This is a genomic window from uncultured Caulobacter sp., assembly GCF_947036865.1.
In the GTDB taxonomy this organism is placed as follows: Bacteria; Pseudomonadota; Alphaproteobacteria; order Caulobacterales; family Caulobacteraceae; genus Caulobacter.
In genome coordinates, this window is the sequence record NZ_CAMQSF010000005.1 from 1 (window position 1) to 54493 (window position 54493).

Consider the following 54493-nt stretch of genomic DNA (forward strand, 5'->3'; position numbering starts at 1 on the left):
CAGCGCGGCGACCGGTGCGCTGCCGCCCGGCGCGCGCCTCGCGGGCGAAGTGCTCGCCAGCGTCCTGGCTCAAGGCGCGCTGTTCCGCCGAGCCTTCGCGCGCGAGGCGGGGCTGAAGGGTCTGCGCTGGGGGCGCGACGAGTGGCGGCTGCTGGCCGCGCAGCTCATGATCCTGGGTCTCTTCCTGCTGATCGGCGCGATCCTGATGGTGATCGTCGGCGGAGTCGCCCTGGGCGTGGCGCGCACGGCCGCGCCGGACTTCGATCCCGGGACGATCGCGGGCTGGAAGACGGCCTTCGCCAGCGCCGGTCCGGCCGGTCTGATCCTGGTGGTGGTGCCCCTCGCCAGCCTGGCGATCCTGATCTGGCTCGGCCTGCGTCTGTCGTTCGCCGCGCCGGCGACGGTCGACCAGGCCGGCGTGCGGGTGCTGAGCGCGTTTCCGCTGACGCGCGGCCGCGTGCCGGTCCTGTTCGTCACCGTTCTGGCCATCGTCGCGCCGGTGCTGTTGGCCAGCGCGATCTTGACCGCGATCCCCGGATCGGGCGCGGCCCTCGCGGCGCTGGCGGCGGTCGTCACCTATTTCTACACCCTGCCCGCCTGGACCGGCGCGTTGGCTCATCTCTACCGCCAGAGCGCGGTTTCGCGGGACGCCTAGATGTCTGTTCGCCCCACCGACGCCGCCCTCGAGGGCCTGCGCACCATGCGGCGAAAGCCCGGGACAGTGATCGCCTGGGCCGCCTTCTGGCTGCTGGCGCTGCTGGTCTTTGGTCTGTTCGTCAAGGTCGCCATCGGTCCCGACGGACTGCATGACATCGCCGCCCGGGCGCGCTCGGCCGACCCGCGCGACGTCTTGAACATCGTCTCCAGCCTGGGCGGGGTGATGGTGGTGCTGATCGCCATCGCGCTGTTCCTGGGCTCGGTGCTGTCGGCGGCCATCATCCGCTCGGTGCTCGAGCCGGCCAACGACCGGTTCTTCTATCTGCGTTTCGGGCGCGAGGAGCTGCGCCTGCTGGTCGTCTCGCTGATCACGTGGGGCGTGGCCCTGAGCGTCACGGTCATTCCGACCGGCGTGCTGGTGCTGGGAACGGCCCTGCTGTCGGGCCCGGCGCAGGGCTGGTTCGCCACGCTCGGCACCCTGGCCATCATCGGGTTTTCCAGCTGGGTCGCCGTGCGGCTGTCGCTGCTGGGCCCGCACGCCTTCTCGCACCACCACATCGACGTCCGGGCCGCCTGGGTGCAGACCCATGGCCAGTTCTGGCGTCTGGTGCTGCTCTGGGTGCTGGCCGTGGTGCTGAGCCTGGTCCTGTACTTCGCCTGCTCACGGATAGCCTCGGCCCTGGCCTGGCTGATCACCAGCGCCCTGGGCCGCAACGGCTTCGCCGGCTATTCGCGCCAGCTGCTGACGGCCTTGCTGGACGTGCTGCTGGCCCCGTTGGTCGTCACCTTCCAGATGGTGGTCGTCAACGCGGCCGTCGCCGTCGCCTTCCGTCAGCTGAACCAGGACGAGATCGACGCCGGCCTGCACGACTGAGGTTTTCTGCTCAGGTCGCCGCCTTGATCGTCCTCAGAGCTCGCCGCGGGGCGAGGTTCACGCGCTGGCGCTGGACCTGCCGGCCATCCGCTCGCGCCAGGCCAGGACGTGCCTGGCGTCGCTCGGCGTGGCCAGGCCAATGAAGTCGGCGAAGTCCAGCGTCGTCTGGCCGGCGATGTCGGCGATCGTGTAGGTCTCGCCGGTCAGATAGGGGCGGCCGTCCGCCAGCTCGCCGTCCAGCCACCGCAGGATCTTGTCGACGGCCTCGCGGTTCGACTCGCCGAAGTCCTTGTTCTGCTTCAACAGATGCGCCGTGAACGGATGGGCGTGTCGCCAGAACATGCCCACCGGCACGGTCAGGCGCAGCTCGATACGCCGCGTCCACATCTCGACTTGCGCCTGCTCCAGCGCGGTGACGCCGAACAGCGGCGGGTCGGGGTGGAGCACCTCGAAATAGCGGCAGATGGCGACCGTTTCGCTGATCGTCGTCCCGTCGTCCAGCTCCAGCACCGGCACCTGGCCCAGGCTGTTGCGCGCCAGATGCTCGGGCGTCCTGTGCCCGCCCTCGCGCAGGCCGATGCGGATTTCCGGCACCTCCAGACCCTTCTCGGCCAGGAAGATCCGCACGCGGCGCGGATTGGGCGCGGGCAGCGCCTCGCCATAGAGCTTCATGTCGTCCTCCCGACCGTTTCGAACAAACGTTAGAGGCTTGCCCGGCCAGGTCGCAACCCCATGTGAAAATAAGGTCTTCGGGCCTGTCGAAGCGGCGCGAACCCGTTTAGCCTTGCGGCCGTTCACCATCAGACGAGCGCGACATGTCCAAGTTTTCGGCCTCCGACGCGGCCTTTTCCGGTTTCCGCCTGGTGCGGGAGAACCTGAAGACGGTGGCCATATGGGCGGCCGCGATGACGGTGCTGTCGGTGATCTCCAACGCCCTGGCCATCCAGTTCTTCGGCGGACAGCTCGAGGCGTTCATCTCGTACCTGCAGGACAACACCAATCCGGACCCGGACGAGTTCGTTCGCCTCAGCTCGGCCCTGTCGCCGCTGATGCTCTGGTCGCTGCCCTACAGCCTGGCCCTGAACGGGATCATCTTCGCGGCGCTGAACCGGCTGGTGCTGCGCCATCACGAGGACCGCGCGGCCTATCTGCGCCTCGGCGCGGCCGAGCTGAGGCAGGCCGCGGTGTGGCTTCTGGTCAGCCTTGTTCTGATGGGCGTGCTGTTCGTCGGCTCGGCGCTTTCCGGCTTCATGGCCGGTCTCGGCGGCGGGGCGGGCGCCTTCCTGGCCCTGCTGTTCATCATCGGCGCGGTCTGCGCGACGATCTATCTGGCGGTCCGGCTGTCCTTCGCCTCGGCCGTCACCTTCGACACCGGCAAGATCACCCTGTTCCGCTCGCTGCCGGAGACCAAGGGGATGTTCTGGCCGCTGCTGGGGGCCTATCTGCTGGCCGGCGTGATGAGCGTGATCGTCGTCCTGCTGATCTGGACCATCGTCTCGGCGATCGGCCTAATCGCCTCGGGCGATTTCGCCGCCACGGGCCGGATGATGCGGGCCGACACCAGCTCGCTGCGGGCCTATTTCACGCCGGCGGGCATTGTCCAGGCGCTGTTCTCGGGCCTGATCACGGTGCTGACCACCCTGATCGTCTTCGGCCCCGCGCCGACGATCTATCGCGAGCTGAAGGCGCGCGAGGCCGGGGCGGAGGGGAATGGGGGCTGGTAGTCGGAGGCGCCGTCCTCGCCCTTCGACAGGCTCAGGGTGAGGACGAATTCCAGCGTCGCGGTAGAAACCTCACCCTGAGCTTGTCGAAGGGCGAGGTTTCGGTCCGACGTCCCTAAGCCCGCGCCTTCTTCAGCTCCGCCACCCGCGCCTTGCGGCGTTCCTCGTGGCGGTCGAGCAGCTCCTTCAGGTAGCGGCCGGTCCAGCTGGCCTCGACCTTGGCCACGTCCTGGGGCGAGCCCACCGCCACGATCTGGCCGCCGCCGTCGCCGCCCTCGGGGCCGAAGTCGATCAGCCAGTCGGCGGTCTTCACGACGTCGAGATTGTGCTCGATGACGACCACGGTGTTGCCCTGGTCGACCAGCTCATGCAGCACCTCGAGCAGCTTCTTGGTGTCCTCGAAGTGCAGGCCGGTGGTCGGCTCGTCGAGGATGTAGAGCGTCCGGCCGGTGGCCCGGCGCGACAGTTCCTTCGACAGCTTCACCCGCTGCGCCTCGCCGCCCGACAGGGTCGTGGCCTGCTGGCCGACCTTGATGTAGCTGAGGCCGACGCGCTTCAGCGTCTCCATCTTGTCGCGGATCGGCGGCACCGCCTTGAAGAAGTCGGCGGCCTCCTCGACGGTCATGTCCAGCACGTCGGCGATGGTCTTGCCCTTGAACACCACGTCGAGGGTCTCGCGGTTGTAGCGCTTGCCCTTGCAGATGTCGCAGGTGACGTAGACGTCGGGCAGGAAGTGCATCTCGATCTTGATGACGCCGTCGCCCTGGCAGGCCTCGCAGCGGCCGCCCTTGACGTTGAAGGAGAAGCGGCCGGGCTCGTAGCCGCGCGCCTTGGCCTCGGGCAGGCCCGCGAACCATTCGCGGATCGGCGCGAAGGCGCCGGTATAGGTCGCCGGGTTCGAGCGCGGGGTGCGGCCGATCGGCGACTGGTCGATGTCGATGACCTTGTCGAAGTGCTCCAGGCCCTCGATCCGCTCGTGCGGGGCGGGGGCGTCGCTGGCGTTGTTCAGCCGTCGCGCGGCGGCCTTGTACAGGGTCTCGATCGTGAAGGTCGACTTGCCGCCGCCGGACACGCCGGTGATGCAGGTGAAGGTGCCGACCGGGATCTCGGCCGTGACGTTCTTCAGATTGTTGCCCGAGGCGCCGACGACCTTCAGCACCTTCTTCTTGCTGATCGGCCGGCGCTGTTCGGGCACCTCGATCTCGCGGGCGCCGGTCAGGTACTGGCCGGTCAGGCTCTTGGGATTCGCCATCACCTCGGCCGGCTTGCCCTGGGCGACGATCTCGCCGCCGTGGACGCCGGCGGCCGGACCCATGTCGATCACATAGTCGGCGGTCAGGATCGCCTCTTCGTCGTGCTCGACGACCAGCACCGAGTTGCCGAGGTCCCGCAGGCCCTGCAGCGAGGTCAGCAGGCGGGTGTTGTCGCGCTGATGCAGGCCGATCGACGGCTCGTCCAGCACGTAGAGCACGCCGGTCAGGCCCGAGCCGATCTGGCTGGCCAAGCGGATGCGCTGGCTCTCGCCGCCGGACAGGGTGCCCGAGCCGCGCGACAGGTTCAGGTAGTCGAGGCCGACATCGACCAGGAACCGCAGGCGATCATTGATCTCCTTCAGGATCCGCCGGGCGATCTCCATCTGCTTGTCGGTCAGCTTGCCGTCCAGGCTGGCGAACCAGTCGCGGGCCGGGCGGATGGCCAGGTTCGAGACTTCCGCGATGTCCTTGCCGTCGACCTTCACGGCCAGGGCTTCGGGCTTCAGGCGCTTGCCGTGGCAGGTCTCGCAGGGGGTGTCGGACTGATAGCGGCCTAGTTCCTCGCGCACCCAGCTGCTGTCCGTCTCGCGCCAGCGGCGCTCCAGGTTCGGCAGCACGCCCTCGAAGGGCTTGTCGACCTCGTATTTGCGGGCGTTGTCGTCATAGACGAACTTGATCTTGGTCCCCTTGGACCCGTTCAGCACCACGTCGCGCGCGTCGGGCGACAGCTTGTGCCACGGCTCGTCCATCGAGAAGCCGTAGTGGCGCGCCAGGGCCTGCAGGGTCTGGGTGTAGAGCGGCGAGGGACCCTTGGCCCAGGGGGCCACCGCGCCCTTGTGCAGGCTCTTGTCCTTGTCGGGGATGACGAGATCGGCGTCGAAGGCCAGCTTGGCGCCCAGGCCGTCGCAGACCGGGCAGGCGCCGGCCGGATTGTTGAACGAGAACAGCCGAGGCTCGATCTCGGCGATCGTGAAGCCGCTGACCGGACAGGCGAAGCGCTCCGAGAACAGGATGCGCCTGGGCTCGGTCTCGCCCTCCTCGATCGTGGCGAACTCGGCCACCGCCAGCCCATCGGCGAGCCGAAGCGCCTGCTCGATGGAGTCGGCCAGACGCTGCTCCATATCGGGCTTGGTCACCACGCGGTCCACGACCACGTCGATGTCGTGCTTGAACTTCTTGTCGAGGGCCGGGGCGTCCTCGATCGGATAGTACTCGCCATCGATCTTCAGCCGCTGGAAGCCGGCCTTCTGCCACTCGGCGATCTCCTTCTTGTACTCGCCCTTGCGGTCGCGAACGACGGGGGCCAGCAGGTAGAGACGCGTGCCCTCGGGCAGGGCGGTGATCTTGTCGACCATCTGGCTGATGGTCTGGCTCTCGATCGGCAGGCCAGTGGCCGGCGAGTAGGGGACCCCGACCCGCGCCCAGAGCAGGCGCATGTAGTCGTGGATCTCGGTCACCGTGCCGACGGTCGAGCGGGGGTTGCGCGACGTGGTCTTCTGCTCGATCGAGATCGCGGGCGACAGGCCCTCGATCAGGTCGACGTCCGGCTTGCTCATCAGCTCCAGGAACTGGCGGGCATAGGCTGACAGGCTCTCCACATAGCGGCGCTGGCCCTCGGCGTAGATCGTGTCGAACGCCAGGGACGACTTGCCCGAGCCCGACAGCCCGGTCAGCACGACAAGCTCGCCGCGCGGGATGTCGACGCTGACGTCCTTCAGATTGTGCTCGCGCGCGCCGCGCACGCGGATGAAGTTCAGTTGTTCAGCCATGTTTCCCGGAACGTTCGGGCCATGAGAAGGCTCACGGCGCAACGGCTATATGTAGGGCCCGACGCGGGGATTAACACAAGAACAAGGCGCGAACAAATGTCGCGCGCGCGAGGCGAAGCTTCTGCTGACAGCGAGTGTCAGCAGGGGCGCTCCGTTTCGTGGCCCTGATGAGGGCCTGAGCCGTTCGCAATCCCTAAACCCTGTTTGTAAGCGGGTTCTTCAGCTCGCGCATGGTCTAACGGCCAAGTTCGAGCCCCAGGGGCGACCGAGAGGACAGCCGATCCCATGGCCAAGAAAGAAGCCGCCGCCAGCGCCAAGCAGGAGGCCAAGCACGACGCGTTCAACGCGCTGAAGGCCGGCAAGCCGCGGTCGATCGTCATCGACGGCCTGGTGTTCTGCGGCGGCGTCGGCTCCCTGCTGTGGGTGCTCCACAACATGACGCCGAACTAGGCGCGGTCGATCCGGGCCGCGTAGCAGCCCCACTTGGCGTAGTGGGCGTGCAGGTAGGCGATCCCCGGATCCTCGAACATCGCCGCGATCAGCGCGTCGGCCGAGGCGCCCTCGGTGATGTCGGCGGCGATCATCATGTCGTTGGCGTCGAAAGCGCGCAGTGACAGCAGCCGGCGGCGCAGGGCCGGCGGCATGGCGCCGACCGTCGCGACGGGCTGGACGCCTTCCCTCACGAAGATGGCGTGGCTGGCGCGAAACGGCGTCGGGGCCGGCTGGTGCTCGTAATGGACCAGGATCAGGGTCTCGCCCGGTCGGGCGTCGTCGAGGCTGACGCGGCAGGGAAAGCCCAGCGGCGCGTCGGCGATCACGCGGCGGGCGCCCCGGGCGGCGAGCGCGTCGTCGTCCAAACCGAACAGCGGAGCGAACGGTTCGGCGGGCAGGCTGGTGACGGCGTAGGTCATTGGGAACTCCTCTTTCGCCCGCCTTGTCGCGCCTGGCGCCGATCGGCGACACCCGATCCTTGCGGTCGGGGCCGGGCGATGGCTTTGCTTGCCCAACGCCGTTCGCCGGCGTAGAAGCCGCCCCTTCCCATCCGATGGAGGCGCCCATGATCAGCAAGACGGAAGACCGCTTCGCCCTTCCCGTTACCCTGACCGTGGGTTCGCATGGCCTTCATCACCCTGGACTCCGTCGCCGCCGCCACGCCTGACGGCCGGCTTCTCTTCGAAAACCTGAACCTGACGGTCGGGGCCGAGCGGATCGGCCTGGTCGGACGCAACGGGGCCGGCAAGTCGACCTTGCTGGCGCTGATCGCCGGCGCGCGTCCGCCGCTGGCCGGAACCGTCGCCCGCACCGGCGAGGCGGCGATGCTGGCGCAGGCGATCCCGCGCCGGGCCCGGCTCGTCGACCTCCTCGGCGTCGGCGCGGCGTGGGACCGCCTCGAACGGATCGCGCGCGGCCAGGGCGACGAGGCCGATCTGGCCGAGGCCGACTGGGACCTGCCGACGCGGCTGGACGAGGCCCTGGCCGAGGTGGGTCTGGCCGACCTCGACCCTGAACGCCCCGCGACGGCGCTGTCGGGCGGCCAGGCGACGCGCGCGGGCTTGGCGCGTCTGCTGATCGCGCGGCCCGACGTGCTGCTGCTGGACGAGCCGACCAACAATCTCGACGCCGAGGCCAAGGCGATGGTGGCCCGCGTGCTGGCGCGTTGGCGAGGGGGCGCGGTGGTCGTCAGCCACGACCGCGCGCTGCTGCGGGGCATGGACCGGATCGTGGAGCTGTCGTCGCTGGGGGCCAGGTCGTACGGCGGCGGCTACGAGCTCTATGCCGAGCGCAAGGCCCTGGAGGCCCAGGCCGCTCGCCGCGACCTCGACCACGCCGAAAAGGAGGTCCGTCGCGTCGCGCGCGAGAGCCAGATCGCCCGCGAGCGCAAGGACCGCCGGGACGCGGCCGGGCGCCGCTTCGCCGATCGCGGCGGAACGCCGAAGATCCTGCTCGGCGCCATGGCCGAGCGCGCCGAGACCAGCGGCGCGCGGGAGGGGCGTCTGGCCGACAAGCTGGCCGCCGAGGCGCGCGAGGCCAAGGCCGCCGCCGAGGCCCGGGTCGAGCGCGCCAGGGACCTGGGTTTCGACCTTCCCCCGTGCGGATTGCCGGACGGGCGGATCGTGCTGGCCTTCGATGATGTCGCCTTCGCCTGGCCGTCGGCGGATCCGGTGATCCAGGCCGTTTCGTTCCAGATCACGGGGCCGGAGCGCGTGGCGGTGTCGGGGCGCAACGGCGCGGGCAAGACCACCTTGATCCGGCTCGCGACCGGCGAGCTGAGCCCGACGAAGGGACGGGTCCGCCGGGCCGTTCCCGCCGCTCTCCTGGACCAGCGGGCCGCGCTGCTGAGCGACGACGAGACCATCCTGGACAACTTCCGCCGCCTGAACCCCGCCGCCAGCGTCAACGACGCGCACGCGGCGCTGGCGCGGTTCCTGTTCCGCAACGCCGCCGCCCACCAGCTTGCCGGAACCCTGAGCGGCGGCGAGCGCCTGCGCGCGGCCCTGGCCTGCGTGCTGTGCGCCGCCAGCCCGCCGCGGCTCTTGATCCTGGACGAGCCGACCAACCACCTGGATCTCGCCTCGATCCAGGCCGTCGAGGCGGCGCTGTCGGGCTACGACGGCGCGCTGCTGGTGGTCAGTCACGACGAGGACTTTCTCGCGGCGATCGGCGTCGAGCGTCGGATTCGCCTCGGCGGCGGCGCATGAGGCCCGATGTCGCCGCCTTCATTCGCGAGCGTCTGCCGCTGGCGCCCGTTCCGGGCGTTCCCGAGATCCGTCTGCATCTGGCGGGGCCGCGCAGCGGGCTGACGCGATTGGCCAAGGCCGATCCGGACTTCGGCTCGCCGTACTGGACGCGGCCGTGGGGCGGGGGGCTGGCCCTGGCGCGGCATGTGCTGGACCATCCGGAGACCGTCGCCGGCAAGCGGGTGCTGGATCTCGGCGCCGGTTCGGGCCTGGTGGCCATCGCCGCCGCTCTGGCCGGCGCCATTGAGGTCAGCGCCGCCGATGTCGATCCCTACGCGATCGCGGCGATCGGCCTGAACGCCGAAGCGAACGGCGCGCGCGTCAGGCCGATCCATGGCGACCTGACGGCTGGCGCGCCGCCGGACGTCGATCTGCTGCTGGTGGGGGATCTCTTTTATGAGCCGGACCTGGCGCGGCGGGTCACGGCGTTCCTGGCGCGCTGCGCTGACGCCGGGCTGGCCGTGCTGATCGGCGATCCGTTCCGGGCGCACCTTCCGACGGAACGCCTGCGCGTGATCGCCGAGTATCCAGTGGCCGATTTCGGTGATCCGGCCGGCGTCGCGCGGGCGGCGGCGGTGTTCGCGTTCGTCCAGGCGGCGCGCGATCCTCGCCCGTCGACGGGCGCGGGGTGAGGATCAGGGCGCCGCTCAGGCCTTTCGGTTCAGCGTGATCGCCGCGCTCGTCTGCGGACGGTCGTTGACCAGGCCGCCGGCGCCATAGGTGGTGGCCGGGGCGGCGCGCTGGTTGGCGACTTCCTGGGCGACGGCGTGGACCAGGCCCTCGGTGACGATCCGGGCGGCGTTCACCGCGCGCGACTGGCGGGCCAGAACCGCGTCGAAGGCCTCGGTGGCGCGCAGCAGGCGGGCGCGCAGCTCGGGCCTGGCGCTCTCGACCAGGGCGACATTGGCGCGGACGCGCATCGACTCGTGCCGATAGACATTGGCCAGCTTGGCCGTCTCCTCGACATATTGCGCGGCCTCGTGCGGGCGGTGGGCTTCGAAGGCGGCGGCCTCCTTGGCGATCAGGTCGGTCAGGCGCTCGGTCAGCAGGATCAGCTGGTGGACGCGATCGTCGGCGTCGATAGCGGCGATGGCCATGGCTTATTCCTTCAGACCCTGAAGCTTCAACATTTCGCGCTGGATGGTGGAGGCGAGGCCGACGCCGCCGGCCTTGGTGATCTGCTTGGACATCGCGTCGGTCAGCACCGACTTGAACATCTCCTCGCCCTGACCGCCGCCGAACGGGGCCGAGGTTTTCACGCCGTCGAACATCTGCTGCATCATCACGGACATGAACGAGGCCTCGAAGTTCTCGGCCGTGGCCTTGACCCGGGCGCGCTTGGCCGCGTCCTCGGCCGTGGAGGCGATCTGCTTGGCGGCGGTCGCGATCGTGTTGACCTGGGGCGCGATCTGGGTCGCGAGGCTTGAGATAAAGCTCATCACATCACCTCGATGTCGGCTTGCAGGGCGCCGGCGGCCTTCACCGCCTGCAGGATCGAGATCATGTCGCGCGGCGTGACGCCCAGGGCGTTGAGGCCGCCGACCAGGCTCTTCAGCGACGGCGAGCCGCCCAGGGTGAGCAGTTGCTTGCCCTTTTCCTCGTCGACCTTGACCGTCGACTGCGGGACCACCGCCGTCTGGCCCTGGCTGAACGGGGCGGGCTGGCTGACGGCCGGGCTCTCCTGGACCGAGATCGTCAGATTGCCCTGGGCGATGGCCACCTTGCTGATGCGGACGTCGTCGCCCATGACGATGACGCCGGCCACCTCGTCAATCACCACCTTGGCCGGACCGTCGGGCTCGACTTCCAGGTTCTCGATGTTGGTCATGAAGCTGATCATGTCCATGCCGGGCGGGGCGCGGGTGGCGATGATCGTCGGGTTCTGGGCCTGGGCGCAGCCCGGGAACTTCTGATTGATGGCGTCGGCGACGCGGCGGGCGGTGGTGAAGTCCGGATTGCGCAGGGTCAGGCGCATGATGTCCATATTGACCATCTGAAAGCCGGTCTCGCGCTCGATGACCCCGCCGCCGGCGATGCGGCCGGCCGTCGGAACGCCCTTGGTGATCGAGCTGCCCGAGGCGCCGCCGGCCGAGACCGAGCCGGTCTGCACGGTGCCTTGCGCCACGGCGTAGGTCTGGCCGTCGGCGCCTTGCAGGCTGGTGACCAGCAGGGTGCCGCCCAGCAGGCTCTTGGCGTCGCCCAGGGTCGAGACGGTGACGTCGACCTTCGAGCCGGCGGCCGAGAACGGCGGCAGATTGGCCGTGACCATGACCGCGGCGGTGTTCTTGGTGTTCAGGTTGCCGTCGCGGACATTGACGCCCTGACGCTCCAGCATCGCCTCCAGGCTCTGCTTGGTCATCGGCGCGTTGCGCAGGCTGTCGCCCGAGCCGTTCAGGCCGACCACGATGCCGTAGCCGATCAGCTGGTTCTCGCGCACGCCCTCGAAGGCGACGATGTCCTTGATCCGCGACTTGGCGAACGCGGGAGCGGCGACGAGGCAGGCGACGGCGGCGAAGGCCGCCAAGGCCGGGCGAAGAACGGTGCGAAAGAATGAACGCGGCATGGCGGTCCCGATGCGGGGAGACGTCCCCGGCGGGCTCCATGCCAGAAGCGGGCCAAACTCAAGGCCTTGTCGCGCAAGGGCTTTCGGCTTCGTCGGCCGGGCGGGCGGCGCCGAACGGCAGAATCTGCCCGGCATTAACCATACTTCAAGCGCGCCGCGCCGATTATGCCAGGGTGGCGAGATCAGTGACTCGCGGCCTAAGGCTTTTTGGAGCTGTCGGATGAAGGTTTCCAGCACGGGGGGCGTCTCGGCGACCGGCGCGTCGCGGGCCCGGCCCGCCGGCGGATCGTCGGGCTTTTCTCTTCCCTCGGTGAACGCCGCCAGCGGCGCGGCCAGCACCGCCGTGGTCGGCGGCTTGTCGGGCGTCGGCTCGGTCGACGCGCTGCTGGCCCTGCAGGAAGCCGGCGCCGTCGGAAGCCCGCTGGAGCGCCGCAAGCGCGCGGTGCGCCGCGCCGATCACATCCTGGACATCCTGGGCGAGGTGAGAATCGCCCTGATCGACGGCGAGATCTCGCACGGCGCCCTGGACCGCCTGTCGCGCGCCATCCGCGAGCAGCGCGAGAACACCGACGATCCTCGTCTGGAGGGCGTGCTCAATGAAATCGAGACCCGCGCGGCCGTGGAACTGGCCAAGCTTCAGGCGCGGGGCGGCTGACGTGGCGCGGGCGGGGATTCGAAAGCTCGGTTTCGCCCGCGACGCCAAGCCTTTTCGCGCGTTTTACCGTGGTCCGCGCCGTGTTGGCGGCCCTTGCGGGCGAGAGACGCGCGCTGAACGCGCCGCTCACGCGAGGTTCATTGAACGCGGCGCACCTTTTGGTATAAGCACCCGGCCTTCGAGGGCTGAGTTCATTGGGGCGTGAGGCGTTGATGCAAACGGCCACTGTTCTAGTAGAGAAGTCTGACTACCGTCCTTCCGAGGACGAGCCTTTTATGAACGAACGGCAGCTTGAGTATTTCAAGCAAAAGCTGCTGGCCTGGAAAGAGGAGATCCTCCGCGAATCTCGCGAGACGGTCGCCCATCTCCAGAAAGAAACCGAGAACCACGCCGACCTGGCTGATCGCGCGTCCTCGGAAACCGACCGCGCGCTGGAGCTTCGCACTCGCGATCGCCAGCGCAAGCTGATCTCCAAGATCGACCAGGCCCTGCGCCGGGTCGAGGATGGCTCCTACGGCTATTGCGAGGAGACCGGCGAGCCGATCGGCCTGGCCCGACTGGACGCTCGCCCGACGGCGACGCTCAGCCTGGAAGCCCAGGAGCGCCACGAACGCCGCGAGCGCGTCCACCGCGACGACTAAGCATCGTTTGGGCGACTGATGTGTTTCAAGCGGCCTTGGGTGGGGAGCCCAAGGCCGCTTTTGTTTTGAGCCCCGGCGCGTAAGCTCGCGCCTCGCCGCCGGAGTGACCCCTTGAGCTTCTTCGAGAGCCTGCTGGCCCTGCTGGCGGCCGCCATCGTGCTGCTGCAGGTGTCGCGACGCCTGAAGGCGCCCTATCCGACCATGCTGGCGGCGGCCGGCGTCGGCCTGGCCCTGATCCCGGGGGCGCCCAAGATCTCGATCGAGCCGCACACGGCGCTGGCCCTGTTCATCGCGCCGGCCCTGGTGGACGCGGCGTTCGACTTTCCCGTCCGCGACGTGCGCCGACTGTGGCGGCCGCTGTTCGCCCTGGCGGTGATCGCCGTCCTGCTGAGCGCGGGCGCGGTGGCGTGGCTGGGCGTGACCTTGGCCGGCCTGCCGATCGCCGCCGCCATCGCCCTGGGCGCGATCGTCGCGCCGCCGGACGCGGCGGCGGCCACGGCGATCATGAGCAGCGTGCGCATGCCGCGCGGCTCGACCGCCGTGCTGAAGGGCGAGAGCCTGCTGAACGACGCCACCGCGCTCTTGCTGTTCTCGGCGGCCCTGGCGTTCCAGGCGCGCGGCGAGATCGACCAGGGCCTGGCGATCCGCCTGACCCTGGCCGCGCCGGGCGGCGTGCTGCTCGGCGTCCTGCTGGCGCGCGTGCTGCGCGTCGTCCACCCGTTCATCACCGGCACCCTGGGCGGCAATGTCGCCGAGTTCGTCACCTGCTTCGGCGCGTGGCTGATCGCCGAGCGGCTGGGGCTGTCGCCGGTCCTGTGCCTGGTGGCCTTCGCCATGGCCGTCGCGCGCGACGCGGGCCTGCGCACGCCGCCGCGCGTTCGGATCCACAGCTTCGCGGTCTGGACCTCGGCGGTGTTCCTGCTGAACGTTCTTGCCTTCCTGCTGATGGGCTTGCAGGCCCGCACCATCGTCACGGCCATGCCGCGCGAGCGATTGATGGAGGCCGCGATGTTCGCGGCGGCGGTGGTGGCGTGTCTGGTCGTGGTCAGGATCGTCTGGTCGGTGACCTATCTCAGCCTTTCCAAGCGGTTCCCGATCCTGCGCGGGCCTTATCCCGCCGCCGGGTGGCGTCATGGAATCCTGGTGGGCTGGTGCGGCATGCGGGGCCTGGTCACCCTGGCGACGGCCTTCGCGCTGCCGAGCGATTTCCCGCAGCGCGATCTGATCGTGTTGACCGCCTTCGCCGTGGTGCTGGCGACCCTGGTCCTTCAGGGGCTGACCCTGGCGCCGCTGGTCCATCTGCTCAGGCTCGACGGCGACAACGGGCTCGACGAGGAACTGTCCAAGGCCCGCGCCGACATGGCCCGTCACGCGCTCGGGGTGCTGGAGCGCGGCGAGGGCGCGGCGGTCGACCACTGGCGCTATCGGTTCGCCGCGGTGACGGAGCCGGCGGCCGAGGCGGTGGCGGCCCCGCTGGAAGCGCTGCGCGCCACCGGCCTCAAGGTTCTCTGGAAGCAGCGCCTGCGCCTGGAGGCGCTGCGCGAAGCCGGCGAGGTCGGCCCCGACGCCTTCCTGATCCTGCAGGAGGAGCTGGACTTCCAGGAGGTCGCGATCAGCCGCGACGAGGAGCGCCAGATCGAGGAGAGCTGATCACCACATCGTCTTGGCGGCGCGGTCGGGCCATTCGCGATCATAGGTCTCGCCGCCGACCGCGCCGGCCGTCACCGCCGCCAGCATGGCGCCGGGCGTGGGCAGGCTCTTCGGATCGATGTGGTTCTCCGGCTTCCACAGGCCCGAGCGGACGATGGCGCGGGCGCACTGGAAATAGGCCTCCTCGACCGTGACGATCATCGCCGTCCTGGGCGCCTTGCCGTCGACGGCGAACGTCTCCAGCAGATCCGGATCGGCGCTCAGCACCGCGCGGCCATTGACCCGGAAGGTCGTGCCCGAGCCCGGAATCAGGAAAAGCAGCGCCACGCGCGGGTCGCGGACCACGTTCCGCAGGCTGTCGATCCGGTTGTTGCCGCGCCGGTCGGGCAGGATCAGGGTCCTGGGATCGGCGATGCGGACGAAGCCGGGCAGGTCGCCGCGCGGGCTGCAGTCCAGGCCCTCGGGCCCGACCGTGGCCAGGGCCACGAACGGCGAGGCCTGTATCAGGGCCGCGTAGTGGAGCGTGATGTGGTCGGTGACCTTGACGGTCGAGGCCGGCGCGGGCTGGGGCTGGTAGAGCGCCTCCAGGGCCTCGAGGCTGGTGATCTCGTGCATCGCGTCCTCCCGTCCCGCGCTTGTACGGCGCGGGCGCGAGGGGGACAATCTCAGGCGGCCGAGGCCCGGGCGCAGGCCTCGCGCAGGCGACGGGCCGAGATCGGCTTGTCGACGATCGGGTTCAGCCGGCCGCGCAGCTGTTCGGCGTTGCCAGTGACATAGACCACCGGAATGCGGCCCAGGCGCTGCTGGATGGCCTCGACCGCCTCCTCGCCGGTGCCGCCGACGATGCGATAGTCCGCGGTGATCAGGTCGGGGGGATTGGCGAGGGCGAGCGCCAGGGCGTCCGCCGGGCTGTCGGCGATATCGAAACTCGTGAAGCCCTGTTCCGCCAGGAGGGCCTCGACCTCGAACGCGACGAGGATCTCGTCCTCGATAATCAACACGTGGCGGGCCTTCGCGTGCTCGGTCATTCGCCGTAGCCTTCGTTCTCGTCCCAAGGCGTATTTCAATGACGGCGCGGGTAACTTCGCCAGTCGCGTTTTCGTGATGTTTTTATCCGCTCAGGTTGTATCCGCGAGCTCTGATGCGCGCGACCGACAAAGCAGTCTATGAAGGGCAAAACAAGTCCCGGAGGGAGTTCGCCTTGTCCTTGGTCCTGACCGAAATGCGCGGCCACGTCGCGATCCTGACTCTGAACCGTCCCGAGGCGATGAACGCCCTGGGCGCGCCCGGCGACGGCGATCAAGTCGCGGCGGCGTGCGAGGCGATCAACGACGATCAGGACATCCGCTGCGTGATCCTGACCGGCGCGGGCAAGGCCTTCTCGGCCGGCGGCGACGTCAAGGCCATGAAGGCCCGCGAGGGGGCGTTCGGCGGCAACGGCGTCGCGGTGCGCGACGGCTATCGCAAGAACATCCACCGCATTGTTCGAGCCATCTACGGCCTGGAGGTCCCCTCGATCGCGGCGGTGAACGGGGCGGCGATCGGCCTGGGCTGCGACGTGGCCTGCATGACCGACATCCGCATCGCCGCCGACACGGCCAAGTTCGGGGTCACCTTCCTGAAGCTGGGCCTGATCCCCGGCGACGGCGGCGCCTGGCTGATGCCCCGCACGATCGGCATGAGCCGCGCGGCCGAACTCCTGTTCACCGGCGACGTGATCGACGCGGCCAAGGCCGCCGAATGGGGCCTGGTCAGCAAGGCCGTGCCGCACCCCGACCTGATGGGCGAGGCCCTGGCCCTGGCCGAGCGGATCGCGGCCCAGCCGCCGCACGCCCTGCGCATGGCCAAGAGCCTGCTCAAGCACGGCCAGACCGCCAGCTACGACACCTTGATGGAGATGAGCGCCGCCGCCCAGGCGATCGCCCACCACACCGAGGACCACATGGAAGGCGTCGACGCGATCCTCGAGAAGCGGACGCCGGTCTTCAAGGGCGCCTGAGGCATGGGCAAGGAAGCCACCGGCGTCTGGGGCCAGCTCAGCGAGGGCGAAAGCGAGGGCAAGCTTCTGTGGGAGCCGCCCAAGCTGATCTTCCGCGGCGCCTACCGCGGAATCTATCAGGGCCACGCGCTGAAGAACGTCCGCGCCGAGGGCGACGACCTGGTGCTCAGCGACGGCACCCGGTTCACCCTGGACGCCGGCCAGGCCGAGAAATGGGTCCACGCCATCCTCAACCCGCCCTCGCGCCTGGACAAGCTGGGCGTCAAGCCCGGCATGACCGTGGTTGTCGACGGCGTCGAGGACGAGGCGTTCCTTGAGGAGCTCGCGACGCGAGCCCCGCCGGTCGAGGCCGAGGAGGGGGTCGACCTGCTGTTCCTGGCCGCCGAGGATCTGGCCGACCTCGACCGGCTGGAGGACTGGAAAGGCGCCCTGGCCGACAAGGGCGCGATCTGGGTGGTGTCGCAAAAGGGCAAGGGCGCGCCGCTGAAGGACACCGATGTCCTGTCCGCCGCGCGCGGCATGGGGTTCTCGGACACCAAGGTCTGCGCGTTCTCGGCGACGCACACGGCGCTGCGGTTCGTGCGGCGCAAGGGCGGGTAGAGGTTCCTTCGTCGCGTAACGCCTGGCGGACGCTGGAACATCGATCTGACTGTCCGCTCCGGACCCGAGTCAGACTCTCCCTTCCCCCTGGATGGGGGAAGGGTTGGGGATGGGGGTGTCCCGCTGAGGTAAGGCCGCGCACGCCTTCCACCGCAGCATCACCCCCACCCCTACCCCTCCCCCATTAAGGGGGAGGGAATTAGCCTTCACGAACTTCCGCTCACCAGCCACAGCGAACCTATCGCGCAAGCCGTTTGGCCGCCGATGCCGCTTCCATCACGCACTGCTGGATTTCGGCTTCGTGCCGAGCGCATTTGACTGCGTAGACCTGTTCGCCTTCGCGACTGAAGGTCACGACAGTGAGCCATTTGCCACCGGGAGCGGGCGTGACTTGGGCGACGGTCGCCTTCAGTGGTCGCCCATGGATTTCCCCGCGTCGCAGCGCGAAAGCTTTCGGCGAAGGACGGTAAGCGCAGGGAGGCAGTGATCTAAGCGGCTGCCTTCGTGGGGCTGACCGCCTTGACCCCGGTCTTCCGCCCAAACTCCATCACCCCGTCCTCGACCTTGCCCAGGCGCAGCGCCGCCAGGTCGAGGGCATAGTTCTGGTGCACCTTCCACGGCGCGCGCAGGCCCTGCTTGGGGAACTGGCCGATCGAGCGGGTGACGTAGCCGGACGAGAAGTCGAGCCAGGGCGCGACCTCCATCTCGCCATCGACGCGCGGGACGCAGTAGTCGGCGCCGACGCGCTTCATGTGGTTCAGCAGCCGACAGACATATTCGGAGGTCAGATCCGCCTTCAGCGTCCAGCTGGCGTTGGTGTAGCCGAAGGCCGAGGCCAGGTTCGGCACGTCGCTGAACATCATGCCCTTGTAGCTCATCGACTGGGACAGGTCGGCGACCTTGCCGTCGACCACGACCTCCATGCCGCTGAGCAGTTGGAGCTGCAGGCCCGTGGCCGTGACGATCACGTCGGCGTCGAGGGTCTTGCCGGACTTCAGCTGCAGGCCCGTCTCGGTGAAGGTCTCGATGTGGTCGGTGACGACCGAACTGGTCCCGGCCTTGATCGAGTCGAACAGGTCGGCGTCCGGCACCAGGCACAGCCGCTGGTCCCACGGATTGTAGCGCGGGGTGAAGTGGGTCTCGATGTCGTAGTCGGGGCCCAGGTGCTCGCGCACCATCTCCAGCAGCCGTTCCTTGGTCTTCTCCGGCTTCTTGCGGGCCAGGTTGAAGAACAGCATCTGGAACAGGACGTTCTTCCAGCGGGTGATGCCGTAGGCCGTCATGGCCGGCAGCTTGGACCGCAGCCAGTTGGCGATCCCGTCCTCGGCGGGGCGCGAGACCACATAGGTCGGCGAGCGTTGCAGCATCACCACGTGAGCGGCGGTCTTGGCCATTTCCGGCACCAGGGTGACGGCGGTGGCGCCGCTGCCGATCACCACGACCTTCTTGCCGGCGTAGTCGAGATCCTCGGGCCAATGCTGCGGGTGGACGATGCGGCCCTTGAAGCGCTCGGTCCCCGCGAAGTCCGGCGTGTAGCCGGCCGAATAACGGTAGTAGCCCGAGCACATGTAGAGGAAGCCGCAGGTCACCGTGACCGTCTCGCCGGTGTCGACCTTGGTCGCCTCGACGGTCCAGGTGGCGGTCTCCGACGACCAGCTGGCGCGCTTGACGTGGTGCTGGAAGCGGATGTGACGGTCGATGCCGTTCTCGCGCGCGGTCTCGCGCACATAGTCCAGGATCGACGGGCCGTCGGCGATGGCCTTGGCCGCCTTCCACGGCTTGAACGAATAGCCCAGGGTGTACATGTCGCTGTCCGACCGGATGCCGGGATAGCGGAACAGGTCCCAGGTGCCGCCGATCGCCTCGCGCCCCTCCAGGATCGCGTAGGTCTTGCCGGGACAGTGCTTCTTCAGGTGATAGGCCGCGCCGATCCCGGAAAGGCCGGCGCCGACAATCAGCACATCGACATGGTCCATCAGATTTCCGCCCCGGTTCGGCGCCCGGCGGTTGATCCGCCGTGGCGATAGGTGAACAGTGTTCAGGAACAAACGACCGTTTTGACCGAACGTCAACCGCCATCACGCCCCGCGCCGGGGAAGCCGTGCGCGGGTTTTGATTGCGTACGGAAGGGGCGGGGGCTTAAGCGGTGATCCATGTCTCTGCGCGACTTCGGCCTTCTGGTCCTGATCTGCCTGGCCTGGGCCGGCAGCAACATCGTCTCCAAGCTGGTCGTGGCGCACTGGGGCGTGCCGCCGCTGTACTACGCGGCCGTGCGGTTCGCGCTGGTCGCGGTGCTGACCCTGCCGTGGCTGTTGCCCGCGCCCCGGCCGACCTGGCGGATGGTGCTGGTGGGCCTGCTGATGGGCGGCGGCAATTTCGCGTTGCTGTTCATGGGCTTCAAGACTGCCTCGCCCTCGGCCGCGGCGGTGGTGGTCCAGCTGGGCGTGCCGTTCACCACCGTGCTGTCGGTGCTGATGCTGGGCGAGCGCATCCGCTGGCGACGCGGCGTCGGCATCGCCCTAACCCTGCTGGGCGCCGTGGTCGTGATGTGGAGCCCGCACGGCTTTCAGCTGTCGCCGGGCCTCTGGCTGATCGTGGCGGCGGCCTTCACCGGCTCGCTCGGGGCGGTGATGATGAAGCAGATCGAGGGCGTCAAGCCGCTGCAGTTCCAGGCCTGGGTCGGCTTTTCGTCGTTCTGGCCACTGGCGGCGATGAGCGCGCTGATGGAGCCGGGGCAGGTCGCGGCCGGGCTTCACGCCGGCTGGCCGTTCGTCGGGGCGGTGGTGTTTTCGGCCCTGGTGGTTTCGGTCCTGGCGCACACGGCCTATTACGGACTGATCCAACGCTACGAGGCCAATCTGATCGCGCCGCTGACCCTGATGACGCCGCTTCTGACCATCGCCATGGGCGTCGTCGTCACCCACGACCACTTCGACCTGCGGATGGGCGTCGGCGCGGCCCTGGCGCTGCTGGGCGTTCTGATCATCGCGCTGCGGCGGAATCAGGTCATGCCCTTGCTGATGTCGATCCGGAACCGCGCCCTATGAGCCTGTCCATTCTCGAGGCCCCGTCGCCGAACTTCGACGCCCGCAAGGCCGTGCCCGACACGATCGTCCTGCACTATACGGGCATGGAAACCGGCGAGGCGGCGATCGAGCGCCTGCGCGATCCGGAGGCCAAGGTCTCGGCGCACTATTGCGTCGAGGAAGACGGCCGGATCTTCCGCCTGGTGCCCGAGGAGCGCCGCGCCTGGCACGCGGGCGCCGCCTTCTGGAAGGGCGTCAAGGACATCAACTCGACCTCGATCGGCATCGAGATCGTCAATCCGGGCCACGAGTTCGGCTATCGCCCGTTCCCGGACGCCCAGATCGCGGCGGTGATCAACCTGCTGGCCGACGTGCGCTCGCGCTGGATGATCGCCGACAGCCGCATCCTCGGCCACTCGGATGTGGCGCCGGCCCGCAAGATCGATCCGGGCGAGCTCTTTCCCTGGAAGCGCTTGGCCGAGAGCGGCCATGGCCTGTGGATCGAGCCGCCGCCGTCGCCCGGCGCGCCGCTGGGCCAGGGCGAGGAGGGGACCGGCGTCTTCGCGCTGCAGGCCGGACTGACGCGCCTGGGCTTCGACTGCGCGCCGACGGGCCAGTACGACGAATGGACCACGACCGTCGTCTCGGCGTTCCAGCGTCACTGGCTGCAGAGCCGCTTCGACGGCATCGCCGACGGCGAGACGCGGGCGCGCCTCGTGGGCCTGCTGCGCGCGGCGGCCGACTGATGCACCCGGCCCCGGCCTTTCGCGTCGAGGACCGCGCGGTTCTGCTGGACTTCATCCAGGCCCATCCGTTCGTGACGATCGCCGCCGGCGTCGGCGGCCGCCCGCTGGTCGCCCAGGCGCCGGTCGTGATCCGCGACATATCCGGCGAGGTCGCCCTCGACTTCCACCTGTCGCGCGGCAACGCGCTGGCGCCGCATCTGGTGCAGGGCTTCCGGGCGGTGGCGCTGGCGAGCGGCCCGGACGCCTATGTCAGCCCCGACTGGTACGAGAGCGCCGACCAGGTCCCCACCTGGAACTACCAGTCCGTCGAGGCCGAGGGTTCGGTCGCGGTGCTGAGCGACGCCGAACTGGTCGCCTTGCTGGACGATCTCTCGGCCCAGGAGGAGGCGCGGCTGGCGCCCAAGCCGCCCTGGACGCGGGACAAGATGAGCCCGGGCAAGTTCGAGGCCATGCTCCGAGGCATCGTGGGCGGGCGGCTGTTCGTCGAGCGGTTGGAGGGCACGTTCAAGGTCTCGCAGAACAAGAGCGAGACGGATCGGCTTGGGGCGGCGAAGGGCCTGGGCGAGCATCCGATCGCGCGGTTGATGCGGGATCGCGCCTAGACCCTGACCACCGGGTCGCCATAGCGGGCCAACTGGCCATCCACGGTCAGCAATTGAGCGCCTTCCACGATCGCTTGCGCGAGCAACATCCGATCGAACGGATCCTTGTGAATCGGCGGCAGCTCGCCAGCCATCACCGCCTGTTCACCGTCGATAGGCAATTCGCGCCAAGCATTTTCTAGAAGACGTCGTCGCAATCGTCTCGGGTCGACCTGGAAATCTTCTCGGCCTTGGGCGCGTTTGATGCTGATCTCCCACAGACTGACGACACTAAACGCTGGCTGATTAGCGCCGGACTCTATCAATTCGCGCGCCAGCGGCGAGAGCCTGTTCGGTTTCAGCGCCGTCCAGAGCAAAAGGTGCGTATCAGCGAGGAGGATCAATCCTTGCCCTCGAACATCTCGAGGATCTCGTCGGCGAACATCGTATCGAAGTCGTCCGGGACCTCGTACTCGCCCTCCATGAAGCCAATGCGTTGCGGCTTGCGTTCTGGCTCGGCTTCCAACGGCACTACTTTGACCATGGGCTTGCCGGCCTTGGCTATGATGAAGCTCTCACCCTCCGCGGCCTGTTCGACCAGGCGCGAGAGGTGCGTCTTGGCTTGGTGGATATTGACGGTCCGCATCGTCGGCTCCGTGAACTAAGTCCGATTAGTTTAGTCCACTTGCATCCAATCGGCAATTGACCGTCCGTCGTCGCCCGGTCAAAGAGAAGCCGGACCAGACGGTCGGGCGGTCGCGAGCCTTCGGGTTCGAGGAAAGTCCGGGCTCCACGGTGACAAGGCGGTGGGTAACGCCCACCGGGAGCGATCCCAGGGATAGCGCCACAGAAAGCAAACCGCCTCCCGTTCGCGGGCGGTAAGGGTGAAAGGGTGGGGTAAGAGCCCACCGCGGACCTGGCGACAGGGACGGCATGGCAAGCCCCGCCTGGAGCAAGACCGAATAGGGATCCCGCGTCGGCCTCGCGTCGACTAGGCCGTCACTGGCTAAGAGGATCCGGGTAGGTCGCGAGAGCCGTCCAGCAATGGCCGGCCTAGAGGAATGATCGTCGCCGTCTCGCGAGAGGCGGAACAGAACCCGGCTTACAGACCGTCTGGTCCCATCCTCCCCCGAGCGGGGGAGGCGGGACGAAGCGCCTTAGGGGGAAGTCGCGCCAAGCCGGCCGCTTCCCTCTCGGTCGGCTGCGCCCGCGCCTCTCCCACGGGAAGAGGATCTTCACTCTCGATCGGAAGGGCCGCCCCCTCCCACGAGGCCGCCTCTATAGTTCCGTGTATGTTCTGTGGATTACTTGCCACGCCCAGTGGAGATGCCGCCGACACCTTTGAAAACGCGATGAAATGGCCTTTGGTGTCATTGTCTCCCAGTTCATCCCATGTTAACCCAATTCGCGTCGGGGCGAGGTGCGGGCTCGCCGGCCGGCTTGGGTTGGCGGGGTTCGGCTTCGTGTTTCTGTCGACGTTCGAGAAACAGCTCGACAGCAAGCGGCGCATCGTTGTGCCGCAGGAATTCCGCGCGACCGTTTCCGGCCCGTTCGACGGGATCTTCTGCTTCCCCTCCATCGAGGCCGACTGCCTGGAGGCTGGCGGAAAAGCGTTGTTCGACCGTTACCTGGCCGTGATCGAGGAGATGCCGTTCGGCGATCCGACGCGGACGGCGCTGGAGACCAGCGTGCTGGGCGGCATGGCCCGGCTGTCGTTTGATACAGCTGGTCGCATTACCCTGCCCGACCACCTGTGCGACATGTGCGGTCTCACGGATTGGGTGGCCGTCGTCGGTATGGGTGAGCGTTTCCAGATATGGTCCCGCGAGGCCTTCCAGGCCCACCGCGCGGCGCAGCGCGATCTGGCGCGCGAAGGCCTGGCGGCGCTGCGGGCGCAGCAGCGCGTCGCCAAGTTCGGGAGCGTCTCTTGAGCGCCGCGCCGCACGTCTCGGTGCTGCTCGACGAGGTCGTCGAGGCCCTTGGCGCGGGGCCTGGCGAGACGGTCGTCGACGGCACCTTCGGGGCGGGGGGGTACACCCGCGCAGTGCTGGCCGCGGGCGCTAAGGTGGTGGCCTTCGACCGCGACCCCACCGTCAAGCGTTTCGCCGAGGACCTGCCGGCCGACCGCTTCCGCCTGGTGCAAGCCCGGTTCTCCGAAATGCTCGACGAGCTGGGACCCGAAAGCGTCGACGGGGTGATGCTGGACCTCGGCGTTTCGTCGATGCAGTTGGATCAGGCCGAGCGCGGCTTCTCGTTCATGCGCGACGGGCCGCTGGACATGCGGATGGGGGATGCGGGTCCGACCGCCGCCGACCTCGTCAACACGCTGGACCAGGCCGAGCTGGCGCGGATCCTCTATGTTTACGGCGAGGAGCACGCCTCGCGTCGCATCGCCAGCTTCATCGTCCGCCGCCGCGAGGAGCGGCCGTTCGCCACGACGCTGGACCTCGCCGAAGTGATCGAGAAGGCCGTCGGCGGGCGCAAGGGCGCCAAGGTCCATCCGGCGACCCGCTCGTTCCAGGGGCTGCGGATCGCGGTCAATGACGAGCTCGCGGAACTCGAGGCGGGCCTCGTGGCGGCCGAACGGGTGTTGAAGCCGGGCGGGCGCCTGGTGGTCGTCACCTTCCATTCGCTGGAGGACCGGATCGTCAAGGCGTTCCTGACCGAGCGGGCCGGCAGGACGCCCGGCGGCTCGCGCCACGCCCCGCCGGTGGCGGCGGGCGCCGCGCCCAGCTTCCAGCTGATCTCGAACAAGGCGATCGCGCCGGGCGAGGCGGAGCTGGCCGTCAATCCCCGCGCGCGCTCGTCGAAGCTGCGCGCCGCCGTCCGCACCGCCGCCCCCGTCTGGGAGGCCGCCGCGTGACCGCCGTCGGCCTGTTCAACCGCCGCGTCCGCGGCTTCCGCGTCGTCGAGGTCGCGGGGCTGGGCATCCTGCTGACCCTGGTGACCGGCGTCTACCTGGCCAAGACCTTCGCCGGTCGCGAGCGCCAGGAGATCAGTCATATCGAGCAGGAGATCGCCGACGAGGGCGTGCGCAAGCGCCTGCTCGAGGCCGAGGTGGCCCACCTGGAACAGCCTCGCCGCATCGAGGCGCTGGCGCGGATGATGAACCTCAAGCCGATCGCGCCGGATCACGAGATCACCGAGGACGCCCTGATCGACGTCGCCCGCCGCCGCGAATTGCCCCGCGCGCCGGTCGCCGCCGCCCCGGTCTCGCCCGAGGCGGCCTTGGCCGCCGACGCTCCCGAGGCCGTGCCCGAGGACGCGGCGATCCCGCCGCCGCCGCCTCCGCCGCCGCCGCAAGCTCCGCAGGCGCCGCGATGAGCCTCTCCAACCTTGGTCCCGGCGGCTTCCAGCCCGCGATCTGGCGGTGGATCATCGAGCGCGTCTGGCGGCTGGAGCACGCCTTCGAGCGCTCGCGCGCCGCCGCCAGGCCCGAGGACGACACCCGCATCCGCATCTTCCTGGTGATGGGCTTCTTCTCGCTGTGCTTCGTCGGCGTCGCGCTGGGCGCCGGCTGGGCGGCCCTGTTCTCCGACGCCGGCAAGGGCGGCGGCTATGCGCAAGGCGCGGACGGCGCGCGGGGCGACGTGATCGACCGGAACGGCAAGCTGCTGGCCGTCGACCTGGCCCACTACGCGCTCTATGTCGATCCCAAGGAAATCTGGGACTTGAAGGAGACGCGCCGCGCCCTGGGCAAGGCGCTGCCGCAGGTCCCGGCCAAGCGCTTGGACAAGGCGATCTTCGGCGAACACCGGGCCTTCGTGCTGGGCGGCCTGACGCCCGACGAGAAGGACGCCATCTTCAACCTGGGCCTGCCGGGCATCTCGTTCGAGGAGCAGGAGCGGCGGATGTACCCGCTGGGGCCGACCGCCGCCCACCTGATCGGCTTCGTCGACAGCGGCGGCAAGGGTCTGGCCGGCGCCGAGCGCGCGCTGGACGATCCGATCCGTAAGGCCGCCGGCGGCGAGGGCGGTCCGACCCAGCTGTCCATCGACGTCCGCGTGCAGGCCGCGCTGGAGGACGAGTTGCGGCAGGCCTGCGAGGAGTTCACGCCCAAGGGCGGCGTGGGCGTGGTCACCAATGTCCACACCGGCGAGATCCTGGGCCTGGCCAGCTGGCCGGACTACGACGCCAACAAGGCCGGCGAGGCCACCGACGACCAGCGCCTGAACCGCGCCGCCGCCGCGGTGTACGAGATGGGCTCGACGTTCAAGAGCTTCACGGTCGCGATCGGTCTGGACACGGGCGTCGCCACCCCCGCCTCGACCTTCGACGCACGACAGCCGTTCAAGCTGGGCTATCGCACCATCACCGACTTCCACGCGGCCAAGGCCATCCTGACCCTGGTCGAGGTGTTCAAGCACTCGTCCAACATCGGCACCGCCATGCTGGCCGAGAAGATCGGCGGCGATCGCCTGTCCCACTACTTCACCGCCCTGGGCCTGACCAAGCCGGCCAAGGTCGAGTTGCTGGAGTCGGCGCGGCCCCTGACCCCGCGCAAGTGGGACCAGGACGCGGTGGCCTCGACCTCGTTCGGCCACGGCATGAACGTCAGCCCCCTGGCCCTGGCCCAGGCGATGGGCGCGCTGCTGAACGGCGGCGAGCTGCTGCCGCTGACCATCAAGAAGATGCCGCCGGGCGTGCGCCCCGAAGGCAAGCGGGTGCTGTCGGAAAGCACCTCGGCCGAGATGCTGAAGATCATGCGCGCCAACGTCATTCCGGGCGAGGGCGGCAGCGGCGGGAGGGCCGACGTGCCAGGGCTGTCGGTCGGCGGCAAGACCGGCACCGGCGAGAAGTACGACCCGGCGATCCGGGGCTACAACCACCAGCGCCAGGTCTCCTCGTTCGCCTCGACCTTCCCGACCGACGGCGGACCGGAGGCGGATCGCTATTTCGTGCTGATCCTGCTGGACGAGCCGCACGGGACGGCCAAGACCTCCGGCTTCTCGACGGGCGGCTTCGTGGCCGCGCCGGCGGCGGGCCGGGTGATCGAACGCATCGCGCCGTTCCTGGGCGTGCGGCGCAAGACCGAACTGGTGACCCTCGCCAGTTCGCCCAAGAAGACCGGAGCGGAGGCGGGACTGTGACGAGGCGGCTGTCGGAACTGTTCAATCGCCCCTTCGCCGAGGATCCGGTGATCGCCGGAGTCACGGCCGACAGCCGCAAGGTCACGGCCGGCTGGCTGTTCGCCGCCTTGCCGGGGACCAAGGTCGACGGTCGCGACTTCGCCGCCGGCGCGGTCGCCCAAGGCGCGGCCGCCATCCTGGCGCCCGAGGGCGGCCTGGAAGGTCTGGGTGTGCCGGTGGTGCGCTCCGAGGACGCCCGCCGCGCCTACGCCCTGGCCTCCGCCGCGTTCTGGGGCAAGCAGCCCTCGATGTGCGTGGCCGTCACCGGCACCAACGGCAAGACCTCGGTGGCCGGCTTCTGTCGCCAGATCTTCGCGCGCCTCGGCCACAAGGCCGCCAGCATGGGCACCCTGGGCGTCGTGGTGAGCGAGGCGGGCCAGCCGGACCAGCAACTGACCCCGCCGGGCCTGACCACGCCGGACGCCGGCGACGTGGCCGAGATGATCGCCCGCCTGGCCGACATGGGCGTGACCCATCTGGCGCTGGAGGCCAGCTCGCACGGCGTGGACCAGCGCCGGGTGGATGGGGTCAAGCTGCGCGCGGCGGGCTTCACCAACTTCACCCAGGACCACCTCGACTATCACGGCTCGATGGAGGCTTATCGCGCGGCCAAGCTGCGCCTGTTCGACACCCTGACGCCGCCGGGCGCGACGGCCGTGCTGAACGCCGACAGCGACGCGTTCCCGACCTTCGCCGCCGCGGCGGTGACCTCGGGTCAGAGCGTGTTCTCGGTCGGCGAGGACGGCCAGGGCCTGCGGCTGATCTCGCGCGCGCCGACCCCGGCCGGCCAGGACCTGGTCGTCGAGGCCGATGGCGCTGTTCACCGGATCAAGCTGCCGCTGGCCGGCGCCTTCCAGGCCTCGAACGTGCTGGTCGCCGCGGGCCTGTGCATCGCGGCCGGCGAGGAGGCCGCTCGGGTGCTGAAGGCGCTGGAGAGCCTGGAAGGGGCGGCCGGACGTCTTCAACGTGTTGGCCGTGGGCCGCGCGGGGGCGAGGCCTATGTCGACTACGCGCACACGCCCGACGGCCTGCAGACGGTGCTGGAAGCGCTGCGGCCGCACACCGCCGGCAAGCTGATCGCCGTATTCGGCGCCGGCGGCGACCGCGACCGGGGCAAGCGACCGCTGATGGGGGCCATCGCCGCGCGCCTGGCCGATATCGCCATCGTCACCGATGACAATCCGCGCTCGGAGGATCCCGCCGCGATCCGCGCCGCCATTCTCGAAGCCGCGCCGGGCGCGCGCGAGATCGGCGACCGCCGCGCCGCGATCCGGGCCGCCGTCGACCTCATGGTCGAGGGCGACGTGCTGGTCATCGCCGGCAAGGGCCACGAGCAGGGCCAGATCGTCGCCGGCGTCGTCCACCCGTTTGACGACGTGGCCGAGACGCTGCGAGCGCTGGAGGGCGTCGATGCCTGACGCGCTGTGGACCGCCGACGAGATCGCTAAGGCAACTGGCGGCCGGGTCGCCGCCGACTTCGCCGTCACCGGCGTGTCGATCGACACCCGCACGGTCGAGCCGGGCGATCTCTTCGTGCCGTTGGTCGGCGCGCGGGACGGGCACGACTTCGTCCCGCAAGCCGTGGCGAACGGCGCGGCCGGCGTGCTGGCGGCCAAGGCGGTCGCGGCCCCGGCCGTCATGGTCGAGGACACCTTCAAGGCCCTGGAAGCCCTCGGCGTCGCCGCCCGCGACCGCGCGCCCCAATGCCGGCGCGGGGCGGTGACCGGCTCTGTCGGCAAGACCAGCGTCACCCGCGCCATCGAGGCGGGCCTGCGCCTGGCGGGCAAGGCCCACGCCTCGGTCAAGAGCTACAACAACCACATCGGCGTGCCGCTGACCCTGGCCCGGATGCCGCGCGACACCCAGCGCGCGGTCTTCGAGGTGGGCATGAACCACGCCGGCGAGATCACGCCGCTGTCGGGCTTCGTCCGTCCGCACGCGGTGGCGATCACGACCGTGGGGCCGGTGCATATCGAGAACTTCGCCGACGGCGAGGCCGGGGTGGCGCGCGCCAAGGCCGAGATCCTCGCCGGGCTGGAGCCGGGCGGGATCGCGGTGCTGAACGCGGATAACCGCTGGTTCGAGTTCCTGAAGGGCGAGGCTGAGAAGGCCGGCGCCACGGTCTGGAGCTTTGGATCATCTCCCGACTGTACGGCTCAACTGCTCTCCTTTTCCCCTGATCTCGTCGGCGGATCGGTGGTTAGGGCTGTTCTTCGCGGCGAGCCCGTCGAGTTCTCGCTCCTCCAGTCCGGCGTCCACTGGGGCCCCAACAGCCTCTGCGTGCTGCTGATGCTGGAAGCGCTGGACGTGCCGCGCAAGACGGCGCTGACCGCCCTGGCCGGTTTCGCGCCGATCGAGGGCCGGGGCGCGGAGAAGACGATCCGCGTCGAGGGCGGCGCCTTCACCTTGGTCGACGAGAGCTATAACGCCAATCCGGTGTCGATGCAGGCGGCCCTGACGACCCTCGGCGCTCGCAAGGTCGAGGGGCGGCGCGTCGTCGTCCTGACCGACATGCTCGAACTGGGCGAGGACAGCGGGCGGTTTCACGCCGAGCTTGCGGAGCCGATCGCGCGGGCGAACGTCGATCTCGTTTTTCTCGCGGGCGTCCACATGAAATCGCTGTGGGAGGCGCTTCCGCCGACTCGGCGGGGCGGCTACGCGGAGGTTACCGAAAAGTTAACGGCGCCGCTGGCGGGGGCCATCCGGCCTGGTGACGTGGTGATGGTGAAGGGGTCGAACGGATCCAAGGCGGGGCTTCTAGCCCAGGCCCTGGCGGCGCTCGACCGTGGGGAACAGGGCTGATGCTGTACTTCCTGTACGAATGGCTGGCGCGCTCGTCCGAGCACGTGCCGCTGCTGAATCTGCTCAAGTACCTGACCTTCCGGTCCGGCATGGCGATGCTGACGGCCTATATCGTCGCGGTGGCCATGGGCTCGCGCTTCATCCGCTGGATGAAGGCCAGGCAGGGCAAGGGCCAGCCGATCCGCACCGACGGCATCGCCCGCCACGTCACCGAGAAAGCCGGCACGCCCACCATGGGCGGCTTCATGATCCTGGCCGGCCTGTTCGTCGGCGCCCTGCTGTGGGCCGACCTGCGCAACATCCACGTCTGGGTCGTGCTGCTGGTCACCGGCAGCTACGGCGTGCTGGGCTTCATGGACGACTACGCCAAGGTCACCAAGCAGACCACGGCGGGCCTCTCCAGCGGCCAGAAGCTGGTGGCGCAGTTCATCGTGGCGATCATCGCCACCGTGATCCTGATCCTGTTCGCGCCCAAGTCGCCGATGACGCCGGGCATGGAGACCAGCGTGGTCTTCCCGATCTTCAAGGCGCTGGTGATCAATCTGGGCTGGTTCTACGTGGCCTTCGCCGCGGTGACGATCGCCGGCTTCTCCAACGCGGTGAACCTGACCGACGGCCTCGACGGCCTGGCCATCGTGCCGGTGATGTTCGCGGCCTCGACCTTCGGCCTGATCGCCTACCTCGTCGGCAACTACAAGTTCGCCGACTATCTGAACCTGCACTTCGCGCCGGGTGTCGGCGAGCTGGCGGTGCTGTGCGGCGCGATCATCGGCGGGGGCATGGGCTTCCTCTGGTACAACGCCCCGCCGGCCAAGATCTTCATGGGCGACACCGGCTCGCTGGCCCTGGGCGGCGCGCTGGGCGCGATCGCCGTGTGCGCCAAGCACGAGCTCGTTCTGGGCATCGTCGGCGGCCTGTTCGTGGCCGAGGCGCTGAGCGTGATGATCCAGGTCGCCTACTTCAAGAAGACCGGCAAGCGGGTCTTCCTGATGGCGCCGATCCACCACCATTTCGAGAAGCTGGGCTGGGCCGAGTCCACCGTCGTGATCCGGTTCTGGATCGTGTCGATGATCCTGGCCTTCGTCGGCCTCGCCACCCTGAAGCTGCGGTAAGGGGAGGCGCGCCGATGATCCCGGTCCGTGGTTTCGAGGACAAGACCGTCGCGGTGTTCGGCCTGGGCCGCACCGGCCTGACGGCGGCGCGCGCCTTGATCGCGGGCGGGGCGAAGGTCGCCCTGTGGGACGAGAAGCCGGCCAGCCGCGAGGCCGCCGCCGCCGAGGGCTTCCCGCTGGTCGATCTGCAGGCCGCCGACTGGAGCCAGTTCGCCGCCCTGATGCTGTCGCCGGGCGTGCCGCTGACCCACCCGAAGCCGCACTGGACCGTCGACAAGGCCAAGGCCGCGGGCGTCGAGATCCTGGGCGACGTCGAGCTCTTCGCCCGCACGGTCAACGCCGCGCCGGTGCATAAGCGCCCGAAGATCATCGCCATCACCGGCACCAACGGCAAGTCGACGACCACGGCCCTGATCGGCCACCTCTGCGCCTCGGCCGGCCGCGACACGCGGGTCGGCGGCAATATCGGCCTCGGGGTCCTGGGTCTGGAGGACATGCACGGCGGCGCGGTCTACGTGCTGGAGCTGTCGTCCTACCAGCTGGACCTGACCTCCAGCCTGAAGGCCGACGCCACGGTGCTGCTGAACATCTCGCCCGACCACCTGGACCGTCACGGCGGCATGGAGGGCTATGTCGCCGCCAAGCGCCGAATCTTCCTGAACCAGACCAAGGGCGACACGGCGATCATCGGGGTCGACGATCCCTGGTGTCAGCAGATCTGCACCGAGATCACCGCCGCCAATCGCCGGACCATCTGGCCGATCAGCGCCGGCAAGGCGATGGGCCGGGGCGTCTACGCGCTGCAGGGCGTGCTCTATGACGCCACCGGCGAGCGCGTGGTCGAGATGGCCGACCTGCTGCGCGCCCGCAGCCTGCCGGGCCGGCACAACTGGCAGAACGCCGCCGCCGCCTACGCCGCGGCGCGGGCGATCGGCATTCCGGCCAGCGACGCGGTGGAAGGGCTGATGACCTTCCCGGGCCTGGCTCACCGGATGGAGACGGTCGGCAAGATCGGCAAGGTCCGCTTCGTCAACGACAGCAAGGCCACCAACGCCGACGCCGCGCGCCAGGCGATGTCCAGCTATCCCAAGTTCTACTGGATCGCCGGCGGGGTCGCGAAGGCCGGCGGCATCGAGGAGCTCAAGGATCTCTTCCCGCGCGTCGCCACGGCCTATCTGATCGGCGAGGCGGCGGACGCCTTCGCCGTCACCCTGGCCGGCAAGGCCGAGGTCAAGATGAGCGGGACCTTGGAGAAGGCCGTGCGGCAGGCCTATGCCGACGCCGCCGCCAGCGGCGAGGACGCCATCGTGCTTCTGTCGCCGGCCTGCGCCTCGTTCGACCAGTTCAGCGACTTCGAGGCGCGGGGCGAGGCCTTCCGGGCCGCGGTGAACGGCCTGACGACCCGAGGCGGCAAGGCGGCGGTCGCCTAGATTTTACTCGTCAGCACGCGGAAAGGTCGTGGACGCTGGTCAAAGCCGATCCCGAGCACAATTCTGTCACACGCTACCGGCTAAGAACGGTCAACAGCGTGGAAGGGCCGTGAGGGGTGCTGGTCTCTGATCGCCTATTTCGCGAGGGTCTCGAAGGGTGCGCCGAGTCGCCGCCCGAGGTCGCCGTGACCGGCGCGCGCGCGTCCGGGCCGGGTCGTCTCAAGATCATGACCTATCTGCACAGCTTCGCGGCGGGCGGCGTCGAGCGCGTGGCGCTGCGGCTGGCCGGCGCCTGGGCCGAGGCGGGGTGCGACGTCGTCGCCGTGATGGGCCGCGAGGGCGGGCCGCTGAGCATCGAGGCGCCCGCCGCCGTCCGCTATCTCTATGCCCCGCCGTTCGCCCCGGCGGCGGCCTTCGAGTCGGTCTGGATGGTCCCGCACCTGATCGCCATGATCCGGCGCGAGAAGCCCGATGTCCTGTTCTGCCCTGGCAATACCTATGTGATTGTCGCCGTGCTGGTGCGGCTGCTGCTGGGTCGGCGCTGCCCGCCGACGGTCTGCAAGATCAGCAACAGCCTGGATCGCGACGACTTCTCGCCCTGGATGGCGACGCTCTATCGGCTGTGGCTGAGGATCCAGGCCCGCCACATCGAACGCTTCGTCGGCATGGCCGAGGCGATGCGGCCCGAGCTGATCACGGCGCTGGGAGTCCCGCCGGAGCGGGTGGCCATCGTCGAGGACCCGGCGATCAGCGAGGCCGACATTCCGGCGACCGCGCCGGCGCCCCGGCGGGCCGACGCGCGCCTCTTCCTGGGCGTGGGGCGCTTGAACCCGCAGAAGGATTTCGCGCTGCTGATCCGCGCCTTCGCCAGCTTCGCCGGACCCAGCGACCGGCTCGTGATCCTGGGGGAGGGGCCCGAGCGCCGACGGCTCGAGACCCTGATCGAGACGCTCGGCGTCGCCAGCCAGGTCGAGCTCGTCGGCCATGTCGTCGATACGTCCAAGTGGCTCGGTCGCGCCGACGCCTTCGTGCTGTCCTCCAAATACGAGGGCGTGCCCGCCGTGGTGATCGAGGCCCTGGCGGCCGGGACGCCCATCGTCGCCACCGACTGCTGCGTCAGCATGGGCGAGCTTCTGGATCGCGGCCGGCTGGGCGAACTGACGCCCCCCGGCGACGTCGCCGCCTTGGCCCGGGCCATGCAGCGCGCCCCCGATCGCCCGCGCGAGGTCGAGGCGATGCGCGCCCAAGCCCGCCGCTTCACGATCGAGCGCTCGGGCAAGGCCTATCTCGAGCTGATGGGCGCCGTCGCGGCTCACCGCTGACGACGATCGGAACCCGCGACGATCGAGCCGCTTTTCGGGACCGGGACGCGGACTTAAAGACCCTCGCCGCAAGCTTTGATTAACTCTGGAGTCCGACTCTCCGGCCATGGCCACCAACGCGACCCACGCCTTCGCTCGCACCGACCGCACCGCGCTCGGCATCTGGTGGTGGACCACCGATCGCTGGCTGCTGGGCGCGACGGCGCTGCTGGCGATCCTGGGCATGCTGCTGTCGTTCGCGTCGAGCCCGGCCGCGGCCCAGCGGATCGGCATCGAGGATCAGTTCCACTTCGCCGTGCGCATGTGCTTCTTCGCCACGGCCTCGTCTGTGCTGATGCTGGCGGTGTCGATGCTGTCGCCGCGCGGCATCCGGCGGGCGGCGTTCTTCATCTACATCGTGGCGATCGCGATCATGATCGCCTTGCCGTTCATCGGCCACAACGCCAAGGGCGCCACGCGCTGGCTGCAGTTCGGCGGCTTCACCCTGCAACCCTCCGAATTCATGAAGCCGGCCCTGATCGTGCTGGTCTCGTGGATGTTCGCCGAGGGCCAGAAGGGCGAGGGCGTGCCCGGCGTCTCGATCGCCTTCCTGCTCTATTTCATCGCCGTGGGGCTGCTGCTGATCCAGCCCGACGTCGGCCAGACGGTGCTGATCACCATCGCCTTCGGCGCGGCGTTCTGGATGGCCGGGGTGCCGATCTCGTGGATCATGGGCCTGGGCGCGGTGGCCCTGGCGGGGCTGGGCTCGACCTATTTCCTGTTCGACCACGTGCACGCCCGGGTGCAGAAGTTCCTCAGCCCCGACCAGGCCGACACCCACCAGGTGACCCGCGCCGCCGAGGCCATCCGCGCCGGCGGCCTGTTCGGCCGGGGGCCGGGCGAGGGCGTCATGAAGCGCCACGTGCCCGACCTGCACACCGACTTCATCTATTCGGTGGCGGCCGAGGAGTACGGCCTGATCTTCTCGTGGATCCTGATCGGCCTGTTCGCCTTCCTGGTGGTGCGCGGGCTCTACAAGGCCATGAAGCTGAACGACCCGTTCGAACAGGTCGCGGCGGCCGGTTTGTTCGTCCTGGTGGGACAACAGGCCATCATCAATATCGCCGTGAACTTGAACATGATCCCGACCAAGGGCATGACGCTTCCGTTCATCAGTTACGGGGGCTCTTCGATGCTCGCGATGGGTTTGACGCTGGGCATGGCCCTGGCCTTGGTGCGCAAGCGCCCCGGCGCCTATGGCGCTTCGGGCGAGTTCGGCCTCGACGGCGCCTACGCCTGAGATGAGCGAGCTGGCTGTCGTCGCCGCCGGGGGAACCGGCGGTCACATGTTCCCCGCCCAGGCCCTGGCCGAGAGCCTGATCGCGCGCGGCTGGCGCGTCGTCCTGGCCACCGACGAGCGCGGCGCGCTCTATGCCGACAAGTTCCCCGCCCAGGAGCGCTTGGCCCTATCCGCCGCCACCGCCAAGGCCAATGACCCGCTGGGGATGATCCGGGCCGGATTCACGGTCATGCAGGGCGTCCTCGAGGCCCGCGCGGCCTTCAAGCGCCTGGACCCGGCCGTCGTGGTCGGCTTCGGCGGCTATCCGGCCCTGCCGGCTCTGCTGGGCGCGCTCAGCCAGAAGCGCCCGACGGTGATCCACGAGCAGAACGCGGTGCTGGGTCGGGTCAACCGCTTCCTGGCCCCACGCGTGAACGAGGTCGCCTGCGCCTTCCCGACCCTGCAGATGGCCAAGCCGGCCGTGAAGGCCCGCGCCCACGTGGTCGGCAATCCGGTGCGCCCGCCCGTGCGCGAGCTCTACGACGTGCCGTATCTGGCGCCCGAGGTGCAGCTGCGCCTGCTGGTCACCGGCGGCAGCCAGGGCGCGCGCCTGCTGTCCGAACTGATCCCCGAGGCGGTGGCCAAGCTGCCCGAGGAGATGCGGTCGCGCCTGAAGGTCTTCCAGCAGGCCCGCGCCGAGAGCATGGAGCAGGCCCGCAAGGTCTATCGCAACGCCATGGTCGACTGCGAGGTCGCGCCGTTCTTCCGCGACATGGCCGGTTATCTGCGCCAGTCGCACCTCGTCATCGGCCGCTCGGGCGCTTCGACCTGCACCGAGCTGGCGGTGGCCGGCCGGCCCTCGATCCTGGTGCCGCTGAAGATCGCCGCCGACGACCACCAGCGCTTCAACGCCAAGCTCCTGGAAGAGGCCGGCGGCGCGGCGGTGTGCCTGGAGGACGAGCTGACGGTCGACGTGATGACCGCCGCTCTGAAGGCGCTGTTGTCGAAGCCCGAACGCCTGGAGAAGATGGCCGCCGGCGCGCGGTCCGTGGCGAAGCCGAACGCGGCGGAGGCGCTGGCTGATCTGGTGGAGAAGACTGCGCGTTAACGCGCCGTCGAGAGCGCCTGCAAAGCCATTGCCTTAGCGGTAGCTCGGTCTTTTGCCGTGTTGCTTGGCGGAAGCTGGACCCGACCGCAGATCACACCTGCCAGCCGCGAAGTCATGGTGCGCTCGCGAATAGGCTTTGCCTGCTCCTCGGGCATCGACACGATATTGGCGCCCGCGCTATCGAAGCCAGCAGAAGCGAGATCTTGATAGGTTTGGGCGTCGCAGTCGAAACGCTTTAGGTCGACTTCTTCGACAACGACCTTGCCGTTACCGATTGGGCTGCCGGGCACAAGGAATTTATAGACTAGGACATCGGCGGTGCGGCCGGTCCATTTCAAAGAGTCCGGCGCGATAAAGATAGCGCCAATGCTGTTACCGGCGACAAGCGTTAGCCGTTCTTCGGGCAGCCTTATCGCATCAGGATCGATTGGGGCTGTAGCTGGGAGGCAAGCGCTAGCCGTAGCGGCGGCGAGGCCGAAGGCGACCTTCGAGATGCGGCGCACTTGAGGCCCTCCTACTTGCGGACTTAAGGCTCAGCCCCACTCTCGATGAGCGGGCGCCCGACCGTCACAGCTTGCGACACGCTAGTGACGACCGGCGTGGTTGCATAGGGCTTCCAGCCGTCGCAGACCACCTTGGCCGTCGCGGCATCGGCGCCGCCGGGGGCGATCGGGCCTGCGGGGCGCTGTTCGCCCATCAGCGGGCCCTCGCGCCCGCCCGCGCGGATGCTGGAGAAGGCCGCGTGGGCGATGGTGCGGGCGTCGCAGTCGATGACCTCGTGACGCCAGCCGCCCCAGTATTCCTCGGCGCCGGCCGTGAAGCCGCCCTCGGTGACCTGCAGCACGCGTAGCTTGGCGACGCGGCCGGTCCATTCGACGCTGCCCAGGTCGACGAAGCTCGCGAAGCGGCCGACATCGGCCAGGCGGAGCTGGAGCGGGGCCTCTGCGCGCGTCGGCGATGCCATCAGCATGAGGGCGGTCAACGCAATGAGGGCGCGACCTCGCCCTTCGACGGGCTCAGGGTGAGGTCTACTGTCGGTGCGGCGGTTCATTCAAAATCCTCATCCTGAGCCTGTCGAAGGACGAGGATTTTGAGCGCTGACCGTTCCGTCGCCGTTTTAAATCGTCTAATCGGCTCGTCATGATCCAGCGTCGACGCCCCGTCCCCTTCGAACTCGGCCCCGTGCACTTCATCGGCATCGGCGGCATTGGCATGTCCGGCATCGCCGAGATCATGCTGCGTATCGGCTACACCGTTCAGGGCAGCGACGCCAAGGCCAGCGCCAATACCGAGCGGCTGGAGAAGCTGGGCGCGCGCATCTTCATCGGCCATGACGCCGCCCACGTCGAGGGGGCCTCGGCCATCGTCTATTCGACGGCGGTAAAGGCCGACAATCCCGAGATGGTCGCCGGCCGCGACAAGCGCCTGCCGCTGGTCCGCCGCGCCGAGATGCTGGCCGAGTTGATGCGCCTGCAGTTCTCGATCGCGGTGGGCGGCACGCATGGCAAGACCACGACCACGTCGATGGTCGCCACCCTGCTGGACGCCGGCGGCCTCGATCCCACCGTCGTCAATGGCGGCATCATCAACGCCTACGGCACCAACGCCAAGGTCGGCGAGGGCGACTGGATCGTCGTCGAGGCCGACGAGAGCGACGGCTCGTTCCTGCGGCTGAAGTCGACCGTGGCGATCGTCACCAATATCGACGCCGAGCACCTGGACCACTGGGGCGACTTCGAGGCGGTCAAGAAGGGCTTCCAGGACTTCATCCAGAACATCCCGTTCTACGGCTTCGCCGCCGTCTGCACCGACCATCCGGAAGTGCAGGCCCTGACCGCGCGGATCGAGAACCGGCGCCTGGTGACCTACGGCACCAACCCGCAGGCCGAGGTGCGGGTCTCAAACATCGCGATGGGTCCGGAAGGGGCGACCTTCGACATCGTCGTCTCGCCGCGCGACGGCGAGCCGGTTCGCTATGAAGGCCTGAAGCTGCCGATGGCCGGCCAGCACAACGTGCTGAACGCCGCCGCCGCCGTGGCCGTGGCCCGGGAGCTGGGCCTCGACGCCGAGGCGGTCCGCAAGGGCCTGGCCAGCTTCGGCGGGGTCAAGCGGCGCTTCACCACCACCGGGGTCGCCAACGGGATCCGCGTCGTCGACGACTACGGCCACCACCCGGTCGAGATCGCCGCCGTGCTGAAGGCCGCCCGCGCGGTCACGCAAGGCAAGGTCATCGCCGTGGTCCAGCCGCACCGCTTCACGCGCCTGCGCGACCTGATGACCGAGTTCTCCAGCTGCTTCAACGACGCCGACACCGTGATCGTCGCCGACGTCTACACGGCCGGCGAGGCGCCGATCGAGGGCGTCAATCGCGACGCCCTGGTCGAGGGCCTCAAGAAGTTCGGCCACCGCCGCGCCCTGCCGCTGGAGAGCCCCGCGGCCCTGCCGGCCCTGGTGGCCGAGGAGGCCAAGGCCGGCGATCTCGTCGTGCTGCTGGGCGCCGGCGACATCACCAGCTGGGCCTACGCCCTGCCTGGTCAGCTGGAAGCGCTGGCGAAGTGATGGTGCAATGAATCTTAGCGAGGCAGTTGCCATTCTAACGGACTGGTGCGGCAAGAAGCCTTCTTCTATGACACAGGAGAAGGCTCCGAGAGCCGAGGCCAGATTGAGATCTTGGTGGGAAGATAATAATCCAGCCAAGACGCCCGCTAATACACTGCGGAGCAAGGCTTATTTAATGGCCTATCTCGAAATCGCCGGCGAACGTATGCCAGTCGACGGCCTTCCGCTTAGCGATGGCTTCCTCTACCTTGATCGCGGCGTAATGGGCGGAATGCTGTACGGCGGCTACGTGAGTTGGGAAAGCCAGGATGGTGCTCCCTATTTCAAACTCACAGCCAAGGGGCGGCGTCTCCTTCTCCCAATACTGTCATGACCTGGAAAAACCACCTCCCGACCGTCCGCGGCAAGCTGCTGATCGACGAGCCGCTGGCGCCGTTTACCTGGTTCCGGGTCGGCGGTCCGGCCGACGTGGTGTTCCTGCCGGCTGACGAGCAGGACTTGTCGGATTTCCTGAAGGCCCTGGATCCCAGCGTACCGGTCATGGCGATCGGCGTCGGCAGCAACCTGCTGGTCCGCGACGGCGGCGTCGACGGGGTGATCATCCGTCTGGGCAAGGGCTTCAACACCGTCGAGGCCCTGGGCGACAATCGCATCCAGGCCGGCTCGGCGGTGCCCGACGCCATCCTGGCCCGCAAGGCGGCCGAGGCGGGGATCGCGGGCCTGGAGTTCTATGCCGGCATCCCCGGCACCGTCGGCGGCGCGGTGATCATGAACGCCGGCTGCTACGGCTCCGAGACGGTCAATGTCGTCAAGTCGGTGCGGGTGATGGATCGCGCCGGCGTCGCGCGTGAGCTCCCGGTCGAGGATCTCCACTACACCTACCGCCACAGCGCCCTCCAGGACGGGGACGCCGTCATCGTGCTGGACGCCGTGTTCGAAGGGACCGCCGACGCCCCCGAAGCGATCAAGGCCCGCATGGCCGAGATCACCGCGCGGCGCGAGACGACCCAGCCGATCCGCGAAAAGACCGGCGGCTCGACCTTCAAGAACCCGCCGGGCCACTCGTCGTGGAAGCTGGTCGACGAGGCCGGCTGGCGGGGCAAGCCGTTTGGCGGCGCGATGTTCTCGCCGCTGCACAGCAATTTCCTGATCAACACGGGCGAGGCGACGGCGGCTGATCTGGAGGGACTGGGCGAAGCGGTCCGCGCGGACGTGCTCGAAAAGACCAGCGTCCGGCTGGACTGGGAAATCAAGCGGATCGGGCGGCCGTAGATCCTCCCCCTCTTGGGGGAGGTGGTCGCGGAGCGACGCGGAGGGGGAAGGGGGCCGCCTCTGATCAACTTCCCTCTCCGTCGCCCGCGGCGACACCTCTCCCTCGGGGAGAGGATTGTTCAGCCTATTGCTGACTCCCCACGACGCGCGCGGGTGCTATGACTTCCGCGCCATTGGGGAGAATCCTTGCTCATGTATCGTCGCTTACTGGCCGCCGCCGCCACGCTCGCCCTGCTGTCGGGCGCCGCCCACGCCGAAACCAAGCCGGCCAAGGCCGCCGCCAAGGCGCCGGCCGCCGCGCCGAAGCCGGTCGATCCCGTCGCGACGGCCGAGGCCCTTCGCGACAAGGCGCTGCTGGACCGCACCGCCTGGGAGATCACCGAGGAGCTGACCACGACGCTGGGCCCGCGCCTCGTCGGCTCGCCGGCCATGGAGCGCGCCAAGGAGTGGGGCGCGGCCAAGCTTAAGGCCTTGGGCTTCACCGACGTGAAGGTCGAACAGTTCGCCAAGTCGTCCTGGACGCGCGGCGCCGAGAGCGCCGAGCTCGTGGCGCCCTATCCGATGAAGCTGAACATCGTGGGCCTGGGCCGCACCGTGCCGACCCCGCCCGAGGGCATCGAGGCCGAGGTCGCCCTGTTCCACACCTTCGCCGAGCTGGTCGCCGCGCCCGAAAGCGCGGTGAAGGGCAAGATCGTCGTCATCACCCAGCCAATGGTCCGCACCCAGGACGCCTCGGGCTATGGCGCGGCCGGCGTCTCGCGCCGGGCCGGGCCGACCGAGGCCGCCAAGCGCGGCGCCGTGGCGGTGCTGATCCGCTCGATCTCGACCTCCGACTCGACCGTGCCGCACACCGGCGTCACCGCCTTCGGCCCCGATGTGGTCACCGTGCCGTCGGCCGCCCTGGGCGTGCCGGAAGCCGAGCAGCTGGAGCGCCTGGCCAAGAAGGGCCCGCTGCGGATCAAGCTGAAGCTGGCCTCGACCACCAATCCCGACGCCGTGGCCTGGAACATCTCGGGCGAGATCAAGGGCTCGGAAAAGCCCGACGAGGTGATCGTCATCGGCGGCCACCTGGACAGCTGGGACGTCGGCACGGGCGCTCTGGACGACGCCACCGGCATCGCCATCACCACGGCCACGGCCAAACTGATCGGCGAGCTGCCCAGGCATCCCAAGCGCACCATCCGCGTCGTGATGTTCGGCTCGGAAGAAAGCGGCGGCTCGGCCGAAGCCTATCTGGACGCTCACAAGGCCGAGGTTCCGAAGATCGTCCTGGCGGGCGAGAGCGACGAGGGCGCCGACAACATCTTCGCCCTGAAACTGCCGGCCGGCGCGCAAGGCACGCCGTTCGCGACCACCGTGGGCAACGTGCTGGCTCCGCTGAAGATCAATGTCGTGCGCGAAGCCGCGCGCGGCGGCGGCGCCGATATCGCGGGCCTCGAACAGGCCGGGGTCCCGTCGGTCGAGATGCGTCAGGACGCCAGCCGCTACTTCGACTACCACCACACGATGGACGACACCCTGAACAAGGTGCGCCCGAACGAACTGGCCCAGAACGTCGCGGCCTGGACCAGCCTGATCTATCTGGTCGCCGACAGCGACATCGACTTCCGCGCGCTGAAGGCGGCGGCGAAGTAGGGCGCGACACCTCTCTCCCTTCCCCCTTTGACGGGGGAAGGGCGGGGATGGGGGTGTTGGCAGGGCCTGTCCGCCTCTCTAGGAAGGCTTTCAAGGCCTTCGCGCCGCGTCACCCCCACCCGACCCTCCCCATCAAGGCGAGGGCTTTGTAGAGCGCCTTCATGACCCTCCCCCTGTCCGGCCGCCACATCGCCGTCCTGCTGGGCGGCCCTTCGTCGGAACGCGAGGTCAGCCTGGTGTCGGGCCGTGAATGCGCCGACGCGCTGGAGCGGCTGGGGGCCAGGGTCTCGCGGATCGACCCCAAGAGCGACGTCGCCCAGGTGCTGACCGCCGCCAAGCCGGATCTGGTGTTCAACGCCCTGCATGGCGAGTGGGGCGAGGATGGCTGCGTCCAAGGCGTGCTGGAAACCCTGAAGCTGCCCTACACCCATTCCGGCGTGCTGGCCTCGGCCCTGGCGATGGACAAGGCCAAGGCCAAGGCGGTGCTGGCGGCCGCGGGGGTCATCGTGCCGGGCGGCGGCCTCTTTAATCGTCACGAGGCCGCGCGCGACCATGTGCTGCCGCCCCCCTATGTCGTGAAGCCGAACGCCGAAGGATCCTCCGTGGGCGTCTTTATCGTCCGGGAAGGCGCCAACCGGCCCCCGGCCGAGCTGGCCATGCCGTCCTGGACCTATGGCGAGGAGGTCATGGTCGAGCCCTACATCCAGGGGCTGGAGCTGGCCGTCGCCGTGATGGGTGAGTCAAATGGTCCCAGAGCCCTGGCCGTGACCGATATTCGCGCATCCACAGGTTTTTACGACTACGAGGCCAAGTACTCCGAGGGCGGCTCGATCCACGTGCTGCCGGCCCCAATCCCAGACGGCGTAAGGGATCGCGCCATGCGGATGGCCGAGTTGGCCCACTCGGCTCTTGGTTGCCAAGGTGTCACCCGATCCGACCTTCGTTATGACGACATTAACGACCTTCTGGTCCTTCTAGAGGTCAACACGCAGCCCGGCATGACGCCGACCTCGCTCGTCCCCGAGCAGGCCGCCCACGTCGGGATCCCGTTTGACCAACTTGTTTTGTGGATCGTGGAGGACGCTTATGCCCGCTGTAGTGCGGGGCGGACCGCCTAAGCCTAGGCGACCCCGGGCCGAAGCGCCCGCAAGTCCGAGCAAAGCCAAGCCGGCGCCCCGGGGGGCGCGGCCGGCCGCGAAGCTGCACGCCGCCAAGGGCGTGGGCCTGTCGCCCACGGTGGCCCTGACGGTGGCCGGCGCGGCCTTGAGCCTTGGCCTTGTGGTGATGCTGGCGACCGGCCATCGGGCCGAGCGCATCGTCACGGCCATGGGCCATGGCGTGGACAACAGCTTCGCCTCGGCGGGCTTCAAGCTGAAGACCGTTCACATCCGCGGCGCCTCGGCGACCGCGCAGGCCGATATCCTGAAGGCCTCCGGCCTCTACCAGAACCAGCCGACCCTGGGCCTGAACCTCGACGACGTCCGCGCCCGCGTGCAGGGCGTGGGCTGGGTCAAGGACGCCAAGGTCGTCCGTATGCTGCCCGACACCGTGCTGATCGCGGTCGAGGAGCGTCCGGCCCTGGCCGTCTGGCAGAACCAGGGCCGCATGAAGGTGATCGACGGCGAAGGCCGGGTGATCAGCGAGGCCGATCCGGCCCGCTTCCCGCAGCTGCCGCTGGTGGTCGGGCAGGGCGCGGATCAGGCCGCCGGCCTGATCCTGCCGGCCGTGGCCTCGCGCCCGCGTCTGCGTGATCGGCTCGAGGCGCTGGTGCGCGTCGACGACCGCCGCTGGGACCTGCGGCTGAAGGACGGTTCGCTGATTCAGCTGCCGGCCATTGACGAAGATTCCGCGCTGATTCAATTGGATCAGCTCGACCAACGACAGCGAATCCTCGACATGGGTTTCGCGCGGATCGATCTGCGCGACCCCGAAATGGTGGCTGTCAGACCTCGCGACGCGGCGCTCTCCGGGCAGCCCGCGGCCGGGGGCGCGTGAAGAGTATTGAGGTGGCAATAGCGATGTCGCGAATGGAGGAACGCAAGCAGGCCCGGGAGGGTCTGAAGGCCACGCTCGTGCGCCAGCCCGCCATCGCGGCCGTCGACCTGGGCGCGTCGAAGGTGACGTGCTTCATCATGAAGGCCGACGGCGTGCATCGCGAGAACCGCACCCTGACGACCGCCGGCGTCGGCTATGTCCAGTCGCGTGGCGTGCGCGGCGGCGCCATCGTCAATCTGGACGAGGCCGCCCAGGCCATCGCCCAGGCCGTCGAGCGCGCCGAGACCGTGGCCGGCGTCAATGTTCAGGGCGTCAGCGTCTGCACGGCCGGCGGCCAGCTGGCCTCGCATCGCGTCCATACCCAGGTCTCGCTGGGCGCCCGCCCGATCGGCGACGGCGACCTGTCGCGAGCCATCGCCTCGGCGCTGGCTCAGGTTCGCATTCCAGGCCGCAAGCCGATCCACCTGCTGCCGATCGCCTGGTCGGTCGACGGCCAGCGCGGCATCCGCGATCCGCGCGCCATGTTCGGCCGTTCGCTGGGGCTGGAGCTGCTGGTCGTCTCGGTCAACGAGAACATCTTCCACACCCTGGCCCACTGCGTCGAACGCGCGCACCTGTCCTTCGAGGGCATCGTCGCCGCGCCGTTCGCCTCGGCCCTGGCGGCCCTGGAAGAGGACGAGATGGACCTGGGCGCCGTCTGCATCGACATGGGCGGCGGCTCGACCTCGGTGGCGGTGTTCAACAACGGCGCGCTCTGCCACGTCGACAGCCTGGCCGTCGGCGGCGGGCACGTGACCCAGGACATCGCGCGCGGCCTGCAGACCTCGGTGGTCGGCGCCGAGCGCATCAAGACGCTGCACGGTTCGGCGATCGCCTCGGCCAACGAGGATCGCGAGATGATCGAGGCCCCGCCGCGCGGCGACGACCCGGGCGCGGGCCCGGTGATCGCGCCCCGGTCCTTGCTGAAGGGCATCATCCAGCCGCGCGTCGAGGAGACGCTGGAACTGCTGCGCGAACGCCTGAAGGCCTCCGGAGCGCCGGTGGAGCCGGGCGCGGGCATCGTGCTGACCGGCGGCGCCAGCCAGCTGGCCGGCGTGCGGGAAGTGGCCGTGCGGGTGTTCGATCGCCCGGTGCGCCTGGGCCGTCCACGTAGGGTTCCTCATTTGGCGGACGCCGCCTCGGGCCCGGCCTTCTGCGCCGCCGCCGGCACCCTGCATCGCACCGCCTTCGGCCCGCGCGAGGCGGTGTCGTCGAAGGCCCTGGCGGGCGGTCCGGTCCGCAAGCGGCCCCTGGATCCGAACGCCTCGCCGATGGCCAAGGCCGCCGCCTGGCTGAGGGACAATCTTTAACGGCGCGGTGTTCGAAGCGCCCGGATTTTCAAGCGTGAGTAACTCCGAAGGTTAACTTTTGGGCCCGGTCGAGCGTCTCGACCGGGCCTTTTGCTGCGTGGTCGGACTCATGATCGCCGAATTTCCGGCTCAGCGTCGTTCGGTCGCACGCGGCTGTGGATATCGGCCGAACCCTTGGCGCGCCTGGGGAATTCTGTTGATGAAGCACAAATTATCCCCACGGCCGCGCTCGACCCGACCACGACTCAGATTATGCAGTTAACTGCCGATTAACGATGATGGTTGTTCTGTTAACACGATCGTCGAGGCATCCCCGGCGATTGGGTGTCGCCGAGGTCTAATTTGACGATTTCGGCGTAAGGACGCGAGGGTCCCATGGCTATTTCTCTTTCCGCGCCGCGCACGACCGAGCTCAAGCCGCGCATCGTGGTCTTCGGGGTCGGCGGCGCTGGCGGCAACGCCGTGAACAACATGATCGAGGCGGGCCTCGAGGGTGTCGAGTTCGTGGTGGCCAACACGGATGCTCAGCAGCTCCAGTTCGCCAAGACGGACCGCCGCATCCAGCTCGGCGTGCAGATCACCCAAGGCCTGGGCGCCGGCGCGCACCCGGAAGTGGGCATGAGCGCGGCCGAGGAGAGCTTCCCGGAGATCGGCGAGCACCTCGACGGCGCCCACATGGTGTTCATCACCGCCGGCATGGGCGGCGGCACCGGCACCGGCGCGGCCCCGATCATCGCCAAGTGCGCCCGTGAGCGCGGCATCCTGACCGTCGGCGTCGTGACCAAGCCCTTCCACTTCGAAGGCCGCCACCGCATGCGCCTGGCCGACAGCGGCATCCAGGAGCTGCAGCGCTACGTCGACACCCTGATCGTCATCCCGAACCAGAACCTGTTCCGCGTCGCCAACGAGCGCACGACCTTCGCCGAAGCCTTCGGCATGGCCGACCAGGTGCTGCACTCGGGCGTCCGCTCGATCACCGACCTGATGGTCCTGCCGGGCCTGATCAATCTGGACTTCGCCGACGTCCGCACGGTCATGACCGAGATGGGCAAGGCGATGATGGGCACCGGCGAGGGCACGGGCGAAGACCGCGCCCTGATGGCCGCCCAGAACGCCATCGCCAACCCGCTGCTGGACGAAGTCTCGCTGAAGGGCGCCAAGGCCGTGCTGGTCAACGTGACCGGCGGCATGGACATGACCCTGCTGGAAGTCGACGAGGCCGCCAACGCCATCTCCGACCAGGTCGATCCGGAAGCCAACATCATCTTCGGCGCGGCCTTCGATCCGTCGCTGGAAGGCGTGATCCGCGTGTCGGTGGTCGCCACCGGCATGGACGGCGCCTCGATCGCCCAGATCGAGCCCAAGCCCGTCTCGCGCAACACCTCGGCCGCTCCGCTGATCGCGGAAACGACGCGTCCCGCGCCGCAGCCGGAACCGGCCCGTCCGACCGCCCGCTACGAAGCGGCCCGTCCGGCCGAGCGCCCGGTCGCCTTCGCCCCCGAGCCGGCCCCGGCGCCCGAGCCCGAGATCGTGATGGCCGCGCCGCAGCCCGAAGCCGAGCTCTATTACGAGGAGCCGACCGTAGCTGAAGAACCGCGTATTTCCGCGCCCGCGGCCCGGCCGGTGACCCGCATCGTCGATCCGCTGGTCGACGAGGCCGCCGACGAACCGCTGTTCCCGGAGACGAACTATTACGAAGAGCGTCGTCCCCAGAAGCAGGGCGGCTTCTTCTCGATGTTCGGCGGCGGTCGCCAGCGCTACGAGCAGCAGACCTCGGCCCCGCAGCCCCAGGCCCGCGCGACCCAGAGCGCCCGCCCGCAGCTGCAGCCGCTGGAGGCGCCCCAGGCCGACGAGGCCGAAGACCTGGAAATCCCGTCGTTCCTGCGTCGCCTGGCGAACTAGACGGCGGATCCATCCTGACCCGAAACGCCCCGGAGGAAACTCCGGGGCGTTTTGCGTTTGGATGGGTTCGCGTAGGTTGAGCGCTGGCGATCAGGTCGGCCTCACATGAACTCCTTTACTTGGATCCCGGGACAGGGCCCCGATGCCGTGGCTTTGGCTCGCCTTAGAGATTTCTTTCGTCGTCCATCCAAGCCCATGGGCGAAGCTTGGTTCATGGGCGAAACACGCAGGATGTTCCCCGAACTGATGGGGGTCTTGGATGAGCTCTCCGCTCAGCAACTCGTAAGCCCGCTAGAGGAGATCGCCACAGGCGCCTTGAGTTTCGGACCGGAAGATGAGTGGCGGGAATGGTTTCACTACCTCTTACCGCGCTTGATCCCTCGCGCTCACGAACGCTTTGTCCATCAAGTCCTAGAGCTGCTGGCGACCGCGCTTTTCGCCTTCTACCCAGACGGCCTCGAAGCCGGTCCGTACCGCCAGTTCCGAGAGGATGTTCTGGCGACGCTCGGACGCTGCCCGATGGACTCGGCGTGTTGGCCAGATGGTCTCCTCGATGTTGAAAGGGTTTTGAACCCGACCCGCGTTCCAAGCATCGGGCTGTGGGGCTGGGACGAGCCGAAAGGGCCGCTGTCAGCGTCGATGTTTCTTTGCCTGAAGTATCTGCGCCCCAGTGATATCAATGGCTGGCTGGCGTCGGTCTTTCAGATCGACGAACCGCACTGGCGCGCGGGCGTGATGGCTTGGCTGCTTGGCGCGCATGAGGTCCTAAAAGGCTTGGTGCTACACCCTTGCAAGTTCGACCGTTGCTATCCGCCGATCGATTGGGATTGGAGCCATGCGCTTACGGGTTCCTATCTCGACGTGGATGGCAGCGAGCGCTTTCGGGGTGACTTCATCCCCAAGCCCAACCGCGACGCCGCGCTCGCGGCCGTGCGCGATTACTTCGACGAGAAAATCATGTTGGAATGGATCGAGAGCCTTGCTCGGGAACCCGAAGTCGCGGCCGCGACAGACGCGCTCCCTCTATGGCTTCTTCAGGCATACAAACCGAATGATCTAGCTGGGTCCTGATAGCTCGGCGTACCCGGCCTACGGTGGGGTGGATCCCGACGGCGCAAGTCACAAGTGACCCGAAACGCCCCGGAGGAAACTCCGGGGCGTTTTGCTTTGCGCGTCGGCTTGCAACCCTGGCGTTGTCCGGCCAAGCTGCGGCGCTCGCGTCGGGCGGGCGCGTTGCAGCGCGGGCGACCCCCGCGTGCGGAGGAGTTTCGCGTGTTCGCCACACTCGCCTTGGTCGCCGTTCTCGCCCAGGCCGCGCCGGCCGCCGCGCCGGCGCCGTCGCCGGATCCCTGCGCCTATGATCGCGCGGCCATGCTGGCCCTCACGCCCGACGCCTTCGATCAAGATGCTCAGGGCGGGTGGCGAACCCTAGCCTACAAGCCCGGATGCCGGGCGGCGGCGGCCGATCTGCTGGAGGCCTATCGCAACGCGCATTGGGGAACGCTGACACCCGACGAGCTTCACACAAACTATTGGCACGAAGGACAAGAGCGAGCGTCACTGGAACAGCGCGCGCGCGCCAAACCGCTTTTGCTGGCCGGTGTCGACCCGAACGACAACGCCTTCGCCGAGTACGCCCTCGGTACGGTGGCGTTTCTGGACAATGATCGCGCCGCGCTGCAGGCCGCGCGGGACCGTCTGGCGGCCATCCCCGCGCCGGCCGACTGGCCCGAGCTTGCCGCCGATTTCCGCAAGAGGCTTGGTGTCGAGGTGAAGTGGCCGATGAACCTCAATGTCCTGGACCACATGCTGGCGTGCTTCGGCCGCAGCTATGACGAGGCCTATGAGGGCTGCAAAAAGAAATAGCCCGTAGCCGCCTCGCGTTGGCGCGGCGCCATGCTAGATGCGCGACATCCTGGTCACGTCTGAAGCCGCTCCGATGAAACTCACCCGCGCCGATCGGAAGATCCTCCAGATCCTGCAGGAGGACGGCAAGATCTCGAACGTCGATCTGGCCGAGCGGGTCGGCCTGTCGCCCAGCCCCTGCCTGCGGCGGGTCAAGCAACTGGAGGCCTCGGGGCTGATCAGCGGCTATGTGGCGCTGCTGGATCGCCGCAAGGCCAGGCTGGACGTGCTGGCCTATGTCGAGGTGCAGGTCGACCACACCGAGGGCGCCGCCGACGCCTTCCAGCAGGCCGTGCGACGCGAGCCGGAAGTGGTCAGCTGCTACGTGATGACCGGCAATTTCGACTACCTCTTGAAGGTGGCCGTGCCCAATCTCGACGCCTATGCGGACTTCACCATGAAGCGGCTGCTGAAGATGCCGGCGGTGAAGGACATCCGCACCTCGTTCGTGCTGGACACGATCAAGGATTCCACGGCGCTGCCGCTGGATTATCTGGACTGATCACTTTCATGCGGATTTGAGCCAGATCATTGGCATGATGTGACCAATATGGCTTGGCGGACGAGCATCATCGCCAAGTTCTGACCTCTGTCCCGCGATAAACTGCTTCTCGCCCGTTCTCGAGGAGCCGCCATGACTCACGCCTCCGTCTTCGCCGGCCTGACGCCCAAGGCGCCGGACTCGCTGCTGTCGCTGATCGGCGCCTATCGCCGCGATCCGCGCGCCGACAAGATCGATCTGGGCGTGGGCGTGTTCCGCGACGATCTGGGCGCCACGCCGGTGCTGGCCAGCGTCAAGGCCGCCGAGCAGGCGCTGCTGAGCAGTCAGGCGACCAAGGCCTATCTCGGACCCGAGGGCGACTTCGGCTATCTTGATCTTCTGAAGCCGATCATCTTCGGCGACCGCGTCGACCATGAGGTCTTCGCCGTGCAGACGCCGGGCGGCACCGGCGCGGTGCGTCTGGCCTGCGAGCTGCTGCAAGCGGCCAAGCCGGACCTGCGCGTCTTCATCGGCGCGCCGACCTGGCCGAACCACACCCAGATCCTGGACCAGCTGGGCCTGGAGACGGTGACCTTCCGCCATTACGACCAGCGCGCCCAGCGCCTGTGTTTCGACGAGATGATGGCGACCCTGGAGACGGCGCGGGCCGGCGACGTCGTGCTGCTGCACGGCTGCTGTCACAACCCGTCGGGCGCCGACTACAGCCTCGAGCAATGGGCGGCGATCGCCGAGTTGGTGGGCCGCAAGGGCGTCACGCCACTGATCGACCTGGCTTATCAGGGCCTGGGCCTGGGCCTCGAACAGGACGCCGCCGGCGCGCGTCTGGTCCTGGCGGCCGCCGAGGACGGCCTTCTGGCCTATTCCTGCGACAAGAATTTCGGGCTTTATCGCGAGCGGGTCGGGGCGCTCTACACCCTCACGCGCGACGCCGCGACCCTGGACGTCGCCGCCAGCAACATCCGGGCGCTGGCGCGCACCAACTGGTCGATGCCGCCGGACCACGGCGCCGCGACGGTTCGTGTTATCCTGGAGTCCGAAGCCCTCACCGCGATCTGGAAGACCGAACTGGAAGCCATGCGCCGCCGCGTGGCCGATCTTCGCCAGCGTGTGGCCAAGGCCGTCCCGCTGCTGGCGCCGCTGGCCGGCCAGCACGGCCTCTTCGGCCTGCTGCCGCTGTCGCCCGCCCAGGTCGCCCAGCTGCGCGAGGATCACGGGATCTACATGGCGGGCTCCGGCCGCATCAATCTGGCCGGCCTGACCGTTGACAACATCGACACATTCGCGCGGGCGCTGAACGCCTGCCTGCAGGGAGAACCGGCATGAGCCTCGTGACTGAACAGAACCCGCTGGGCCTCGACGGCTTCGAATTCGTCGAGTTCACCAGCCCCGATCCGGCCGCCATGAAGGCGCTGATCGAGCAGCTGGGCTTCGTCGCCGCCAGCCGGCATCCGACGAAGCCGGCGACCCGCTACAAGCAGGGCCGCATCAACCTGATCGTCAACGAGGACACGGCCGGCCAGGTCGCTGACTTCCGCGCCGCGCACGGCCCCTCGGCCAACGGCATGGCCTTCCGCGTCGAGAACGTCGAGCAGGCCTATGCCGAGGCCCTCAAGCGCGGCGCCAAGGCCGCCGACGCCGGCGCCTCGCTGCTGGGCGCCGAGGCCCGCGTGCTGGAGGGCATCGGCGGCTCGTTGCTCTATCTCGTCGATCGCGCCGCCTCGCCCTACGACGCCTGGGACGCCGTGCCCGGCGCGGCCGAGGCCGAAGCCGCCAACACTGTTGGCCTCGACCTGCTCGACCACCTGACCCACAACGTCAAGCGCGGCCAGATGCGCACCTGGTCGAGCTTCTACAATCAGGTCTTCGGTTTCGAGGAGCAGAAGTATTTCGACATCAAGGGCCAGGCCACGGGCCTGTTCAGCCAGGCGATGATCGCGCCCGACAAGGCCATCCGCATTCCGCTGAACGAGAGCCAGGACGACAAGAGCCAGATCGAGGAGTTCATCCGCCAGTACAACGGCGAGGGCATCCAGCACCTGGCCCTGACCACGGACAACATCTACGAGACGGTCGAGAAGCTGAAGGCGCGCGGCGTCAGGCTGCAGGACACGATCGAGACCTATTACGAGCTGGTCGACAAGCGCGTGCCCGGCCACGGCGAGGACCTGGAGCGCCTGCGCAAGAACCGCATCCTGATCGACGGCAATGTCGGCGAGGAGGGCCTACTGCTACAGATCTTCACCGAGAACCTGTTCGGCCCGATCTTCTTCGAGATCATCCAGCGCAAGGGCAACGAGGGCTTCGGCAACGGCAACTTCCAGGCCCTGTTCGAGAGCATCGAGCTCGACCAGATCCGCCGCGGGGTGATCACGGTCGAGGCTTGAGGGGCCACACCTCGTCCTTCGACAGGCTCAGGATGAGGTGTTTATTGAGACGATCGAGTAGCCCTCACCCTGAGCTTGTCGAAGGGCGAGGGCGGCTCCTCCCACGTAATGATCCAGGGATCCAACCATGGACCTCCGCTACCAAACCGGGTTCGGCTCGTACTTCGAAACCGAGGCCCACCCCGGCGCCCTGCCGAAGGGCCAGAACTCGCCGCAGCAGGTTCCGTTCGGCCTCTATGCCGAGCAGCTGTCGGGCGCGGCCTTCACCGCGCCGCGTCACGAGAACCGCAGGAGCTGGCTCTACCGCCTGCGGCCCAGCGCCGGGCACGGGCCGTACCAGCCCTACGCGCAGGACAAGCTGGTCTCGACCTTCGGCGGCTCCGTGACGCCCAATCGCCTGCGCTGGAGCCCGCTGGACATCCCGGCCACGCCGACCGACTTCGTCGACGGCCTCGTCACCCTGGCCGGCAACGCCGACGCCGCGACGCTGAGCGGCATCGGCGTCCACGTCTATCTGGCCAACACGTCGATGAAGAACCGGGTGTTCTACGACGCCGACGGCGAGCTTCTGATCGTGCCGCAGCAGGGCGTCTTGACCCTGGTCACCGAGTTTGGCGTGCTGACCGCCGGCCCCGGCCATATCGCCGTGATCCCGCGCGGGGTTCGCTTCCGGGTCGAGGTCGACGGCCCCTCGCGCGGCTATGTCTGCGAGAACCACGGCGCGGCGTTCCGTCTGCCGGAGCTCGGGCCGATCGGCGCGAACGGCCTGGCCAATCCCCGAGACTTCGAGACCCCCGTCGCGGCCTTCGAGGACGTCGACGCGCCGACCCTGGTGATCCAGAAGTTCCAGGGGGCGCTGTGGGCCGCCGAATGGGATCACAGCCCGCTCGACGTCGTCGCCTGGCACGGCAATCTCGCGCCGTACCGCTACGACCTGTCGCGGTTCAACACGATCAACACGGTCAGTTTCGACCACCCCGATCCGTCGATCTTCACGGTCCTGACCTCGCCCAGCGACACGCCCGGGGTCGCGAACTGCGACTTCGTGATCTTCCCGCCGCGCTGGATGGTGGCCGAGCACACCTTCCGTCCGCCCTGGTTCCACCGCAACGTGATGAGCGAGTTCATGGGCCTGATCCACGGCGCCTACGACGCCAAGGAGGGCGGCTTCGTCCCGGGCGGGGCCAGCTTGCACAACTGCATGAGCGATCACGGCCCGGACGTGGCCAGCCACAAGAAGGCGACCGAGGCCGCGCTGGCGCCGCACAAGATCGACGGGACCATGGCCTTCATGTTCGAGAGCCGCTGGGTCATTCGGCCGACGAAGTTCGCGCTGGAGAGTTCGGCGCTTCAGGACGACTATGACGCCTGCTGGACGGGCTTTCCCAAGGCGCGTCTGAGCTAAACAAGAACAGATTAGAGGAAGCGCTGATGAAGCTCGCGTCTCTCAAGGGCGGCCGCGACGGCCGGCTGGTGGTGGTCTCCAACGACCTGGCCTGGTTCACCGACGCCGGGACCATCGCGCCGACCCTGCAGGCGGCCCTGGACGACTGGGCGCGGTGCGGGCCGATGCTGGCGGGCCTGGCCGAGAGCCTCGAGCACGGTTCGGTCCCGAAGGAACGCTTCCACGAGCACGAGGCGCTGAGCCCGCTGCCGCGCGCCTATCAGTGGGTCGACGGCTCGGCCTATGTGAACCACGTCCAGCTGGTGCGGAAGGCGCGGGGCGCCGAGATGCCCGAGAGCTTCTGGACCGATCCCTTGATGTACCAGGGCGCGTCGGACGGCTTCCTGGCCCCGCGCGACCCGATCCCGCTGGCCGACGCCAGCTGGGGCTGTGATCTCGAGGGCGAGGTGGCCGTCATTGTCGACGACGTGCCGATGGGCGCCACCCGCGAGGAGGCCCTGGCGGCCATCCGCCTCGTCATGCTCTGCAACGACGTCAGTTTGCGCAACCTGATCCCGGGCGAGCTGGCCAAGGGCTTCGGCTTCCTGCAGTCCAAGCCCGCCAGCGCCTTCTCGCCGGTGGCGGTGTCGCCGGACGCGCTGGGCGCGGCCTGGAAGGACGGCAAGCTGCACGGGGCCTTGCTGGTCGAGCTGGACGGCCAGGACTTCGGCCGCGCCGACGCCGGCGTCGACATGACCTTCGACTTCGGAACCCTGGTCGCCCACGCCGCCAAGACCCGGAGCCTGTGCGCGGGCACGATCGTCGGCTCGGGCACGGTCAGCAACCGCGACGCGGACGGCGGTCCGGGCAAGCCGATCAGCGAAGGCGGCCTCGGCTATTCGTGCCTCGCCGAGGTCCGCGTGGTCGAGACGATCCTGCACGGCGCGCCCAAGACGCCGTTCCTGCTGGGCGGCGACACCGTCCGGATCGAGATGAAGGACGCCAAGGGCCACTCGATCTTCGGCGCCATCGAGCAGACGGTCGAGCGGGTTTGAGCCAAGAGCCAGGGCCGGAAGCCGCCGCCGTCGTCGGGCGCGTCTGGGAGACTCGGGCCGGGATCAACCTCGGCCCGCTGGACCTGATCCCCGATGGCGGGGCGCGGAACTACGTTCTTCAGATCGGCGACAAGCGGTTCCACGGCTTCGTGGTCCGGCGGGGCGAGGCGGTGTTCGGCTATGCCGATCGCTGCCCGCACCAGGGCCTGCCCCTGGCCCAGCGCCTGGACCAGTATCTGACGCCCGACGGCGGGCTGATCGCCTGTTCTTGGCACGGGGCGGTGTTCAGCGTGGAGCAGGGCGTCTGCGTCGGCGGGCCGTGCGTCGGCGCGCGGTTGACGCCGTGGCCGGTGGTGGTTCGTGATGGGCGGGTGTTCACGGTCTAGGACGTGATCTGGGTTGCGGCCGGCGCGCTACGGGGTAGCTTAGGCGCGATGATCGGACGTCGGCGGGGGCGATGACGGCAAGAGCGGAAGTGGCGGCGGCCGAACAGGCGAGTCCGCCGGTCGGAGCGCCATCGGCGCATCCCTGGATTTTTCTCGCCCTGATGACGCCCTTCGGCGTCTCCAACGGCTATTCGACCGTGACGCTGGCCTTTCTCCTGGGACGGGCGGGCGTCAGCGCGGTCCACGTCACGGCGATCATGGCCATGTGGCTGTGGGTTCAGACCTGGAAACTGGCCTGGGCGCCGGTGATCGACACGGTCGGCGACCCGCGGCGCTGGTACGGGCTGGGCGCGCTGCTGGTCGGCCTCTCGGTGATCGCGATGAGTCTGGTCCACCCAAGCCCGGGGGCCGTCCCGCTGCTGACCGGCCTGGTCGCGTTGTCCAGCGCGGCGGCGACCCTGGCGGGCATGACCACGGACGTCTTCCTGACCCATCTCGCGCCGCCCCAGATGCGCGGCCGGGCCAGCGGCT

57 protein-coding genes, 1 other RNA gene and 1 pseudogene (1 of these 59 cut by a window edge) are annotated in these 54493 nt (G+C 68.7%); 46 read left to right on the forward strand and 13 right to left on the reverse strand.

Annotation, left to right across the window (positions count from 1 at the left end; genetic code table 11):
* On the forward strand, positions 1-655 hold a 655-nt coding region (locus Q0V34_RS05345; protein WP_297508862.1), incomplete at its 5' end, for a hypothetical protein.
* A complete protein-coding gene (locus Q0V34_RS05350) occupies positions 656-1531 on the forward strand; it encodes a hypothetical protein (protein WP_297508865.1) in 876 nt (291 codons plus the stop codon). It abuts the gene before it with no gap.
* A gap of 57 nt (positions 1532-1588) precedes the next feature.
* Here Q0V34_RS05350 and Q0V34_RS05355 read toward each other — a convergent pair whose 3' ends face one another.
* On the reverse strand, positions 1589-2203 hold the full coding sequence (locus tag Q0V34_RS05355; protein ID WP_297508868.1) for a glutathione S-transferase: 615 nt from the start codon (positions 2201-2203) through the stop codon (positions 1589-1591).
* Between the two features lie 143 nt (positions 2204-2346).
* Between Q0V34_RS05355 and Q0V34_RS05360 the strand changes: the two genes are divergently transcribed.
* Positions 2347-3255 carry a hypothetical protein gene (locus Q0V34_RS05360; protein WP_297508871.1) on the forward strand — a complete coding sequence of 303 codons (909 nt, stop codon included), beginning with the start codon at positions 2347-2349 and terminating at the stop codon, positions 3253-3255.
* A gap of 112 nt (positions 3256-3367) precedes the next feature.
* Here the strand turns inward: Q0V34_RS05360 and uvrA are convergent, their stop codons facing one another.
* Positions 3368-6274 (reverse strand): excinuclease ABC subunit UvrA, encoded by a 2907-nt coding sequence (uvrA, locus tag Q0V34_RS05365; protein ID WP_297508875.1) that lies wholly within the window; start codon positions 6272-6274, stop codon positions 3368-3370.
* 285 nt (positions 6275-6559) lie between these two features.
* On the opposite strand from uvrA, the gene Q0V34_RS05370 reads away from it, so the two are divergent.
* Complete coding sequence (locus Q0V34_RS05370) at positions 6560-6724, forward strand: hypothetical protein (protein WP_297508877.1); 165 nt, start codon at positions 6560-6562, stop codon at positions 6722-6724.
* On the opposite strand, the gene Q0V34_RS05375 is transcribed toward Q0V34_RS05370, so the two are convergent.
* Positions 6721-7185, reverse strand: coding sequence for a DUF1203 domain-containing protein (locus Q0V34_RS05375; protein ID WP_297508880.1), 465 nt, complete (start codon positions 7183-7185; stop codon positions 6721-6723). The genes Q0V34_RS05370 and Q0V34_RS05375 overlap by 4 nt on opposite strands.
* A 134-nt stretch (positions 7186-7319) precedes the next feature.
* Between Q0V34_RS05375 and Q0V34_RS05380 the strand changes: the two genes are divergently transcribed.
* Genes Q0V34_RS05380 through Q0V34_RS05390 form a run of 3 tightly spaced genes read left to right on the forward strand, consistent with a single transcriptional unit; the run spans position 7320 to position 9644 of the window.
* Positions 7320-7433, forward strand: coding sequence for a hypothetical protein (locus tag Q0V34_RS05380; RefSeq protein ID WP_297509225.1), 114 nt, complete (start codon positions 7320-7322; stop codon positions 7431-7433).
* Entirely contained in the window at positions 7390-8973 is a 1584-nt protein-coding gene (locus tag Q0V34_RS05385; RefSeq protein ID WP_297508883.1) for an ABC-F family ATP-binding cassette domain-containing protein, read from the forward strand. The genes Q0V34_RS05380 and Q0V34_RS05385 overlap by 44 nt, the downstream gene beginning before the upstream one ends.
* Positions 8970-9644 (forward strand): methyltransferase, encoded by a 675-nt coding sequence (locus Q0V34_RS05390; protein ID WP_297508886.1) that lies wholly within the window; start codon positions 8970-8972, stop codon positions 9642-9644. Before Q0V34_RS05385 ends, Q0V34_RS05390 begins: the two co-directional genes overlap by 4 nt.
* A 15-nt stretch (positions 9645-9659) precedes the next feature.
* Here the strand turns inward: Q0V34_RS05390 and Q0V34_RS05395 are convergent, their stop codons facing one another.
* From Q0V34_RS05395 to Q0V34_RS05405, 3 genes are read right to left on the reverse strand one after another with little or no spacing between them, the layout of a single operon-like run.
* Entirely contained in the window at positions 9660-10109 is a 450-nt protein-coding gene (locus tag Q0V34_RS05395) for a flagellar basal body protein (protein WP_297508890.1), read from the reverse strand.
* A gap of 3 nt (positions 10110-10112) precedes the next feature.
* Positions 10113-10451, reverse strand: a complete 339-nt coding sequence (locus Q0V34_RS05400) for a rod-binding protein (RefSeq protein ID WP_297508893.1) — start codon at positions 10449-10451, stop codon at positions 10113-10115.
* Positions 10451-11575: a flagellar basal body P-ring protein FlgI gene (locus Q0V34_RS05405; protein ID WP_297508896.1), complete on the reverse strand. Its 1125-nt coding sequence runs from the start codon at positions 11573-11575 to the stop codon at positions 10451-10453. Before Q0V34_RS05405 ends, Q0V34_RS05400 begins: the two co-directional genes overlap by 1 nt.
* 220 nt (positions 11576-11795) lie before the next feature.
* On the opposite strand from Q0V34_RS05405, the gene Q0V34_RS05410 reads away from it, so the two are divergent.
* The 3 genes from Q0V34_RS05410 to Q0V34_RS05420 all read left to right on the forward strand — a co-directional run bounded on the left by Q0V34_RS05410 (position 11796) and on the right by Q0V34_RS05420 (position 14521).
* A complete protein-coding gene (locus Q0V34_RS05410) occupies positions 11796-12230 on the forward strand; it encodes a flagellar assembly protein FliX (protein WP_297508899.1) in 435 nt (144 codons plus the stop codon).
* A 212-nt stretch (positions 12231-12442) separates the two neighbouring features.
* Positions 12443-12871 carry an RNA polymerase-binding protein DksA gene (dksA, locus tag Q0V34_RS05415; RefSeq protein ID WP_297509227.1) on the forward strand — a complete coding sequence of 143 codons (429 nt, stop codon included), beginning with the start codon at positions 12443-12445 and terminating at the stop codon, positions 12869-12871.
* Positions 12872-12982: 111 nt separating this feature from the next.
* On the forward strand, positions 12983-14521 hold the full coding sequence (locus Q0V34_RS05420) for a cation:proton antiporter (protein WP_297508901.1): 1539 nt from the start codon (positions 12983-12985) through the stop codon (positions 14519-14521).
* Here the strand turns inward: Q0V34_RS05420 and Q0V34_RS05425 are convergent, their stop codons facing one another.
* Positions 14522-15136: a pyridoxamine 5'-phosphate oxidase family protein gene (locus tag Q0V34_RS05425; RefSeq protein WP_297508905.1), complete on the reverse strand. Its 615-nt coding sequence runs from the start codon at positions 15134-15136 to the stop codon at positions 14522-14524. It lies immediately after the preceding gene.
* Positions 15137-15186: 50 nt separating this feature from the next.
* Positions 15187-15549, reverse strand: coding sequence for a response regulator (locus Q0V34_RS05430; protein WP_297508908.1), 363 nt, complete (start codon positions 15547-15549; stop codon positions 15187-15189).
* 173 nt (positions 15550-15722) lie between these two features.
* On the opposite strand from Q0V34_RS05430, the gene Q0V34_RS05435 reads away from it, so the two are divergent.
* Together Q0V34_RS05435 and Q0V34_RS05440 are read left to right on the forward strand one after the other, a co-directional pair.
* On the forward strand, positions 15723-16520 hold the full coding sequence (locus Q0V34_RS05435; RefSeq protein ID WP_297508911.1) for a crotonase/enoyl-CoA hydratase family protein: 798 nt from the start codon (positions 15723-15725) through the stop codon (positions 16518-16520).
* Between the two features lie 3 nt (positions 16521-16523).
* The gene (locus Q0V34_RS05440) at positions 16524-17120 is read left to right on the forward strand and encodes a DUF3052 domain-containing protein (protein ID WP_297508914.1); all 597 of its coding nucleotides are present in this window, start codon (positions 16524-16526) and stop codon (positions 17118-17120) included.
* A 488-nt stretch (positions 17121-17608) separates the two neighbouring features.
* Here the strand turns inward: Q0V34_RS05440 and Q0V34_RS05445 are convergent, their stop codons facing one another.
* Positions 17609-19096 carry an NAD(P)/FAD-dependent oxidoreductase gene (locus Q0V34_RS05445; protein ID WP_297508917.1) on the reverse strand — a complete coding sequence of 496 codons (1488 nt, stop codon included), beginning with the start codon at positions 19094-19096 and terminating at the stop codon, positions 17609-17611.
* 177 nt (positions 19097-19273) lie between these two features.
* On the opposite strand from Q0V34_RS05445, the gene Q0V34_RS05450 reads away from it, so the two are divergent.
* From Q0V34_RS05450 to Q0V34_RS05460, 3 genes are read left to right on the forward strand one after another with little or no spacing between them, the layout of a single operon-like run.
* Positions 19274-20167, forward strand: coding sequence for a DMT family transporter (locus Q0V34_RS05450; protein WP_297508920.1), 894 nt, complete (start codon positions 19274-19276; stop codon positions 20165-20167).
* The gene (locus Q0V34_RS05455; RefSeq protein ID WP_297508923.1) at positions 20164-20892 is read left to right on the forward strand and encodes an N-acetylmuramoyl-L-alanine amidase; all 729 of its coding nucleotides are present in this window, start codon (positions 20164-20166) and stop codon (positions 20890-20892) included. The genes Q0V34_RS05450 and Q0V34_RS05455 overlap by 4 nt, the downstream gene beginning before the upstream one ends.
* Positions 20892-21494 (forward strand): FMN-binding negative transcriptional regulator, encoded by a 603-nt coding sequence (locus Q0V34_RS05460; RefSeq protein ID WP_297508926.1) that lies wholly within the window; start codon positions 20892-20894, stop codon positions 21492-21494. Before Q0V34_RS05455 ends, Q0V34_RS05460 begins: the two co-directional genes overlap by 1 nt.
* Here Q0V34_RS05460 and Q0V34_RS05465 read toward each other — a convergent pair.
* Both Q0V34_RS05465 and Q0V34_RS05470 read right to left on the reverse strand, forming a co-directional pair.
* On the reverse strand, positions 21491-21877 hold the full coding sequence (locus Q0V34_RS05465; RefSeq protein WP_297508929.1) for a type II toxin-antitoxin system VapC family toxin: 387 nt from the start codon (positions 21875-21877) through the stop codon (positions 21491-21493). The genes Q0V34_RS05460 and Q0V34_RS05465 overlap by 4 nt on opposite strands.
* A complete protein-coding gene (locus tag Q0V34_RS05470; protein ID WP_297508933.1) occupies positions 21874-22119 on the reverse strand; it encodes a type II toxin-antitoxin system Phd/YefM family antitoxin in 246 nt (81 codons plus the stop codon). The genes Q0V34_RS05465 and Q0V34_RS05470 overlap by 4 nt, the downstream gene beginning before the upstream one ends.
* Before the next feature lie 94 nt (positions 22120-22213).
* Between Q0V34_RS05470 and rnpB the strand changes: the two genes are divergently transcribed.
* The 12 genes from rnpB (at position 22214) to murG (ending at position 35634) form a co-directional block, all read left to right on the forward strand.
* Positions 22214-22594, forward strand: an RNA gene (gene rnpB, locus Q0V34_RS05475) — RNase P RNA component class A.
* A gap of 342 nt (positions 22595-22936) precedes the next feature.
* Complete coding sequence (locus Q0V34_RS05480; RefSeq protein ID WP_297508935.1) at positions 22937-23404, forward strand: division/cell wall cluster transcriptional repressor MraZ; 468 nt, start codon at positions 22937-22939, stop codon at positions 23402-23404.
* Positions 23401-24336, forward strand: coding sequence for a 16S rRNA (cytosine(1402)-N(4))-methyltransferase RsmH (gene rsmH, locus Q0V34_RS05485; RefSeq protein WP_297508937.1), 936 nt, complete (start codon positions 23401-23403; stop codon positions 24334-24336). Before Q0V34_RS05480 ends, rsmH begins: the two co-directional genes overlap by 4 nt.
* On the forward strand, positions 24333-24797 hold the full coding sequence (locus tag Q0V34_RS05490) for a cell division protein (protein WP_297508940.1): 465 nt from the start codon (positions 24333-24335) through the stop codon (positions 24795-24797). The genes rsmH and Q0V34_RS05490 overlap by 4 nt, the downstream gene beginning before the upstream one ends.
* On the forward strand, positions 24794-26563 hold the full coding sequence (locus tag Q0V34_RS05495) for a penicillin-binding protein 2 (protein WP_297508943.1): 1770 nt from the start codon (positions 24794-24796) through the stop codon (positions 26561-26563). Before Q0V34_RS05490 ends, Q0V34_RS05495 begins: the two co-directional genes overlap by 4 nt.
* Complete coding sequence (locus tag Q0V34_RS05500; protein WP_297508946.1) at positions 26560-28020, forward strand: UDP-N-acetylmuramoyl-L-alanyl-D-glutamate--2,6-diaminopimelate ligase; 1461 nt, start codon at positions 26560-26562, stop codon at positions 28018-28020. Before Q0V34_RS05495 ends, Q0V34_RS05500 begins: the two co-directional genes overlap by 4 nt.
* Positions 28013-29404, forward strand: a complete 1392-nt coding sequence (gene murF / locus Q0V34_RS05505) for a UDP-N-acetylmuramoyl-tripeptide--D-alanyl-D-alanine ligase (protein WP_297508949.1) — start codon at positions 28013-28015, stop codon at positions 29402-29404. Before Q0V34_RS05500 ends, murF begins: the two co-directional genes overlap by 8 nt.
* Positions 29404-30516, forward strand: coding sequence for a phospho-N-acetylmuramoyl-pentapeptide-transferase (gene mraY, locus Q0V34_RS05510; protein WP_297508952.1), 1113 nt, complete (start codon positions 29404-29406; stop codon positions 30514-30516). Before murF ends, mraY begins: the two co-directional genes overlap by 1 nt.
* 14 nt (positions 30517-30530) lie before the next feature.
* Positions 30531-31946, forward strand: a complete 1416-nt coding sequence (murD, locus tag Q0V34_RS05515) for a UDP-N-acetylmuramoyl-L-alanine--D-glutamate ligase (protein ID WP_297508956.1) — start codon at positions 30531-30533, stop codon at positions 31944-31946.
* Between the two features lie 185 nt (positions 31947-32131).
* On the forward strand, positions 32132-33268 hold the full coding sequence (locus Q0V34_RS05520; protein WP_297508959.1) for a glycosyltransferase: 1137 nt from the start codon (positions 32132-32134) through the stop codon (positions 33266-33268).
* Between the two features lie 106 nt (positions 33269-33374).
* On the forward strand, positions 33375-34547 hold the full coding sequence (ftsW, locus tag Q0V34_RS05525) for a putative lipid II flippase FtsW (RefSeq protein WP_297508962.1): 1173 nt from the start codon (positions 33375-33377) through the stop codon (positions 34545-34547).
* 1 nt (position 34548) lies between these two features.
* A complete protein-coding gene (gene murG, locus Q0V34_RS05530) occupies positions 34549-35634 on the forward strand; it encodes an undecaprenyldiphospho-muramoylpentapeptide beta-N-acetylglucosaminyltransferase (RefSeq protein WP_297508964.1) in 1086 nt (361 codons plus the stop codon).
* Here the strand turns inward: murG and Q0V34_RS05535 are convergent.
* Both Q0V34_RS05535 and Q0V34_RS05540 read right to left on the reverse strand, forming a co-directional pair.
* Positions 35631-36137 carry a surface-adhesin E family protein gene (locus tag Q0V34_RS05535; protein ID WP_297508968.1) on the reverse strand — a complete coding sequence of 169 codons (507 nt, stop codon included), beginning with the start codon at positions 36135-36137 and terminating at the stop codon, positions 35631-35633. The genes murG and Q0V34_RS05535 overlap by 4 nt on opposite strands.
* Before the next feature lie 23 nt (positions 36138-36160).
* Positions 36161-36604 carry a hypothetical protein gene (locus Q0V34_RS05540; RefSeq protein ID WP_297508971.1) on the reverse strand — a complete coding sequence of 148 codons (444 nt, stop codon included), beginning with the start codon at positions 36602-36604 and terminating at the stop codon, positions 36161-36163.
* Between the two features lie 30 nt (positions 36605-36634).
* Here Q0V34_RS05540 and Q0V34_RS05545 point away from each other — a divergent pair.
* From Q0V34_RS05545 to Q0V34_RS05635, 19 genes and pseudogenes are all read left to right on the forward strand, one after another.
* Positions 36635-36735 (forward strand): annotated as a pseudogene (locus tag Q0V34_RS05545) (hypothetical protein); the annotation flags it as partial.
* Between the two features lie 39 nt (positions 36736-36774).
* On the forward strand, positions 36775-38193 hold the full coding sequence (murC, locus tag Q0V34_RS05550) for a UDP-N-acetylmuramate--L-alanine ligase (RefSeq protein ID WP_297508974.1): 1419 nt from the start codon (positions 36775-36777) through the stop codon (positions 38191-38193).
* 175 nt (positions 38194-38368) lie between these two features.
* Positions 38369-38566 carry a hypothetical protein gene (locus tag Q0V34_RS05555; RefSeq protein ID WP_297508977.1) on the forward strand — a complete coding sequence of 66 codons (198 nt, stop codon included), beginning with the start codon at positions 38369-38371 and terminating at the stop codon, positions 38564-38566.
* Positions 38563-39465 carry a UDP-N-acetylmuramate dehydrogenase gene (gene murB / locus Q0V34_RS05560; protein ID WP_297508980.1) on the forward strand — a complete coding sequence of 301 codons (903 nt, stop codon included), beginning with the start codon at positions 38563-38565 and terminating at the stop codon, positions 39463-39465. Before Q0V34_RS05555 ends, murB begins: the two co-directional genes overlap by 4 nt.
* A 192-nt stretch (positions 39466-39657) precedes the next feature.
* Positions 39658-41100, forward strand: coding sequence for a M28 family peptidase (locus Q0V34_RS05565; protein ID WP_297508983.1), 1443 nt, complete (start codon positions 39658-39660; stop codon positions 41098-41100).
* A 161-nt stretch (positions 41101-41261) separates the two neighbouring features.
* The gene (locus tag Q0V34_RS05570; protein ID WP_297508986.1) at positions 41262-42218 is read left to right on the forward strand and encodes a D-alanine--D-alanine ligase; all 957 of its coding nucleotides are present in this window, start codon (positions 41262-41264) and stop codon (positions 42216-42218) included.
* The gene (gene ftsQ, locus Q0V34_RS05575; protein WP_297508989.1) at positions 42187-43095 is read left to right on the forward strand and encodes a cell division protein FtsQ; all 909 of its coding nucleotides are present in this window, start codon (positions 42187-42189) and stop codon (positions 43093-43095) included. Before Q0V34_RS05570 ends, ftsQ begins: the two co-directional genes overlap by 32 nt.
* A 23-nt stretch (positions 43096-43118) precedes the next feature.
* On the forward strand, positions 43119-44444 hold the full coding sequence (ftsA, locus tag Q0V34_RS05580; protein ID WP_297509231.1) for a cell division protein FtsA: 1326 nt from the start codon (positions 43119-43121) through the stop codon (positions 44442-44444).
* 275 nt (positions 44445-44719) lie between these two features.
* Positions 44720-44785 carry a hypothetical protein gene (locus tag Q0V34_RS05585; RefSeq protein WP_297509234.1) on the forward strand — a complete coding sequence of 22 codons (66 nt, stop codon included), beginning with the start codon at positions 44720-44722 and terminating at the stop codon, positions 44783-44785.
* Between the two features lie 34 nt (positions 44786-44819).
* Positions 44820-46346: a cell division protein FtsZ gene (gene ftsZ / locus Q0V34_RS05590; protein ID WP_297508992.1), complete on the forward strand. Its 1527-nt coding sequence runs from the start codon at positions 44820-44822 to the stop codon at positions 46344-46346.
* Between the two features lie 231 nt (positions 46347-46577).
* Positions 46578-47417, forward strand: coding sequence for a hypothetical protein (locus tag Q0V34_RS05595; protein WP_297508995.1), 840 nt, complete (start codon positions 46578-46580; stop codon positions 47415-47417).
* Positions 47418-47618: 201 nt separating this feature from the next.
* Positions 47619-48212, forward strand: a complete 594-nt coding sequence (locus Q0V34_RS05600; RefSeq protein ID WP_297508998.1) for a hypothetical protein — start codon at positions 47619-47621, stop codon at positions 48210-48212.
* A 73-nt stretch (positions 48213-48285) separates the two neighbouring features.
* Complete coding sequence (locus tag Q0V34_RS05605; protein WP_297509001.1) at positions 48286-48753, forward strand: Lrp/AsnC family transcriptional regulator; 468 nt, start codon at positions 48286-48288, stop codon at positions 48751-48753.
* A gap of 132 nt (positions 48754-48885) precedes the next feature.
* Positions 48886-50076 (forward strand): amino acid aminotransferase, encoded by a 1191-nt coding sequence (locus Q0V34_RS05610; protein ID WP_297509004.1) that lies wholly within the window; start codon positions 48886-48888, stop codon positions 50074-50076.
* On the forward strand, positions 50073-51137 hold the full coding sequence (gene hppD / locus Q0V34_RS05615; protein WP_297509007.1) for a 4-hydroxyphenylpyruvate dioxygenase: 1065 nt from the start codon (positions 50073-50075) through the stop codon (positions 51135-51137). Before Q0V34_RS05610 ends, hppD begins: the two co-directional genes overlap by 4 nt.
* 127 nt (positions 51138-51264) lie before the next feature.
* Positions 51265-52542, forward strand: a complete 1278-nt coding sequence (hmgA, locus tag Q0V34_RS05620) for a homogentisate 1,2-dioxygenase (protein ID WP_297509012.1) — start codon at positions 51265-51267, stop codon at positions 52540-52542.
* A gap of 26 nt (positions 52543-52568) precedes the next feature.
* Positions 52569-53576 carry a fumarylacetoacetate hydrolase family protein gene (locus tag Q0V34_RS05625; protein ID WP_297509015.1) on the forward strand — a complete coding sequence of 336 codons (1008 nt, stop codon included), beginning with the start codon at positions 52569-52571 and terminating at the stop codon, positions 53574-53576.
* Entirely contained in the window at positions 53573-53962 is a 390-nt protein-coding gene (locus Q0V34_RS05630; RefSeq protein ID WP_297509019.1) for a Rieske (2Fe-2S) protein, read from the forward strand. The genes Q0V34_RS05625 and Q0V34_RS05630 overlap by 4 nt, the downstream gene beginning before the upstream one ends.
* Positions 53963-54123: 161 nt before the next feature.
* Positions 54124-54493, forward strand: partial view of an MFS transporter gene (locus Q0V34_RS05635; RefSeq protein ID WP_297509022.1) — the start only. 821 nt of this gene lie beyond the right edge of the window; the window shows 370 of its 1191 coding nt (coding positions 1-370); it begins with the start codon at positions 54124-54126; its stop codon lies off the right edge, out of view.

What these genes read in the sequence shown, in the direction of transcription:
- Q0V34_RS05350 (WP_297508865.1), top strand. Translation starts at nt 656, where the DNA reads ATGTCTGTTCGCCCCACCGACGCCGCCCTCGAGGGCCTGCGCACCATG.
- Q0V34_RS05355 (WP_297508868.1), bottom strand. Translation starts at nt 2,203, where the DNA reads ATGAAGCTCTATGGCGAGGCGCTGCCCGCGCCCAATCCGCGCCGCGTG.
- Q0V34_RS05360 (WP_297508871.1), top strand. Translation starts at nt 2,347, where the DNA reads ATGTCCAAGTTTTCGGCCTCCGACGCGGCCTTTTCCGGTTTCCGCCTG.
- uvrA (WP_297508875.1), bottom strand. Translation starts at nt 6,274, where the DNA reads ATGGCTGAACAACTGAACTTCATCCGCGTGCGCGGCGCGCGCGAGCAC.
- Q0V34_RS05370 (WP_297508877.1), top strand. Translation starts at nt 6,560, where the DNA reads ATGGCCAAGAAAGAAGCCGCCGCCAGCGCCAAGCAGGAGGCCAAGCAC.
- Q0V34_RS05375 (WP_297508880.1), bottom strand. Translation starts at nt 7,185, where the DNA reads ATGACCTACGCCGTCACCAGCCTGCCCGCCGAACCGTTCGCTCCGCTG.
- Q0V34_RS05380 (WP_297509225.1), top strand. Translation starts at nt 7,320, where the DNA reads ATGGAGGCGCCCATGATCAGCAAGACGGAAGACCGCTTCGCCCTTCCC.
- Q0V34_RS05385 (WP_297508883.1), top strand. Translation starts at nt 7,390, where the DNA reads ATGGCCTTCATCACCCTGGACTCCGTCGCCGCCGCCACGCCTGACGGC.
- Q0V34_RS05390 (WP_297508886.1), top strand. Translation starts at nt 8,970, where the DNA reads ATGAGGCCCGATGTCGCCGCCTTCATTCGCGAGCGTCTGCCGCTGGCG.
- Q0V34_RS05395 (WP_297508890.1), bottom strand. Translation starts at nt 10,109, where the DNA reads ATGGCCATCGCCGCTATCGACGCCGACGATCGCGTCCACCAGCTGATC.
- Q0V34_RS05400 (WP_297508893.1), bottom strand. Translation starts at nt 10,451, where the DNA reads ATGAGCTTTATCTCAAGCCTCGCGACCCAGATCGCGCCCCAGGTCAAC.
- Q0V34_RS05405 (WP_297508896.1), bottom strand. Translation starts at nt 11,575, where the DNA reads ATGCCGCGTTCATTCTTTCGCACCGTTCTTCGCCCGGCCTTGGCGGCC.
- Q0V34_RS05410 (WP_297508899.1), top strand. Translation starts at nt 11,796, where the DNA reads ATGAAGGTTTCCAGCACGGGGGGCGTCTCGGCGACCGGCGCGTCGCGG.
- dksA (WP_297509227.1), top strand. Translation starts at nt 12,443, where the DNA reads ATGCAAACGGCCACTGTTCTAGTAGAGAAGTCTGACTACCGTCCTTCC.
- Q0V34_RS05425 (WP_297508905.1), bottom strand. Translation starts at nt 15,136, where the DNA reads ATGCACGAGATCACCAGCCTCGAGGCCCTGGAGGCGCTCTACCAGCCC.
- Q0V34_RS05430 (WP_297508908.1), bottom strand. Translation starts at nt 15,549, where the DNA reads ATGACCGAGCACGCGAAGGCCCGCCACGTGTTGATTATCGAGGACGAG.
- Q0V34_RS05440 (WP_297508914.1), top strand. Translation starts at nt 16,524, where the DNA reads ATGGGCAAGGAAGCCACCGGCGTCTGGGGCCAGCTCAGCGAGGGCGAA.
- Q0V34_RS05445 (WP_297508917.1), bottom strand. Translation starts at nt 19,096, where the DNA reads ATGGACCATGTCGATGTGCTGATTGTCGGCGCCGGCCTTTCCGGGATC.
- Q0V34_RS05450 (WP_297508920.1), top strand. Translation starts at nt 19,274, where the DNA reads ATGTCTCTGCGCGACTTCGGCCTTCTGGTCCTGATCTGCCTGGCCTGG.
- Q0V34_RS05455 (WP_297508923.1), top strand. Translation starts at nt 20,164, where the DNA reads ATGAGCCTGTCCATTCTCGAGGCCCCGTCGCCGAACTTCGACGCCCGC.
- Q0V34_RS05460 (WP_297508926.1), top strand. Translation starts at nt 20,892, where the DNA reads ATGCACCCGGCCCCGGCCTTTCGCGTCGAGGACCGCGCGGTTCTGCTG.
- Q0V34_RS05470 (WP_297508933.1), bottom strand. Translation starts at nt 22,119, where the DNA reads ATGCGGACCGTCAATATCCACCAAGCCAAGACGCACCTCTCGCGCCTG.
- Q0V34_RS05495 (WP_297508943.1), top strand. Translation starts at nt 24,794, where the DNA reads ATGAGCCTCTCCAACCTTGGTCCCGGCGGCTTCCAGCCCGCGATCTGG.
- murF (WP_297508949.1), top strand. Translation starts at nt 28,013, where the DNA reads ATGCCTGACGCGCTGTGGACCGCCGACGAGATCGCTAAGGCAACTGGC.
- mraY (WP_297508952.1), top strand. Translation starts at nt 29,404, where the DNA reads ATGCTGTACTTCCTGTACGAATGGCTGGCGCGCTCGTCCGAGCACGTG.
- murD (WP_297508956.1), top strand. Translation starts at nt 30,531, where the DNA reads ATGATCCCGGTCCGTGGTTTCGAGGACAAGACCGTCGCGGTGTTCGGC.
- ftsW (WP_297508962.1), top strand. Translation starts at nt 33,375, where the DNA reads ATGGCCACCAACGCGACCCACGCCTTCGCTCGCACCGACCGCACCGCG.
- murG (WP_297508964.1), top strand. Translation starts at nt 34,549, where the DNA reads ATGAGCGAGCTGGCTGTCGTCGCCGCCGGGGGAACCGGCGGTCACATG.
- Q0V34_RS05540 (WP_297508971.1), bottom strand. Translation starts at nt 36,604, where the DNA reads ATGCTGATGGCATCGCCGACGCGCGCAGAGGCCCCGCTCCAGCTCCGC.
- murC (WP_297508974.1), top strand. Translation starts at nt 36,775, where the DNA reads ATGATCCAGCGTCGACGCCCCGTCCCCTTCGAACTCGGCCCCGTGCAC.
- Q0V34_RS05555 (WP_297508977.1), top strand. Translation starts at nt 38,369, where the DNA reads ATGGCCTATCTCGAAATCGCCGGCGAACGTATGCCAGTCGACGGCCTT.
- murB (WP_297508980.1), top strand. Translation starts at nt 38,563, where the DNA reads ATGACCTGGAAAAACCACCTCCCGACCGTCCGCGGCAAGCTGCTGATC.
- Q0V34_RS05565 (WP_297508983.1), top strand. Translation starts at nt 39,658, where the DNA reads ATGTATCGTCGCTTACTGGCCGCCGCCGCCACGCTCGCCCTGCTGTCG.
- Q0V34_RS05570 (WP_297508986.1), top strand. Translation starts at nt 41,262, where the DNA reads ATGACCCTCCCCCTGTCCGGCCGCCACATCGCCGTCCTGCTGGGCGGC.
- ftsQ (WP_297508989.1), top strand. Translation starts at nt 42,187, where the DNA reads ATGCCCGCTGTAGTGCGGGGCGGACCGCCTAAGCCTAGGCGACCCCGG.
- ftsA (WP_297509231.1), top strand. Translation starts at nt 43,119, where the DNA reads ATGTCGCGAATGGAGGAACGCAAGCAGGCCCGGGAGGGTCTGAAGGCC.
- ftsZ (WP_297508992.1), top strand. Translation starts at nt 44,820, where the DNA reads ATGGCTATTTCTCTTTCCGCGCCGCGCACGACCGAGCTCAAGCCGCGC.
- Q0V34_RS05595 (WP_297508995.1), top strand. Translation starts at nt 46,578, where the DNA reads ATGTTCCCCGAACTGATGGGGGTCTTGGATGAGCTCTCCGCTCAGCAA.
- Q0V34_RS05605 (WP_297509001.1), top strand. Translation starts at nt 48,286, where the DNA reads ATGAAACTCACCCGCGCCGATCGGAAGATCCTCCAGATCCTGCAGGAG.
- Q0V34_RS05610 (WP_297509004.1), top strand. Translation starts at nt 48,886, where the DNA reads ATGACTCACGCCTCCGTCTTCGCCGGCCTGACGCCCAAGGCGCCGGAC.
- hppD (WP_297509007.1), top strand. Translation starts at nt 50,073, where the DNA reads ATGAGCCTCGTGACTGAACAGAACCCGCTGGGCCTCGACGGCTTCGAA.
- hmgA (WP_297509012.1), top strand. Translation starts at nt 51,265, where the DNA reads ATGGACCTCCGCTACCAAACCGGGTTCGGCTCGTACTTCGAAACCGAG.
- Q0V34_RS05625 (WP_297509015.1), top strand. Translation starts at nt 52,569, where the DNA reads ATGAAGCTCGCGTCTCTCAAGGGCGGCCGCGACGGCCGGCTGGTGGTG.